Below are 56,379 nucleotides of genomic sequence, written 5' to 3' on the forward strand. Positions count from 1 at the left end.
AGCGATCGGCGCGATCGCTCCCTCGCGGGTCGTCGGCTACGGATTGCTCCTGACGGTCACGGTCGCCGGGATCGTCAGCTACGCCACGTCGCCGTCGCCGAAGATCGGTGACGTTCTCACGATCAGCGATCTTCTTGTCGCCTTGACCGCTGCGGTCGTCACGTACGCGATCGCCAGCGCGATGTACCGAGAGCCACCGCGGACCGGAGCGTCGCGAGCACTCGTCGGACTCGGTGTCATCTTCGGCCCGACGGCGCTGGCCCTGCTCGTCTATCCGCAGTTCGACTACGGATGGACGGCGTACACGCCGCTCGACGAGAACAAGCCCTTCAACGGCATCACGACGGTCGGCCCGTTCGAAATCTCGACCGACATTCTGATACTCGACGCCGTGGCGTTGATCATCGTGGCCGTCTGCGCCTACGTGAGTCTCCGATTGGGGCGGATCAATCGATCCGTTCCTCCGCCGATCAGTCGATCAGATCCATCGACGCCAGGCGATGGAACACTTTGAGCGATCCGGGCGCCACCTCGTCCATCGCTGCGTACTCGGCGAGCGTGAAGTAGCGGAACTCGGCGATCTCGCTGGTCGGGCGCGGGTCTCCGGCCATCTCCGCCAGATAGCAACTCATGTGCAGGCCCGTGTCCGCGGAATGTCCGAAAGCGTGAGCCTCGAAGACGTCGAGGAACGTGACCGTCCCGTCGACCAGATCGACGTCGAGTTCCTCCCGAATTTCGCGGTGCAACGCCTGCTCGGGCGTCTCACCCGGGTCGATCTTTCCGCCGGCCATGTAGAACGCGGTCTTGCCCACGGAGCGGGTCTGGATCAGCTTGCGGTCACGAATGTGTGCAAGGGCGGCGGTACGGATGATCGTGGTGGGTGTCGACGAATTCACGTCGTCCAACCTACGTGTATCAGCGAGTGCCGATGATGTCCGAATCGACTCGCTGCACATCGAAACTGCCACGCCCGGTAATATGTACGCAAAGACAACCTCTCCGACAAGGTGAATTGTCTCGTTGATCCGATAGGTTCGATTTTGTTCGGACACCCCGCCGCCCGCTGACAACACGACGGAGTGCCTTTTGCTCGCTATCTTGCTTGCCCATGCCGTTGCCGCCCTCTTGGCTCCGCTTGTGGTGCGCAGGTTAGGGCGAAACGGCTTCTTCCCCCTCGCGATAGTCCCCCTCGCCGGCCTCGGCTGGGTCATCGACAAATGGGGCACCGTCGAGACGCTGCACATCACCTGGGTTCCAGGGCTGTCGATGGACATCGACTTCAGGTTCGACGCGCTTTCGGCCATCATGGCCGTGCTCGTCCTGGGTGTCGGCACGCTCATCCTGGTCTACTGCGCCCGCTACTTCACCGACGACGAACCTCGACTCGGTATCTTCGCCGCCGAGATGGTCGCCTTCGCGGGTGCCATGTTCGGGCTAGTGACCAGCGACAACATGCTGCTTCTCTACGTGTTCTGGGAACTGACAACGGTCCTGTCGTTCCTGCTCGTGGGTCACTACGCCGAACGCGCCACCAGCCGCCGCGCCGCGACCCAGGCACTGCTGGTCACCACCGCGGGTGGTCTGGCGATGTTGGTCGGCATGATCATCCTCGGCCAGGTCGGCGGCAGCTACAACCTGTCCGAACTGGTCGCGAACCCGCCGACGGGGTGGCTCCCGTCCGTCGCGATCGTCCTGATCCTGATCGGTGCGCTCTCCAAATCGGCAATCGTGCCCCTGCACTTCTGGCTTCCCGGTGCAATGGCCGCGCCAACCCCTGTCAGCGGTTATCTTCACGCTGCTGCAATGGTCAAGGCCGGTATCTACCTCGTCGCGCGCCTGGCTCCCGGGTACGCCGATTCGCCGCCGTGGCGCATCACCATCATCAGTTTGGGTCTGCTGTCGATGATCCTCGCCGGTTGGCGAGCCATGCGCGCGTACGACCTCAAACTCGTCCTCGCCTTCGGAACCGTCAGCCAACTCGGCTTCATGATGGTCCTGGTCGGCATCGGCACGCGTGACGCCGCCCTGGCCGGTATGACGATGGTCGTGGCGCACGCGATGTTCAAGGCCGCACTCTTCATGGTCGTTGGCATCATCGATCACACGACCGGTACCCGTGACCTGCGCAAACTTGCTCACCTGGGTAAAGCGGCACCCGCTCTCGCGATCATCGCGAGCCTCGCTGCCGCCAGCATGGCCGGCCTGCCACCGCTACTCGGATTCGTCGGCAAGGAAGCCGCACTCGAATCGGTGCTCGAAACGAACGCGCTCGGCCACTGGTCGTCCATCGCCGTCGTCACGGTGATCGTGTTGGGCTCGATCCTCACCGTCGGCTACAGCGTCCGCTTCATCTGGGGCGCCTTCGGACGTAAGACCCTGAGCAAGCCCAGCCCAGCCGTGAGCAAGATGCACAAGCCGGGTTGGCTGTTCCTGTTCGCGCCAGGCCTACTCGCGGTTCTCGGTCTGGCCGCCGGCATTCTCTCGCCCCAACTCGAGAAGCTGCTGACGCCGTACTCGACCACACTGGCCCCCGGACCTCACGCCGACTACCACCTCGCGCTGTGGCACGGATTCAACACTCCGCTGCTGCTCACCTGCATCGTCATCGCCGGCGGCATCGCGCTCTACATCGCGCAGCGTCAGATCAGCCGCCTGCATTTCGAGCACCCGCCGCTCGGCAACGCCGACCGTATCTACGACGCGACCCTGCGCGGCATGGACACCATCTCGATGCGCCTGACCGGTGCCACTCAGCGTGGTTCGCTCCCCCGCACACAGTCGACGATTCTCGCGACGCTGGTCGTTGTGCCGCTGTTCCTGCTGATCATCGACACCGATGGCGGCGGAGTCGACCTTCGGATGTGGGATTCACCCATCCAGTTCACGATCGCGCTGATGATGATCTCGGCCGCCATCGCCGCGACGCTGATGCGCAACCGACTCGCCAGCGTCATCCTCGTCGGACTCACCGGCTACGGCTGCGGCGTGTTGTTCGCGCTGCACGGCGCACCCGACCTCGCGCTGACCCAGTTCCTCGTCGAGACACTGACACTGGTGATCTTCGTGCTCGTGCTCCGGAAGTTCCCCGCCGAAGTCGACGAGAGCAAGGCGATCGGCTTCAAGTGGCCGCGTGCCGCACTCGCTGTCGCCGTCGGTATCACCGTCACCACCATCGCGGCCTTCGCGACCAATGCCCGAAACACTCGTCCGATCTACGAGCTGCTTCCCGACGCGGCCTACGACCTGGGCAACGGCAAGAACGTCGTCAACGTCCTGCTCGTCGACATCCGCGCATGGGACACCCTCGGTGAGATCTCGGTGCTGCTGGTAGCTGCGACGGGCGTCGCCAGCCTCGTCTTCCGCAACCGCCGGTTCGGTATCGCACCGCGAGTCGCGGACGCCCCCTCCGTCATCGTCGACAAGGCAGCGGCCAACTCGGACACGACGTGGTTGCGCGGCGGAGACCTGATCGATCCTCGACACCGTTCGTTGGTTCTCGAGGTCACCACGAGGTTGATCTTCCCGACCATCATGGTGTTGTCGATCTACTTCTTCTTCTCCGGTCACAATGCCCCCGGCGGCGGTTTCGCCGGAGGCCTGACGGCAGGCCTGGCGCTGGTACTTCGTTACCTCGCCGGTGGCCGCTACGAACTCGGTGAAGCCGTACCCATCGACGCGGGCAAGATTCTCGGCCTCGGTTTGGCGCTGGCCGCGGGCACTGCCCTGGTGTCGCTGTTCCTCGGCGCCCCGGCGCTCTCGTCCGCCGTCTTCGAGTTCACACTCCCGCTCATCGGCCACGTCAAACTGGTCACCGCACTGTTCTTCGACCTGGGCGTCTACCTCATCGTGGTCGGCCTGGTCCTGGACGTACTCCGAAGTCTCGGCGCCCGCCTCGACGCAGAAATCGAGGTGAAAGCACCATGAGCGCAAACATCGGAATGCTGATCCTGATCGGCGTCCTCACGTCGGCCGGTGTCTACCTGCTGATCGAACGAAGCATCACTCGGATGCTGCTCGGTCTACTTCTATTCGGCAACGCCATCAACCTCTTGATCCTGACCGTCGGTGGATCGGACGGGAATCCGCCCATCGTCGGCCGAGATTCGGTCCACGAGGAAATAGCGGATCCGCTCGCCCAGGGCATGATCCTGACGGCGATCGTGATCACGATGGGTATCGCCGGCTTCGTTCTGGCACTGGCGTACCGGTCTTACAAGATCAACACCGCCGACGCCGTCGAGGACGATCCCGAGGACACCAAGGTTCTCAAGCGTCGCCTGCCTGCCGACGCTCCCGACCACGACCGCTCCGACGACCCGGTCACCGGTGCCCCGAGCATCGGCGGCGACGCATTCGACAAGGACGGCAACCCTATTCCCCTCGAACAACTGGTCAACCTCGAGGACATCGAATGCTACGACGACCTCCACGACGGCGACTTCGAGGACGAACCGGTACCCGACTGGGCCACCGACCTTGCTCGTAAGAAGGAATCCGAGAAGCGGCGCAAAGACGCTCGCCAGACCAAGATCGAGGGAGGTGGAGGCGCATGACCATCTCGGACAACCTGATGGGAGCCCTTGCGCCCCTGCCCGTCTTGATCCCGATGCTGGCCGCTGCTGCGACGCTGGTCGTCGGCCGACGTCCTCGTTTCCAGCGCGTGATCACACTGATCGCGCTCGTCGGCGTCGTCGCGGTGTCGGGCTTGCTGCTCTACCTCGCCGACCGCGACGGTACGACGGCCGTTCAGGTCGGCGGCTGGGACTCCCCCATCGGCATCACACTCGTGGTCGACCGTCTCTCGGCGATGATGCTCGTGGTCTCGTCGGTGGTGTTGCTCGCCGTCATGATCTACGCGATCGGTCAGGGTATTCGCGACGGCAGCGAGGCCCAGCCGGTCTCGATCTTCCTGCCGACCTATCTCGCATTGACCGCCGGTATCTCCAACGCGTTCCTCGCCGGTGACCTCTTCAACCTGTACGTCGGATTCGAGGTTCTGCTCGCTGCGAGTTTCGTGCTCCTGACGCTCGGTGCCAGCGCCGACCGCGTCCGGGCCGGTGTCTCGTACGTGATGGTCTCGATGGTGTCCTCGCTGATCTTCCTGGCGGGCATCGCCTTCGCCTACGCGGCGACCGGCACCCTCAACATGGCCGACATGGCCCTGCGCTTCGACAACATTCCGCCGGGCACACGAACCGCCATCTTCGCTGTCCTTCTCGTGGCGTTCGGCATCAAGGCCGCGGTCTTCCCGCTGTCTGCGTGGCTACCGGACTCGTATCCGACCGCGCCCGCACCGATCACCGCCGTCTTCGCCGGGTTGCTCACCAAGGTCGGTGTGTACGCGATCATCCGCGCGCATTCACTGCTGTTCCCACAAGGGGAACTCGACAACGTACTGATGGTGTGCGGCCTGCTCACGATGGTGGTCGGCATCATGGGTGCCATCGCGCAGAGCGACATCAAACGTCTGCTCTCGTTCACACTGGTCAGCCATATCGGTTACATGATCTTCGGTATCGCACTGTCCACGACGTCCGGGCTGTCCGGCGCGATCTACTACGTCGCCCACCACATCATCGTGCAGACGACGCTCTTCCTCGTCGTGGGTCTGATCGAACGACAAGCCGGGTCGTCGTCGCTGCGCCGTCTCGGCGGTCTGGCGGCGGCCAGCCCGATCCTCGCGATCGTCTTCCTGATCCCGGCGCTGAATCTCGGCGGTATCCCGCCGTTCTCGGGCTTCATCGGCAAGGTCGCGCTCCTTCAGGCCGGTGCGGCCGACGCCAGCGCGTTGGCTTGGATCCTCGTTGCCGGCGGCACGATCACCAGCTTGCTGACGCTCTACGCCGTCGCCCGCGTGTGGACCAAGGCTTTCTGGCGAGCCCGGGCCGACGCGCCCGAAGGTGACCTCGCCGACGTCAGCCCGTCAGCGTTGATCGACGAGTCCGAAGAGGACATCGCGTTCGTCGACCGCGAGGATGTCGGCAAGATTCCGCTCTTCATGCTGATTCCGACGGTCGGACTTGTCATCGTCGGTCTGGCACTGACGGTGTTCGCGGGCCGGATCATCGACATCAGCGACAGAGCGGCGAAGGATCTGCAGGACCGGTCCATCTACATCGACGCGGTTCTCGGCAACCACCGGCCCGTGCCGGTCGACGAAGCTCCCGTCGCTGCAGACGACCCCGCAGCCGTTCCGAATACCGAGGCCCCGAACACCGACGTCCCGAATACCGAGGAGGCTCCGCGATGAAACGCGAACAGGTACTCCGCGTCGGGATCCTGCTGTGGCTGATGGTCGTATGGATCCTGTTGTGGGGCAACATCAGTTTCGGCAACATCTTCGGCGGACTCGCCGTCGGCCTGATCATCATGGTCCTGCTTCCCCTCCCCCGCGTACCGGTCGAGGGTCGGGTACATCTGCTGTCGATTCTGCGTCTGTTGTGGATGATCGTGTACTACGCGATCCAGTCGAGTATCCAGGTCGCGTGGCTGGCGATCCGTCCGTCGCCGCCGCCGGTCACCGGAGTTCTGCGGTACCAACTCGGGATCAAGTCCGACCTGGTTCTCACGCTGTGCATCGACGTTCTCAACCTGATCCCCGGCACGATGGTTCTCGAGATCGACCAGAACCGACGCATCGTCTACGTCCACGTGCTCGACGTCGGCTCGCAGAAAGCCGTCAGCGCGTTCTACCGCTCGGTGGAGGACCTCGAGCGGTTGTTCATCGCGTCGTTCGAACGTGATTCGGACTGGCAACCCAGCCCATGGCACCAGCGCGACTACGAATTCGATGCACCCCGGCAGGAGGACCAACCATGAACGGGTTCATCACCACGATCTTGATCATTTCCGGAGTGATTCTGCTGATCGCCGCCGTACTGACCACGTTCCGATTGCTCGACGGTCCGAGCTCACTCGACCGCCTCGTCGCCCTGGACACGATCATCGCGGTCTCGATGTGTGGACTCGCGGTCTGGGCCGCGTACAGCAAAGACACGACCATCGTTCCCGCGATCGTCGCGCTGGCGCTGGTCGGCTTCATCGGTTCCGTGTCCGTCGCGCGCTTCCGGGTGAGTGACCAGTGATCGGCAACATCCTCGACACGATCGGGGCCATCTCCATCTTCCTCGGCGCGCTGCTCGCGCTGACCGCCGCGGTGGGAATCGTTCGCTTCCCCGACACTCTGCGTCGTATGCACGCGGCCACGAAACCTCAGGTGGTCGGACTGATCTTGGTCCTGATGGGCGCCGTGTTCCTGCTTCGTGGGAGCGTCGACATCTGGATGTTGGTCCTGGTGGGCATCTTCACGCTGCTGACGGCGCCCGTGATCGCGCACAGCGTCGGCCGAGTCGCCTACCGCGAACAGCGCGAAGAGGACGACCTCATGAAGATCAACGAGCTGGAAGACCCGGACTCTCTCCGGTAACGGCATCCCACTCGCCGTCGCGCTCGCCCCACACCGCAAGAGGAGTGCCGGGGCGGGCGAAGAAGGTGGCGAAGTACGCCACCGACATCAGAACCAGGACAGCCATCAGCAGCGGCCCGAAGATCGCCGGGTACTCGGCCATCTGCACCGCAGCGAACCGGTACGAGAGCAACAATCCCGCCAGGAGTGCCGAGCCACCGATCAACAGACGCACTCGGAACCAACCCCAGCCGCGCTCCGGATCCCGTAGCGCCGCATCGAGGGTCAAGCACAGGACGGCACCGGCAATGAGGTCGACGCCGTAGTGGAATCCGAAGCCGAGCGTCGCGGTCAGGGTCGCAACGAGCCAGAACGATCCCAGGCTGCGAATCCACCACGGTCCGCTGCGCGAGTGGATGAACAGCGCGACTGCCCACGCGGTGTGCAGGCTCGGCATGCAGTTTCGCGGTGCGGCGTCGTCGAACGGCAGCGACGACGGTGATGCAAAGTCGAAGTTGGGCACGATGTTCGGCCAGTAGTCACCGATCTGGAATCCGAACCCACGCGGACCGAAGGCGAACACCGGGCCGACCACCGGGAACAGGACGTAGAAGATCGGGCCGATCAGCCCGATGAGCAGGAACGTGCGCAGCAGGTGATGCGACGGCCATCCCTTACGTACTTGATAGAGAGCAACCACGATCACCGCGACCGGCAGTTCGACGTAGATCCAGTCGAGGGCTGCTGCACCGACGGGGCCCATCGCGTCGACGATCTGGCCCATCACCCACGACGGATTCCCGAGAGCCTGGTCGGCGAGGAACACGTACTCGTCCCACACGTCGGTGCCGACGAGAATGGTGATCTCCAGCCACGTCTCGGCAACCTTGGCCGCGATGATGAGCAACGCGCCGAGAGCGACGCCGTGCAGAACGCTGAGTCGACGCTCGCCGGACAACTTCCACACCGCGTACACCGCGATGGCCGTCAGTACCCAGGTGCCGCCGGTGCCCATCGTCAGCGGTCCACCCGAGAACCAGCGGATCGCGCCGACGACCACGTCGATCACGACGGCCGCGGATACCGCGTAGATGCGTTCTTTGTTGTTCAGTCCGACGAGCGCGAGAGCGAGGCCCACCCAAGGCATGGTCGCGGAGCGGGGAACGAGGAAGTAGTCACCGAACAGGCTTTCCACCGGACCGAGATAGCCCTTGTACGACGCGAACGCCTGCACGCCCAGGACCAGCACGGTCAATGCTGCTGTGCCGATCAGAAGGAGTCGGTGAGAACTCGACCACGAACGGTCCGACTGTCCGGGTGCGCCCCCTCGTTGGGACCAACTGTCTATCAACACCGGACAATAGTAAACGGCGTGTGAACTGAATATGGACACCCACTGGACAAACGGTTGGTATGCCCGGATTTCCAGTCCGCGAAACAGTCCTTCGCACTGTGAACCTGCTAGGTGCCCAACTCTGCGACCAAGGCGTCGACGACCGCAACCAGATCGCCGCCCGTCGCTTCCGCGACACGACGTTGCCGCTGGTAGGACGCGCCGCGACGGGGAATGTCCGCCACCGACGCCAACTCGTCCGCGCAGCCGAGCGAGACCGCAATCGGCGCCAAGTCGTCGAGCAGGCGATCCAGATCGTCAGTGACGAGGCACTCGTTTGCGTCGGAGTCGAGGATGATCTCGGCGTCCAGTCCGTATCTCGCTGCGCGCCACTTGTTTTCCTTGACGTGCCACGGCTGCATGTTCGGCAGAGTCTCACCGGCACTCAGTCTGCGGTCCAGATCGACGATGAGGCAGTGGACCAGAGCAACGAGAGCACCCAGTTCAGCGCGTGTCGAGACGCCGTCGAACACCCGGACCTCGATGGTTCCCCACTTCGGCGCGGGACGGATGTCCCAGTGCATGCCACCGATCTTGGTGATCACACCGGTCTTCATCTGGTCGTCGATGAACGACTCGTATTCGGCCCAGTTCTCGAACTGGTACGGAAGGCCCGCGGTGGGGAGCTGCTGGAACATCAACGCGCGATTGGACGCATAGCCGGTGTCCACACCGGCCCACATCGGCGAGGACGCCGACAGCGCCAACAGGTGCGGATAGCGCTGCAGCAGTGCGTTGATGATGGGGAAAACGCGATCCGCGGACGAGACACCCACATGAACGTGCACGCCCCAGATCAGCATCTGCCGACCCCACCACTGCGTGCGTTCGATGAGTTCGTCGTAGTCGGGTGTCCGGGTGACCAGCTGCGTCGACCATTGCGCGAACGGGTGCGTGCCCGCGCTGATGAGGTCGACGCCGAGCGGATTCGCAGCGCGGCGAAGCAGATCCAGTGACCTGTCGAGATCACTCATCGCCTCGCCGACCGTCGAATGAATACCCGTGACGAGTTCGACGGTATTTCGCAGTAGTTCCTTGGTGATGTGCGGGGTTTCGGAGCCGGCAAGCTCTTCGACCGCCGAAAACACCTCGGCTGCTGTGTTGGAGAGATCTCTGGTCTTGCGATCGACCAGCGCGATCTCCCACTCCACGCCCAGCGTCGGGCGCGGCGAACCTGGAAATGGAACTACCACGCAGAGAATCCAATCACAGTGTCGGTAAAAACACCGTGCTGGCTACTGCGTGGTAGTCGCCGGAAGTGATGCAAAACTCAGGTGAGTTTGTCAGCTCTTGGTGATGACACCGCAAGCGACGCGTCCGCCGGCGTCACCGGTGTCGAGGGTCTGCTGATCCGGTGCCGGCGCGTAACGCGTCGGGATGTTGCCGAAGTTGTCCGCTCCGGCGTGGATCATGACGGATGTTCCACCGTTTGCGACCAGTTCGTCGACGGCGAATGCATCGGTCGTGGTGACCAGTGTGGCGGTGCCGTCTTCGAGGACCTGAACCGAAGTGAGGTCGCCGCTCGCCGGGTGGCCCGTGTGACCCTCGGCCTGGAAGTGTCCGCCTGCCGAGAGGAAGTTACCCGGCTCTCCGCCGCTGGGGGCAACGGAATTGGTCTCGCACTTGGCGACCTGGTGGACGTGGAATCCGTGGAAGCCGGGGGTGAGGCCCTTGGCGTCGAGGGTGACCTTGACGTCGCTACCTTCCTGCGCGAACGTGACCGTTCCGACCTTGGCGCCGTCGGTGCCGTTCAGCGTTGCGGTGACCGTTTCGGCAGAAGCGCCGGCGTGAGCCGTCTCGGAACCGTGGCCGCCCGCGCTTTCGTGCGCGCTGGGATCGGCTGCACCGGTCCACACCGGAGGAGTCGTGCCGGGGACGCTGCTGGGCTCTTCGCTGTTACTGCAAGCGGTCAAGCCGAAAGCGGCAATCGCGACTACAGGGGCAACGACGCGCCAGGACATACGCCGGGTGCTGCTGGGGGCCATCGAACCGCTCCTTTGAGGTGGCGAGAAAGTGCTTCTGATCATAACGGCGCGTGTAGTAGCTGGAACCGACGGGTCAGTTCCACCTTCACGACCGGTCAGTTGGAGGTCACGATCACGATCACGCCAGGTGACGCGTTCGCGATGCCGGCGAATCGAGGCTCTGCGGAGACTCCGAGTTCAGCCGCGATCTTCTGCGCCGCTGCCTTCTCCGCCGCGGACGATCCGTAATACACCGTCGTCGTACTGACGGTGCCCTCGCTGTAGTTACCCGTCTCCTCGACGTTCCAACCTGCTGCCGTCAATTCCTCGGCGGTGCCTGCTGCCAGACCGGAGACGGTGCTGTTGTTGAGAACTCGAACGCTGACATTCGACGTGTCGGCGCCGCTCGCGGAGCTGGAAGTCGTGGTCGTCGCAGTTCCCGAGGGACGCGACGTGGTGGTGGTATCGCCCGAAGCGGGTTGCGTCGTCGCTGCAGGCTTGGTGGTGGCAGGCGCGGGGGCGCTCGTCGTGGCAGACGCCGAGGATTCGGTCTGCTGTGCTGCGGTGTTCTCGTCGCCCGATCCACCGTCGCTCGATCCACCCAGTGAGGCTGCTCCGAGACCGATGAACACGATCGCCAACGCGATCAACACCATGGCGATTGCGCGAAGCGGAGGTCCGGACGGCTGCTCTTTCGGGGTACTCACGATGTCGACCTTATCGCCAGTGCGTGGACAGCCCGATCATATGTACGCGTGATTCAGGTGACCTCGAAGCCGAGGCGACGCGCGGCCCTGGCCTTCTGACGGCTGGCACGCAGACGACGCAGGCGCTTGACCAGCATGGGATCAGCCGCCAAGGATTCGGGGCGATCGACCAAGGCGTTGAGAACCTGGTAGTAGCGGGTTGCCGACATGTCGAACAACTCCTTGATGGCTTCTTCCTTCGCACCGGCGTACTTCCACCACTGACGCTCGAAAGAGAGGATGTCGTGCTCCCGGCGGGTGAGGCCGTCTTCGCCGACCTCGTGCATGCCTGCTGTATCTACTACCGAATCGTCGGCGCCAGTGCCTTCGGACTGGTTCCGACTACGCGCGGTTGCGCCGTCCATGTCACTCCTCGACTGCTGTGCTCGGCGTCAGCGAGACTCGTATGCCCGGTGTTCTTTTTCCGACCGAATTCTCGCGGCCGTGAGTTTCCCGGTCCCCTGGCCCGAAGGTAACTCACAATTTCCCCCGCGGCCCACGTTCCGACCGAGCAACGAATTACATCGCTGTTCTTCAGCAACCATTGAACCATGATCGAGTGTGCGGGCCGTGATAACTACGCGGGCGCGCCGCACTATCCTTGTCCGCATGGCTATCCTCCCCATCCGAATCGTCGGCGACCCGGTACTGCACAAGGCGACAGAGCCGGTCACTCAGTCCCCGGCCGAGATCGCCGAACTGATCGCAGACATGTACGAGACGATGGACGCTGCCAACGGCGTCGGTCTGGCGGCCAATCAGGTCGGTGTTCCACTGCGAGTCTTCGTCTACGACTGCCCCGGCGACGACCGCAGCAGCGAGCGTCGACGCGGCGTCGTCGTGAACCCGGTACTCGAGACGTCCGAAATCCCCCAGACGATGCCCGACCCGGACGAAGACTTCGAGGGTTGCCTGTCCGTTCCCGGCGAGCAGTTCCCGACGGGTCGCGCCGATTGGGCGAAGGTCACCGGCACCGACGCCGACGGCAACCCGATCGAGGTCGAGGGCACCGGATTCTTCGCACGGATGCTCCAGCACGAGACCGGGCATCTCGACGGTTTCCTCTACACGGACGTACTCATCGGCCGCAACGCGCGCGCTGCCAAGAAGATCATCAAGCGTTCCGGTTGGGGCAAGCCCGGTCTGACCTGGACGCCGGGGACCGTCGACGATCCGTTCGGTCACGACGACGACGATTACGAAGACTGAGAATTCTGCTCTGAACGGCAACATTTCGATCGGTAGCCGGGTGGTTTTGCGATACAAGCTCCCACCCGGCTATTCGCATCCCATGACCGACGTCATCGGCATCCTCGAGGGCGCCGATCCCATCGCCGTTCGCGCCGGCGACGGTCGGCTGGTCCAGGTCTCCGCCGATCAGGTGATCGCGCTCAAGAGTCTCTCGGCCCGCCCGATTCGCATCGGCGAGATTCGAAACCTCGAAACGGCTGCTGCGGCGGCGTGGCCGGGGGTCGAGCAGGCGTGGATCGACGGTTGGTTGCTGCGCGCCGGTCACGGTGTCACCGGTCGCGCCAATTCCGCTTTGCCGCTCGGCGGTGCGGGGGCGGTTGCCGGCTTCGACGCGAGCACCATCGAGCGGATACGCCAGTGGTTCGGTGACCGCGGACTGCCGACCCTGCTGCTCCTCCCCGATCGACTCGGCACCGCTCCGGACGGGTGGAGCAGCGAGAAGGAAACCATCGTGATGGCCGCCGATCTGGGCAATGTCACGCTGCCGCTCGGTCCTCCGGTCACCTCGTTCGCCGACCACCCCAACCACAACTGGCTGTCGATGTACGACGCCCACGGCGATCCGGCGTACGTCGAGGCGGTCCTCACGGCTGTCGTGGGCACTGCAACTTTCGGCGCGATCGGAAACACCGACACGACGCTTGCCATCGGGCGCGCTGCGCTCACCGAGGCACCCGACCACAAACGCTGGGTAGGACTGACCGGCATTCACGTCGCCCCTGAACACCGTCGTCACGGAATCGGGTCGCTGATCTGCGGAGATCTACTCTCCTGGGGTCGTGAGAACGGTGCGACGCACGCGTACCTCCAGGTTTCGGCGGACAACTTCGCGGCGATCGCGCTCTACGAGCAGCTCGGATTCGTCGAACACCACCGCTACCGATACGCCACCGATCCTGTCGGCGGCTGACGCTAGGCTTGCCCTCGTGCGCATCGCTACCTGGAACGTCAACTCCGTCCGTGCCCGTACCGACAGGATCATCGACTGGCTCGGTCGATCCGACGTCGACGTCCTGGCAATGCAGGAAACCAAGTGCAAGGACGAGCAGTTTCCGTACGAACGCTTCAAGGAAATCGGCTACGAGGTCGCCCACGTCGGGTTGAGCCAGTGGAACGGTGTCGCCATCGCTTCCCGCGTCGGCTTGGACGACGTGCAGATCGGATTCGAGGATCAGCCCGGATTCGACAAGGATCCCGAGGCAGACCCGGTCCGCGAGGCACGTGCGATCGGTGCCACCTGCGGCGGTGTGCGGGTGTGGAGCCTGTACGTCCCCAACGGCCGTGAGCTGGAAGACCCGCATTACGCCTACAAGCTGGATTGGCTGGCCAAGCTGCGCGACGACGCGGAGGGCTGGCTCAAGCAGGATCCCGACGCGCAGATCGCCCTGGTCGGCGACTGGAACGTCGCTCCCACGGACGACGACGTGTGGGATCCCGCTTTCTTCGAGGGCAAGACCCACACGTCGGAGCCGGAACGAGCTGCGTTCACCGCCTTCACCGAGTCCGGGTTCGCGGACGTAGTTCGCCCGTACACACCCGGTCCCGGCGTGTACACGTACTGGGATTACACGCAGCTTCGCTTCCCGAAGAAGCAGGGCATGCGAATCGACTTCATCCTCGGCTCACCGGCATTCGCAGCACGCGTCGAGGCGGCCGAGATCGATCGAAACGAGCGAAAAGGCAAGGGCGCCAGCGATCACGCTCCGGTGATCGTGAATCTCGGGTGATCGTGAATCTCGGAGCCTGATCGTCTGTTTGCACCCTCGGGCTTCTAGTCCTCGACGAGCAGTTCCAGATACTCGGGATGCTCGCCGAGGTACCGCTGAACATAGGTACACACGGGCCGTACCGACCATTCACGTTCACGGGCGCAGTCCATTGCGAACTGCACGAGTACGGCTGCCAGTCCCTGCCCGCCGTACTCCTCTTTGACAACGGTATGCATGTACGCAACCACGTCGCCCGCTTCGGCTCCGCTCCCCGAAATCTCGTCTTCGTCGCGGTATCCGAGGATGCCGACCAACTCGTCGTCGGAGAGCAGTTCGAATCGTTCGTGCGACGGATTGTCCACGAGCGTGACTTCCGGTGAGGTTCCGGTTTTCGAATTTTCGATGTCGTTCATTGCGGCGACCTCCACGGCACGATGTGCACCTGCGCGATCGGCGACAGCTGCGTTCGCACGCTCTCCATAACTGTGATCCATGCCACTCATAGAATCAGCTACCGACGACGCTGTCCCGGGTTCGACCAATTTTTGCACCGGGAACGACCGGATCGCAATCGCAGTTCGCGCCGTCGTTCCCGCGAGAGGTGGGACCGAGCTGCCGTTTCCCCAGGTCCGATCGGTAGGCTCGTCGTCGTGAAGCTGCTGCCCCTGACCCCCGCCGGACAGACCCCGATTCGGGCATTGACCATCGCCGGAACCGACTCCGGTGGCGGAGCCGGCATTCAAGCCGATTCCCGCACGATGGCGATGTGCGGAGTGCACGCCTGCGTGGCCGTCGCCGCGGTGACGGTCCAGAATTCGGTGGGAGTCAGCGGATTCCACGAGATTCCGCCGGAGATCGTCGCCGACCAGGTGCGCGTCGTGGTCTCGGACATCGGCGTCGGTGCGGCGAAGACGGGAATGCTCGCGTCGACGACGATCATCGAAGCGGTGGCCGCGGTTGCCGCCGAGGTTGGGATCGGCCGCGACCGTCCGATTCCGCTCGTGGTCGACCCGGTGTGCGCGTCGATGCACGGCGATCCGCTGCTGCACGAAGAAGCTCTCGACGCGGTCCGCAACACCTTGATTCCGGCTGCCACGGTGGTCACTCCGAACCTCGACGAGGTTCGGTTGATCACCGGTATCGAGGTCGTCGACGACAAGAGCGCCCGCCAAGCGGCAGAAGCGCTGCATGCGCTCGGCGCTCAATGGTCCATCGTCAAGGGTGGCCACCTTCGTACTTCGGAGTTGTCCACCGACCTGTTGTTCGACGGCGACCGTTTCCTCGAATTCAGCAGTGCCCGGATCGACACCGGCAACGATCACGGTGGCGGAGACACGCTGGCTGCTGCGATCACTTGCGCTCTCGCACACGGCTATTCCGTTCCGGACGCGGTGGCGTTCGGCAAAGAGTGGGTGACCAAGTGTCTCGAGGCGTCGTACGACCTCGGCGCGGGACATGGTCCGGTGTCCCCGCTCTGGCGGCTCCAGGTTTAGTGCGCTAGTTCCGGCGCACGCGCCAGATTCCCAGGTCGACGGGAACTCCGTTGGGCGTTGTGGCGAAAAACCCTCGCCGCCATGGCCGGATCGTGAGATCGAGATCCTCCAGGGTGCCGGCTTCGAGTTCCTCGAGAGTTGTCGCCGACATCATGACGTTGCCGTCGCCGCCCAGGCCCATCATGCGGGCGGCGATGGTCACGTCGACGCCGAGCCAGTCGTCACCGATCTGACGCGGGGTACCCGTGTGTAGGCCGACGCGCATGCGTGGGGTGTATCCGTCGAGATCGACTTCCGCGAGCGCGTCCTGCGCGGTGAACACCGCCTTCAAAGCCGCATCCGGGCGAATGAACACTGCCATCAGACCGTCGCCCATCCGTTTGACGACGTGTCCGCCGTTGTCGGTGATCGGAGTTTCCACGGCCTGCGCCACCGCACGCAGAAGGGTCAGCGTCGCGCCGTCACCGGCTGCGAGCGACCAGGTGGAGAAGCCCACCAGATCGGTGAAGACGATGGTCAGTTCTTGATCGCCACGTCCGCGGCCCATCTTTTCCAGCGCTGCCTGCCACACCTGCAGTGCTCCGAGGCTCACTTCGCGAGTGGCTGCCGACTTCTGATCGAGCAATCTGTCAGCGACGCGCGCCACGGCGCGGGCACCGCCGGGGCCGGCGAGCGAGAGCGGATCCCCAAACCCTGGATCACCGGGTAGTGCCCGCCTGAGGCGTCGTAGCGCGTCGATGAGCTGCTGCCGACGGTTAAGTTCTGCCGCAGAGTTCAAGACGACGTCGACGACGCCTCGAACCGACGAGGAAGAAGCACCTGCCGTGTCGGTGTTCTCCGGGGACAGATCAGCCATAACTCAAGCGTAACTCAGAGTTACAGACAGTGTGCTGCCGCCGTTCTCGCACAGTGGCCTCCTGGTCGCTCGCACAGTCGATCATTCGGTCAGTCGATCATTCGGTCAGTCGATCATTCGGTTCTGGCCTGTGTCCGGGCATCGCCGACGGGAACTCCGTTCGGCCCGCTCAAATCCTGGGCATACGTCGCAACTCCGAAGGCTACTGCAGAAGCGTTGGCAGCGAGCGCTTCGCGATCGATGTTCGCGAGGTTGTCCTGGGCACTGTGGTAGTTCGGGTCGAAAGTCTCCTCCGCCTCTCCGCCCCACTTCTCGGCCTGTGCCGGCGTCTTGCGCTCGTCCGCGCCGCTGAACACGCCACCCGCCGGGATCCCGATCTCGATGAACGGGCCGTAGTCGGAGCGCCCGTCGAAGTCCGTTCCGTCCGCCGCAATCCCTCGCCCGGCGAGAAAATCGACGAAGGTGCGCTCGATGCCCGCCGACCCCTCGGGCCCGGGCCCCTCCCCGACGGCATCCGAGTTGTCGCCGTCGTAAGCCAGGTATCCGGCGTTGGGCGAACCGAGCATGTCGAAATTCAGGTACAGGGCGATGTCGGCCCGTTCCTGATCGCTCAGACCCTCGACGTAGCGGGTGGAGCCGACCAATCCCACTTCTTCCGCTCCCCAGAAAGCGAAACGCACGGCATTCTCGATGCTTGGTGCGCTTCCCATCTGCAGCGCGGTTTCCAGCACGGCTGCGGTGCCGCTTCCGTTGTCGTTGATTCCGGGACCTTCCGGCACACTGTCCAGGTGGGCGCCCACGACAACCACGTTGTCGGTCGCGCCGGTCTTGGTCTGTGCAATCACGTTGCGCGACTTCGTCGTTTCCGTCGACGTGTCGAGAATCAGCGTGAGGTCTCCGGGCGCTGCGGCAAGAGCCTCGCCCGACGCCTTGCTCACCCCGCCGGTCGGAATGCGGGCGTCTTCGGGTTCACCCAAGGTAGCCCCGCCCAGCATTGCGTCCTCGTTGTTGGCAACCAGCAACGCCGCCGCGCCGCGATCAGCGGCGATCTTCTGCTTGTCGCCGAACGGGCACACTCCACGGGTGACCAGCACGATGGCACCGTTCACGTCGCGGCCGTCGTAGTCGGTGGCCTCGCAACCGGGGGTCTCGTCGGCGGGAATCGCCACCAGACGCGCCGTGATTCCGGTCGGTCCCGTGGAGGTGGAATATGTCAGCGCCCGCACCGGAACATCGGAGCCGTCAGCGGCTTTCAGGGATTCGGTGCCGGGATCGAAGGAGCTGAAGTCGAATTCCGGGGTGCTGACCTCGAAACCCTTGTCTTCGAGCAGGTTTGCCACGTAGTCGACACTGGCGTCGTAGCCGGGGGTACCGGCCGATCGATTGCCCTCGTTGTTGGCGGCGATCTTCTCGAGTTGCTCCAGATGCCCGGTCACGGCGTCGACCGTGACGGTCTCGGAGAATGCAACCGGGTCTGTCGGGACGGCCGCTTCACTTCCCGACGAGCATCCACTCACCACGAGTGCTCCAGCCATTGCGACCACAACCACACCGAAGAGTCTCATCTTCGGAGGATATCGGCCGAAGCACAGGAAAGGGACCCAGTACGAATGGTTTTTCGTACTGGGTCCCTACTCTGCTGTCACTCCTGGTTCTCGGTAGGTCTCCCGACAACACCTACCGAGGGAGCGACAAGATCAGGCGTCGCGACGATTCACGATGACGATACTTGCTCCGAAAATCACCAGAACGAAGGCCGCGAAGTAGATCAAGCTGCCCCAGGGTCCCCAGTGGAAGTCGACGCCACCGCTGCTCGCACTGAGGAAGTGGTTTGCATTCGCGAACGGCAGGAACGGGGTGATCTTCTCGCCGAAGCTGCCGAACAGTCCGAACAGGCTCTCGATGAGCAGCGGCCAGAGCAGGAGCAACGCAATTGCGCCGGCCGACTGGCGAATGATCGATCCGACGCCGACAGCGAGAATCACGCACAGGAAGGCGTAGATCGGGATGCCGTAGATCGCGCGCCAGTCACTGCCGCTCGACAGGGTCAATCCGGCACTCGCCTCGGTACCGGCGATGGCCTTGGCCATGGCGTACGCGCCGAAGGCGAGAACAAATGTCAGTACAGCACCGAAAGCACCGATGAGGCCGGCTTTGGCGATCAGAACCGAGGCACGGTTCGGAACGGCCTGGAAGGTGGTGCGGATGGTCCCGAAGCGGTACTCACTGGTGACCGCGAGGGCCGCCATGATCATGAGAACCATGATTCCGAAACCCGAGATGCCGGCCGTGGCAACGGCGGTGTCGAGGTCCGGTGCTCCCTGGACGTCGGAGGACGTCAGAGCCGACTTGGCAACCGCGCCCATGATGGCCGCGAAGCCGAGCGCGAGCACGACGATGATGACCGAGCACCACAGCGGCGACTTGGTCGTGGTGATCTTGATACGTTCAGCACTGAGAACAGCCATTACAGTGCACCTCCCATAGCCTGCTGCGTGTTTGCCTGCTGTGTATTTGCGTGGTGTGCACCGACACCCGGATCGATACCGGATGCGTGGTACTGGACATCGTCCCCGGTCAACTTCATGAACGCATCCTCGAGCGACCCCTGCTGAGAAGCCAACTCGTACAACACGATTCCCTGCGAACCAGCTAAACCACCGATCACATCGGTGGTCGAATCCACGACCACCAATGCCGGGGCAACGCCGGAACCGTCTTCACGCACCGTCAGCCCCTGCGAGAGCAACACACTGCGCAACGCATCGAGCTGTGGGCTGCGCACGCGCACCGTCGACTCCGACGAACGATCCACGAACTCCGCGACCGTCGAATCCGAAATCAACCGACCCCGACCGATCACCACCAACTGCTCCGCCGTGAGCGCCATCTCCGACAGGAGGTGACTCGACACCAGCACCGTGCGGCCCTCGGCCGCCAACCGCTGCATGAACTTACGAATCCAGACGATGCCCTCCGGATCGAGACCGTTGACCGGCTCGTCGAACAACAACACCTTCGGATCCCCCAACAACGCACCCGCCAACCCCAGACGCTGCGACATACCGAGCGAGAACCCGCCGGCCTTCTTGCCCGCCACCTCGGACAACCCGACCAACCCGAGCACCTCGTCGACGCGGGACTTCGGGATCCCGTTCGAAGCAGCCATCCACTGCAGATGCGCCCGCGCACTGCGATTGGGGTGCACCCACTTCGCATCCAGCAACGCACCCACCGTCCGCAACGGCGTCTTGAGCTCCCGGTACGGCTTGCCCTCGATCAACGCCGCACCCGACGTCGGCTGATCCAGACCCAGGATCATCCGCATCGTCGTCGACTTGCCTGCACCGTTCGGGCCCAGGAAGCCCGTCACGATGCCCGGCTTGACCGTGAACGACAAATCGTCCACCGCTTTCGTCGGTCCGTAAACCTTGGTCAATCCCCTCAGTTCAATCATGAGGAGAACTTTGCCCTACCAGCAATGACCAGCACATCGGCCACAGGTCTAGTTCCGAGTGGTACTCAGGTAGGACACGAAGCCGGACAATCCGGGCATAAACCCTGAGAAAACACCCGGAAATGGTCCGTCAGGACGATGCTTGGGCCCAGAACCGCTTGGGAATCCGGCCGGCGTGACGCGCTTCGAAACCTGCTACCACTGCGTGCCGCATCGCCGACGCCATCAACGCGGGATTCTTGGCCCGCGTCACCGCTGTCGCAAGCAGGACGGCGTCGCAGCCCAACTCCATGGCAAGGGTGGCGTCGCTGGCCGTTCCGATTCCGGCGTCGAGGATGACGGGCACGCCGGCGCGCTCGACGATCATCTCGATATTGTGCGGATTCGCGATACCCAGCCCTGTCCCGATGGGTGAACCGAGCGGCATGACTGCCGCGCAGCCGACCTCTTCGAGGCGAAGCGCCAGCACCGGATCGTCCGTCGTGTACGGCAGGACGGTGAATCCGTCGTCCACCAATTGTTCTGCGGCGGAGACGAGTTCGATTGCGTCGGGCAGCAGAGTCCGCTCGTCGGCGATGACTTCGAGTTTGACCCAGTTCGTCTCGAGCGCTTCGCGTGCCAACTGCGCCGTCAGGACCGCTTCGGCGGCGCCCCGACACCCGGCGGTGTTCGGCAACGGTTCGATTCCGAGGCGACGAAGCAGGTCCAGAACACCCGTGCCGCCTGCCGCGTCGACTCGCCGCATCGCGACGGTGGTCAGTTCGGTACCGGAGGCGACAAGCGCTTCCTCGAGGACCGCAAGGTTGGCGGCGCCGCCTGTCCCCGTGATGAGCCGGGAACCGAAACTGCGGCCCGCGATAGTGAGAAGGTCCTGCTCAGCCACCCTGCACCGCCGTGAGGATCTCGATTTCCCAACCACGTCCGACGGATTCGTCCCAACGCCCGCGAGGAAAGAGCGCACCGTCGACGGCGACGGCGATGCCTTTGCTCGGCAACTCGAGGTGCGTCAGAAGTTCGGTCACCGTGACTGCTCGATCGAACTCGAGATCTTCGCCGTTGACGGTGATCCCGATCGGGACCTGCTCACTCATGAATTTTCCTTAGCTACTGCGAACCGCTCGGGTTCGGTTCCTTTTACCTCGACCAAAGATGTGCCGTTCAGCAACGCGACCGTCGCATCGGCGGTGACGGGCGTCAGCAGGACTCCGTTGCGGCCGTGCCCGGTGGAGACGACAACACGATCGGACACGCGCCCGATCAACGGCAGGTTGTCCGGCGTCATGGGACGCAGACCTGCCGCGCACTCGTACAGTTCGTATTCGCCGATCGCCGGCATCAGTGCCTCGGCGTCGTTGATCAGGTCCCGTACTCCGGCCATCGTGACCTGTGTGTCCTCACCAGACTCGTATTGTGTTGCGCCGACGACGATTCCGTCACCGCGCGGGACGAGGTAGGCGGGCCGCCCGTGGACGCTTCCGCGGATGGTGCGGCTGGGCGCCGGGGTGACTCCAGGCCTACTGCGCAAGCGAAGGATTTCGCCCTTGACCGGGCGTACCGGTAGCCCGGGCCACAGCTTGGGTGACGCGATACCGGCGGTGAGCACTATCTGATCGGTATCGAGTTCGGCGAGGTCGTCGACGGCCCGCGCGATCAATTCGACGCCGGATTCCGCACAGGCCTTCTGCAACGCCGCCAGCAGAAGTCTGTTGTCGACGGCGGACTCACCGACAGCCATCAACCCCGACCGGATGCCCCGGCCCAGCATCGGTTCGAGTTCACGGATGCGCGCGCGACCGAGAACTTCGAGTTCGTGCCCCTGCGAGCTCACCCACTCGGCGATGGTCTGCAGGTCCTGCGCGTCGGCAGCGTCGAGTGCAACCGTCAGCGAGCTGTCCGCGGTGAAGACCGATTGCCCGAATTTTCCGAGCTCCTCGCCGAACGTCGGCCACCGTTCCAGGGACGCTGCACCGATTGTCAACGCGGTTTCTTCACCCGGCCAGCCTTCGGAAAGCGGGGCAAGCATTCCGCCCGCCACCCACGAAGCACCTGATCCAATGGACGGGTCGTACAACCGAACGGCCCACCCGTCGCGGGCTGCTCGCCACGCGATAGCGAGACCGATGACACCGCCGCCGACAACCGACACCGTACGAGCGTGTGTACTCACGAAACTCCACCTCCACTTCCTGCGCCGGCATGATCCGGGTCAGGTCTGACGGTCGGGATCTGGTCGCGATCCCCTCTCAGCCCTACGAACCTCGCAGTCACGACAAAAAGTGACGACGACGTTTCAGGACTCCCGTGTCGAACCTTGCTCCCTAGAGGCTACCGTTTGCTCCGTGCACCCCACACATCCCAGTAACGACATCGACCGGCGCGAGCGCCTGGCAGCAGCACGGCTGTACCTGTGCACCGACGCGCGCCGCGAGAAAGGCGACCTCGCGCAGTTCGCCGAGGCAGCATTGTCCGGCGGAGTCGACATCATCCAATTGCGTGACAAAGGCTCTGCCGGTGAGCGCGAGTTCGGCCCGCTCGAGGCCAAGGACGAACTGGTGGCGCTGGGCATTCTCGCGACCGCAGCGCGACGCCACGGCGCATTGTTGGCCGTCAACGATCGCGCGGATCTCGCGATGGCTTCCGGCGCCGACATCCTCCACCTCGGCCAGAACGACATTCCCGTCCCCTACGCGCGAACCGTTGTCGGTGAAGACGTAGTCATCGGCCGTTCGACGAGCAGTCGCGCGCAGGCGAGTTTGGCCGCCATCGAAGAGGGCGTCGACTACTTCTGTACCGGGCCGGTCTGGGCGACACCGACCAAACCGAATCGAAGTGCGTCCGGTTTGGAACTGGTTCGATCGACCGCCGACGCCGCACCGCCGCGGCCCTGGTTCGCGATCGGCGGCATCGACGAAGAACGTCTGCCAGAGCTGCTCGATGCCGGCGCCAGGCGCATCGTCGTCGTGCGTGCAATCACGCAAGCATCGGATCCCCAGGCGGCCGCGCAACGCCTCGCCGCAGCCGTCGCTGGGCGCTGAAAGCCGGTAACTGGCGTTCGTCAAGTGTTTGCCGGGCGATTTCCGCACAGTTACGGGTCAGCACGCCTGACTCGAATTGTGAACGGAAGTTGTCCGATCAGACAACAAACTCCCAGTTCCTAGGTGCGATTGGATGTCCGAAAAGTCGGATTAAGTGATCTTGCTCACAGTTGCTTCGATTGCGTGTCACATCCCATTCGGTTTGTTGTAGTTTACCTCCAGTTACTAACTGAACCTAGGAGCACTAAATGGGATCCCTCGACACCGGCTCGCTCAGCACCGAATCGCTCGAAGACCTGAACCTCGGCAAGATCAGCGAGCTGCTCAAGCTCGGTATCACCGCGGTCAGCTTCATCACGGCGCTGAACTCGCTCAGCTGAGCCTCGTTTCGGTCGACGACCGAAACACCGAAGGGCCGGACTCCCGCGGAGTCCGGCCCTTCTGCTGTGTATGAACTGTGAAGACTCGAGTGCTACGACTGCGTACTCGACGCCTCGGACAGGTTCTGGTCACTGCCTGACTGCTCACTGCCTTGGTGGGAACTACCCGACAACCATCCGAATCCGCCGTCCTCGAGCACGACGGTGTGCGGATCGCCGTCCACGGCCACAACAGGCTCGGTCCGGAGGTCGGGCCATGAGGAACCGAAGCCCGGATGCAGCGGCAGTGAGTCGACGTCGGCTTCGCGTACCCACCGCAACTCGGTGCTCTCACCATTGGCAACCGTCGACAGTGGATGCGCCGCGTCAGCCACGACGGTGGTGTAAGTCCACCCGCTCTCGGCGCGCATCGTCACTACTTCCCCGCGGACACGGACGCTGTCCTCGGCGATACCTGCTTCTTCGTGTGCCTCCCGGACGGCAGCGTGCGTCGTGCTCTCGTGTGAGTCCCGCGCTCCGCCGGGCAGTGCCCACGTTCCGCCCTGATGGCTCCACGCCGCACGATGCTGCAGCAAGACCATGGGTGATCCGTCCGAATCGGGGGCACGCAGTAGCAGTCCTGCGGCTCCGTGTTTACCCCAATGCCGAGTACCGTCCGATCCGATGGACCAACCGTCACCGTCACCACGCATCGACTACCTCGCTCCGCCTGCTCTCGCCGTTGTCCCACACTAACCGTTTCAATCTGCTCCAGGTGTAGGTGATGCTTATATGCTCGCGAAGATGCCCTGAATCATTTCTCGGCGGCATCATTTCTCGGTAGCCCGCCTACAGCGAAGTGAGGTGCTCGATGGTCGACCGTGTCGTCCCGTCCATCGAACCCCGGTCGCTGCCGCCCTCCGAGGCCACATCAGTGTCGGCGGAGGACGAGCAGGCACTTCTGCGGCGCGAACTGCAGGCCTTCATGTCCTCGACGCCTGGCCGGTTGACCGTCGTCGGACTGATCCTGATCGCGATCACTTTGATCGCCGGACTCCTCGCCACCGCAGCGATCGAGAATCGCCAGGCGAACCTCGACCTCCTCCTCGTCGAAACCGAGCCTCTCGCCAACTCGGCCCAGAATCTCTACAGTGCGTTGTCCTTGGCAGACGCCGCCGCGGCCACCGCCTTCATCTCCGGCGGCCTCGAACCCGCCGAAGTCCGCGACCGATACACGCAGTCGATCGGTGAGGCCTCTGCGGAGATCGTCCAGGCGTCGGCCGGTCTCGACTCGACCGATCTTGCCGGTCACAGCGCGTTGACCACTATCTCGACCGACCTCTCCGTCTACACCGGGCTGGTCGAAACTGCACGGGCGAACAATCGCGTCGGAAACCCGGTCGGGGCAGCATATTTGAGCGAGGCCTCGCAGTTGATGCAGACCTCGCTGCTGCCGATGGCCCAGCAACTGCACGCCTCGCAGGAGACGCTGGTCTCACAAGTACAGCGCGATTTCGAGACTCCACCGTGGTGGCCGATCGTGGCGTTCGTCTTCGTGCTGTGCGCGCTGGTGGCGACACAGATGTACTTCTCCCGCAAGAGTCGCCGCCGCTTCAATCTCGGGTTGATCCTTGCCTCGCTCGCGGTCGCTGCAGCTCTGCTGTGGCTGCTCACGGTCGGACTGGTCTCCGCACTGGCCACCGGGCGCGCGCTCGACGCCGGGGCCGAGCCACTGCACGAACTGACCGAGGCACGAATCATGGCGCAGCAAGCACGCACCGTGGAAACCCTCACGCTGGCGAGGCGGGATTCGACCGCCGAGGACAACGTGACGTTCACCCGCAAGGTCGATGCTCTGCGGGACATCCTCGAGGGCCTGCAAAGCGACGAACGCGCCCGAGTGAACAGCGAAGTGCTGACCGCCGCACTCGACTCGCGCCAGCAGTGGGTGGCTGCGCACACGCGCATGTACGACCGTCTCGGAAACGGCGACTTCACGTCCGCCGCAGCCATCACCATCGGCGCCGGAGAACAGGATTCGGCCGCGGAGTACGGAAAGCTCGATCACGAACTCTGGCAGGGAATCGTGGATTCGCGCACGAATCTTCGGTCCGACGTCTCGTACGCCTCCCGGGTGTTGGCTGCCTCTGCACCGGGCATGTCTGTATTGGCAGTTCTCGGAGTTGCCGGAATCTTCATCGGATTCTGGCCTCGACTGCGGGAGTATCAGTGACGGGAGTACCGGTGATGCGGAGGAAGAGCCCGGCCGTATGTGTCGCGGTTCTGGCAGCGGCCATGCTGGTGCTCGCCGGTTGCGGTGCGGATCGAGCCGAAGACTTGGACAACGCAGGCGCCACGTCGTACACGGAACCGCCGCTGCCGGCCGAGGCCACCATCGCTCCCAGCCCGACACCGACGACTACCGCGTCGTGCACCAACCTCACCGCGAGCCTGCGGCCCACCCCCGCAGACGCATCTCCGCAGCTACCCACGCCGAGCCTCGACGCCATCCGCGCCCGCGGGCGGCTGATCGTGGGCCTGGACACCGGTTCCAACCTCATGAGCTTTCGCGATCCGGCCACCGGGCGCCTCGAGGGTTTCGACGTGGACATCGCCCGCGAAATCGCCCGAGATCTGCTCGGTGACCCGGAGAAGATCGAGTACCGAATCCTGACGTCGGACGATCGGATCGCCGCACTCCAGGAATCGATGGTCGACGTGGTCGTCAAGACCATGACCATCACGTGCGAGCGGCGCGAGAAGGTCGACTTCTCGACGCAGTACTTCTCCGCTGAACAACGAATTCAGGTCTTGCAGGGGTCATCCGTCCGCGGCATCGACGACCTCGCAGGCAAGCGGGTCTGCGCTGCCCGGGGAACGACCTCGGCGACTCGAATCCAGCAACTCCAACCCGAAGCCACCGTCGTCACCGTCCCGATGTGGTCCGACTGCCTCGTCGTCCTCCAGCAGGGGCAGGTGGACGCGATCAGCACCGACGACACGATCCTCGCGGGCCTCGCCTCGCAAGACCCGTATCTGATGATGGTCGGTGGCTCACTGGGCGTCGAACCGTACGGAATCGGAGTGAACAAGGACAACCCCGACTTGGTCCGATTCGTCAACGGAACACTGGATCGGATCCGCGGCGACGGGACCTGGAACCGTATCTACGACCGCTGGCTCAGTGTGCTCGGTCCGTCACCGGGTCCCCCGCCGGCCGTCTACCGGGATTGAGGCTGACATGACCGAAGAAACCGGCCCCGAGCCCGACGCCACGCAGGCTTCCATGCGTCCCGAACCCGAAGCCACCGGCACCTACGAGCGGCCCGAGCCCGAAGCCACGGGCGCCTACGAGCGTCTCGAACCGACCTCGGCCCAGATACGAGCAACCACGCCGTCCGCGTCCTCCTCCCCTACCGGCCGCTCCACTCGATCCCGCCGCAGCCGGTCGGGGCGAAAGCTGCGCCTCGGCGGCGGCCTGGTCGAGGTTCCCCCCGTCCCGCAGATCGACCCCGCATCTGCGGTGATGAGTGACCCGACCGTCCCCGAGCGGAAACGCTTCTGTTGGAAATGCAACGAACCAGTCGGTCGTAAGAGCGCAAGCACCAAGGCAACTCAGCACGGCACCTGCCCCAAGTGCGGTTCCACTTTCGACTTCCGTCCACTTCTCGAAGAGGGCGAATTGGTGTCCGGTCAGTACGAGGTTCAAGGGCCCATCGCGCACGGCGGCCTGGGATGGATCTACCTCGCGATCGATCGCAATGTCAGCGACAGGTGGGTAGTTCTCAAGGGGCTCTTGCATTTCGGTGATTCCGAAGCGCAAGCCGTTGCGGTGGCCGAGCGTCAGTTCCTCGCCGAGGTCGCCAACCCCAGCATCGTCAAGATCTTCAACTTCGTCGAGCATCCGCGCCCGGATGGCACACCCATGGGGTACATCGTCATGGAGTACGTGGGTGGGCGATCATTGCGCGAGGTGCTGGCCGAATTCCCGGACGGCAAGCACATGCCGATCGAGCAGGCAATCGGCTACGTACTGGAAATCCTTCCGGCGCTGAGCTATCTGCATTCCACCGGCCTGGCCTACAACGACCTCAAACCCGAGAACGTGATGGTCACCGAGGATCAGTTGAAGCTGATCGATCTCGGCGCCGTGTCCGGAATCGAAGACTACGGGTACCTGTACGGTACCGCCGGCTATCAAGCACCCGAGATCATCGAGACCGGTCCGACCATCGCCTCCGACATCTTCACCGTCGGAAGAACACTCGCGGTTCTCACCCTCGACATGCCTTCGAAGCACGGACGGTACCTCGACGGCCTTCCCGAACCCGAGGACGAGCCACTACTGCGCGACCACGAGTTCTTTCACCGTCTCCTGCTACGCGCTACCGACCCGGATCCGAAGAAGCGATTTCAGTCCGCCGAGGAAATCGCGGGACAACTCACCGGCGTTCTGCGAGAAATCCTCGCCGAGCAGACCGGGCAGGAGAATCCCGGACTCTCGCTCGTGTTCAGCAGGCAGCGAACGTCTTTCGGCACCGATGAATTGGTCGGGCAAACGGATGTGTACGTGGACGGTGTCAGCCACGACGCCGCTCTCGATCCGCGCGAAGTTGCGCACGCACTTCCCATTCCGTTGGTCGACCCCACCGATCCCAGCGCGCCGTTGCTGGCGGCAGCGGTGCACAGCGAACCGTCGCAGACCCTCGATGCGTTGAAACACGCCCGCGAGAACGGAATCGACCGAACATCGGGCACACCGGCGGCCGCCGTCTCGGGCGAAGTTCGACTGGCCGAGGCCAAAGCTCATCTCGATCTCGGTGATCCGGAAACCGCACTGACAGTTCTGGGCGAACTCCAGCAGAACATCGGGGACCACTGGAAGATCGAGTGGTATCGAGGACTTGCGGCGTTACAACTGGACCGATTCGAGCCCGCTTTCAGTCACTTCGAGACAGTTCTCACCGCACTGCCCGGCGAGGCTGCCCCCAAGCTGGCGTTGGCAGCGACGGCAGAACTGATTCTCCAGCACTGGGAGAGCGACGACCCGGACCAATGGTGCCGCTTCTCCGAGAAGTACTACCGCACCGTCTGGCGGACCGAACGAAACTACGTGAGCGCAGCATTCGGGCTCGCCCGACAACTCGCCGATCACGGCAACAAGAAGGCAGCCATCGCCGCCCTCGACGAAGTACCCACGTCTTCCCGGCACTACAACGTCGCACGGATGTCCAGCGCTCTGACGATGCTGTCCGGCGTTCCGATCGCCGAACTCGACGAATCGACTCTGCGGGAAGCCGCCCGTCGTGTTCGGGCGCTACCTGCTGAAGAGAGCCGAAGCCTGCAGATGCGAACCCTGGTGTTGGGCACGGCACTCGATTGGATTCGCTACGGCAATCGCTCGCACACCGAACTCGAACCCATCCTCGACCTGCCCTTCACCGAGCAAGGTCTGCGCACCGGAGCCGAAGCCTGCCTTCGCGCCCTCGCTCGCGCCACGACCTCCCGCACGCACCGCTACGCCCTCGTGGACCGGGCGAATGCGGTGCGTCCGCGCAGCAATTTCTGACGGACTCCCCGAGGCTTACAGTGCTGCAGAAACCTACAGTGCGGCCACCAAAGCCTTCGCCGCGCGGGCGATCGCCAACTCCTCGTTGGTGGGGACCACCAGCACCTCGACGGCCGACGAGGATGCGGAGATACGACGCTCGTCGCGACTCTTCGCCTCGTTGAGAGCCGGGTCGACCTCGATACCGAGACGGGAAAGCCCGGCCAGGCTGTCGCGTCGCACGTCGATGTTGTTCTCCCCGACGCCACCGGTGAAGGTGATGACGTCGACGCCACCGAGTTGAACGATGAAGGCGCCGATGTACTTACGGAGCATGTGCACGTAAACGTCGTACGCAAGTTGTGCGTCTTGGTCGCCGCCCTCGATCAGTGCGAGCAGGGCACGGAAATCGTTGACTCCCGACAGTCCCTTCAAACCGGAGCGCCGGTTGAGGAGGTCGTCGATCTCGTCGACCTTCATTCCCGAGTTGCGGTTGAGGTGCAAGATGATGCCTGGATCGATGTCGCCGCTGCGGGTGCCCATGACAAGACCCTCGAGCGGGGTGAGGCCCATCGTGGTGTCGATGGCCTTGCCGCCCTTGATTGCCGAGGCCGAAGCGCCGTTTCCGAGGTGCAGGACTATCTGATTCAGCTCGGCCGGATCCTTGCCGAGGAACTCCGCGACCCGTCCAGACACGTATTCGTGTGAGGTCCCGTGGAAGCCGTACCGGCGAATCTGGTTGGCCTTGGCCACATCCCGATCGATCGCATAGGTGGACGCCGCCGCGGGCAGTGTGTGAAAGAAGGCGGTGTCGAACACTGCGACGTGCGGAACGTCTGGCAGTTCTTCGCGCGCCACCTCGATACCGATCACGTTGGCCGGATTGTGCAGCGGCGCAAGGTTCGACAAATCCGCGATGGCTTTCACGACGCCGTCGTCGATGAGAGTCGGCGAATAGAAGATGTCACCACCGTGCACGACTCGGTGACCGACTGCGATGATTCCGGCCTCACTCAGCGGCCGCCCGACCTCGGCGACGATGTCGAGCACCATCTTCAGACCTGCGCGGTGATCGGCGATCGGAAGGCTCCGGTCTTCGACTCCGGTGCGGTGGTTGTAGACGATGTGGCCGTCGGGCTCACCGATGCGCTCGATGAGACCGTGCGCCACCGATTCCGCCGTATCCGGATGCACGAGTTGAAATTTGATGGATGACGAGCCGGAATTGATGACCAGTACGGTGCCGTCGCTCACGCTTGCGCTCCCTGTGCCTGTATTGCCGTGATAGCCACGGTGTTGACGATGTCCTGGACCAACGCTCCACGCGAGAGGTCGTTGACCGGCTTGTTCAGTCCCTGCAGAACCGGCCCGACGGCGATAGCACCGGCGCTACGCTGCACTGCCTTGTACGTGTTGTTGCCGGTGTTCAGGTCCGGGAACACGAACACCGTTGCTTTGCCCGCCACCAGCGAATCCGGCATCTTCTTGTCGGCGACACTCTGCTCGACGGCGGCGTCGTACTGAATGGGCCCTTCCACCAACAGATCCGGTCGACGCTCGCGCACCAAAGCGGTCGCGGTGCGAACCTTGTCGACGTCGGCTCCGCTGCCCGAATCCCCGGTGGAGTACGAGAGCATCGCGATGCGCGGATCGATCCCGAACTGCGACGCCGTCTGTGCGGACGAGATCGCGATGTCCGCCAACTGCTCCGACGTCGGGTCCGGAACCACGGCGCAGTCACCGTAGGAGAGAACGCGGTCGGCCAGGCACATCAGGAAGATGCTCGAGACCGTCGAGACACCGGGGGCGGTCTTGATGATCTCGAACGAGGGTCGAATCGTGTGAGCGGTGGTGTGTGCAGCGCCGGACACCATGCCGTCGGCAATTCCCAAGTGCACCATCATCGTTCCGAAGTACGAGATGTCGGCGATCACCTCGCGGGCCCGCTCGATGGTCATGCCCTTGTGAGCACGCAGCGCGGTGTATTCCTGTGCGAAGCGCTCGGTGTACTCGGACTGCGCGGGTGCGAGTACCTGCGCGCCACTGATGTCGACGCCGAGTTCCGCTGCGCGTCGACGCACACTGGGTTCGTCACCGAGGATCGTCAGGTCGGCAACCTGGCGCTGCAGCAGCCGGCCGGCCGCGCGCAGGATCCGGTCGTCGTCACCCTCCGGGAGGACGATGTGCTTGCGATCGCGTCGAGCGCGGTCGATGAGCTTGTACTCGAACATCTGTGGGGTCACGACCGACGGAATCGGCAGTGCCAGTCGGTCCATCAGGACGTCGGCGTCGACGCGCTGTTCCATCAAGCTCAACGCGGTGTCGACCTTGCGCTGCGAACCGACTGCCACGCGTCCGCGGGTTTGGGCTGCAGCGCTTGCGGTGTCGAAGGTACCGAGGGTTGTCGTCAGGATCGGAAGACGCTGTTTGAGGCCGGCCATCAACGCTGCGATGGCCGGGTGCGGTGTGATTCCGCCGTTCATGATGATGCCCGCGAGCGACGGAAATCCTTCCGCCTCATGTGCATTGAGCAATGCGAGCAGAACGTCCGAGCGATCGCCCGGTGCGATGACGACCATGCCCTCGACCAGACGCTCGAGGATGTGCTCCGCGGTCATGCCGCCCACCATCACCTTGAGCGCTTCGCGGTGCAGCAGTTCCGGGTCACCCGAATACAACTCGCCGCCGGTGGCCTCCATCAACTCGGCCATCGTGGGCGAGACGAGCAACGGAATCTCCGGCAGGCTCCACGTCGGAACACCGATGTCGGACAGCGCTGCGGTGACCTCGTCGAGCTTGTCGGGATCGCAACGATTGGCGACGACCGCGAGCAGATGAGCGTGGTTGGCGGCCAACTCGGCGGCGCATAGATGCGCGAGCTGGGCGACCTCCTCGACACTGCGCCGAGCGCCTCGAACCGCCAGCAGAACCGGCGCGCCGAGGTTCACGGCGATGCGGGCGTTGAAGCTCAGCTCGCTCGGGCTTGCTACGTCGGTGTAGTCACTTCCGATGATGACGACGGCGTCGCACTGCTCGGCCACGGTGTGGTACTTCGCGACGATGTCGGCCAGCGCGGCTTCAGGATCGGCGTGAACCTGCTCGTAGGTGACGCCGAGTGCGTCGGCGTAGGAGAGATCGGCGGTGGTGTGCTCGAGCAGCAGTTCGAGGATGTAGTCGGTTTCCTCGGTAGAGCGGGCGATCGGGCGGAAGACTCCGACCCGGGCGACGGTCGCGCACAGCATCTGCAGCACGCCAAGCGCGATGGTGGATTTTCCGGTGTCACCTTCAGGAGAGGCAACGTAGACACTCGACACGGCAGCGGGCGCTTCTGGCATGCCCAACAGCCTAGTGTGGGCCGCCGCCCACCTTGCCACTGATCGTGGTCACGCTCACGCTCGTGCCGACAACCGGCGGCTACGAGAAAGACGAACGGTGCCTGCCACACGTCGAGTGGCAGACACCGTTCAGTTGATCTCGAGGATCAGCCCAGAGCACGCAAGCGAGGCGCGAGGTCACGCTCGAACAGTTCGAGGAACCGGCGCTGATCATGGCCCGGTGCGTGGAACACCAGGTGATTGAGACCGGCATCGACGTAGGCCTTGACCTGCTCGACGGCGTCGTCCGGATCGGAAGCGACGATCCAACGCTTGGCCACCTGCTCGATGGGCAGAGCGTCGGCAGCGGCTTCCATTTCGATCGGATCCTCGATGCTGTGCTTCTGCTCCGGCGTCAGGGACAGCGGAGCCCAGAAGCGGGTGTTCTCGAGTGCAGCCTCCGGATCGGTGTCGTAGCTGATCTTGATCTCGATCATCTTGTCGATGTCGGCGACGTCGCGCTCGGCCTTGGCTGCGCCCTCGGCAACGGCTGGAAGCAGCTTCTCGGTATAGAGCTCCATGCCCTTTCCGGAGGTGCAGATGAAGCCGTCACCGGCACGTCCCGCGTACCGGGCGACAACGGGTCCGCCGGCCGCGATGTACACGGGAATGCCTCCCTCGGGAACGTCGTAGATCGACGCGCCACGAGTGGTGAAGTACTCGCCTTCGAAGTCGACACGATCGCCCAGCCACAGCTCACGCATCAACCGCACGGACTCACGCAGCCGCGCGAAGCGTTCCTTGAACTCGGGCCACTCGCCCTGGAAGCCGGTGGCGATCTCGTTGAGAGCCTCACCGCTGCCGACGCCGAGCATGATGCGTCCCGGGTAGAGACATCCCATCGTCGCGAACGCCTGAGCGATGACTGCCGGGTTGTAGCGGAACGTCGGCGTCATCACGGACGTGCCGATCTGCACGCGCTCGGTGCGCTCACCGACGGCGGTCATCCAGGCGAGCGAGAACGGTGCGTGGCCACCGTTGTGGCGCCACGGCTGGAAATGATCGCTCACCGCAACGGAATCCATGCCGTGCTGCTCTGCCAGAACTGCCAGCTCTACCAGTTCGCGAGGGCCGAATTGCTCAGCCGATGCCTTGTATCCGAGCTTGAGTTCCTGCGCCACCGTGCACTCCCTTGTCGTCTGTTTCGTTTACTTCTCTGACATGCTTCACGTTCTTTGCAGACTATCCAGACACCGCTCGGACTTCTCTGCGTATCTCAGCGAGCGAGGCTGGTGACCACCGTTGCCACGCCGGCTGCGACGGCAACCCCGGCCAGCGCCAGTGCAAACAGCCACAATGCGTGCGGTTCCGGCATCGCCGCTCCGTCCTCGAGCGCCTTCTTCACCTGTAGCCAGCGTCGCATACCTACCAGTGCGGCCGCCGCCGCGAGTGCGATCAGGGTCAGACCGAGAGTCGTGCGAACCCACCCGGTACTCCATTCCGGTACCAATTGGACGACGGCGATGCCTCCGGCCAGCAGGGCGAGTGAGCTACGCATCCAGGCGAGGAAGGTGCGCTCGCTGGCAAGGGTGAAGCGCTCGTCCGGGCGGTTCGGTTCACTCATGCGTGCTCACCTCCGTGCGGTGCCACCAGATCCGGGTCCTGACGCCAGTCGTAGACGACCTCGGTGCGCAGAACGATGTCCTGCAACGAACGTCGTCGTCGATCGACCGCCGACCACAGCAATCCGAAGGCGAAGAGCACGCAGAGCACCGCACGGATGAAGGCCAACGGCCAGCGCACGAGGCGATGCCCGGACGTGATCACCCGCAGCCCCATCACGAGGGACCCGACGGTCCGACCGGTGGTCGCCCAGCAGGCGGTCAGATACGCCACCGAGACACCGAGAAATGCCGTCGTGGACAGGAAGATTCCCGGTTCCGAGAAAGTGAAACTCTGTGGCGAGAAGAGCAGTCGGACGAAGGCGAAGCCCACGTACACGGAACCCATCAGGAGCAGGACGACGCCCAGGTCGATCAGTCCGGCGAGTCCACGGGTGACGATGCCGGCTGGGCCGGAACTCTCCTGGGCCACTAGCGTTCGCCTGCGTTCGTCTTCGGATCGGTCTCTGTCGACGGTTTTTCTGGTGAAGGTTTATCTGATGACGGTGCGCTGGCGCGGCCGAAGAGTCGCCCGACGAAGCCGGCGACAGCGTCGTCCGCCTGCATGCCCTGCACTCGAGCTCCGTGCACGGCTTCCGTGGAGAGTGAACCGGTCGATTCACGGATCATCTGGGGCAGGTCGACGCCCTCGATGACCTGGTCGGCGATCTTGACGAGGTCGATGCGGTTGACCTGGCGTTCGAGGTCGACCGTGTCGACTATCCCGTCGAGATCGAGGCGATCGATCACCGCTTTGACGTCGAGGCGGCTTGCGATCTCGTCCACGTCGACCCGGTCGATGATCGGTTCGAGCGAGACCCGTTCGGCAATCTTGTCCACGTCGATGTTCTCGGCGATCTTGTCGATGTCCACGTGGTCGACGACGATCTTGGTGATGTCGACTTCGGACAGAGCAGCGTCGACGACAGCTTTGATCACCGTCCGCAAGGTCGAGTCGGCGAACTCCACGGTCGAGTGCATCGCTTCCGTGCCGCGAGTGGTGACCTGGGTGATCGCGCCGTCGAGTGCGTCACCGACGACAGGGATCCGCTGCACGGAATCAAGTGCGAGACCAGCGGTTCTGCGCGCCGCACCAGCCGTGATCGCGGCCAGCCCGAAGGCCAGCCGAATCACGTCGGATTCGGGGTGGTGCGACTGCGATCCCACGCAATTGTCTCCATCTTCTTATACGACTGTTACCCGGACATTCGTCACTCCTCTTCGCATTGTGCCACTGTTGGAAGGCACAAATACGCTGTCCGGCTTGCGCCTGGGGGGAAATATGAAGACACGTCGTTTCACGGTTCGGCTGACGATGGCGGTGGCCATGGCCGCCGGCTTTCTCGGCCTCAGCGCGCCGACCGCGAGCGCGGATTCCGTGGTCAGTCGCATCGACGTCTACTCCCCCTCGATGGACCGCTGGATCGCCAACGACGTGATTTCGCCGGCCGGAGGAGGCCCGGCCCCGACCTTCTATCTGTTGACCGGTGTCGGCGGCGGCGAGGACGGGATCTCGTGGTTCAACAACACCGGAGTTCGTGACTTCTTCGACGACAAACACGTCAACGTGGTCATGCCGGTCGGCGGCAAGTTCAGCATGTACACCGACTGGAACGCCGACGATCCGGTGCTGGGCCGTAACAAGTGGCAGACGTACCTCACCAAGGAACTACCGGCGGCGGTCAACGCTCGGTACAACACGACCGGTGTCAACGCACTCGGCGGTGTGTCGATGGCCGGCGGACCGGTTCTGGACCTCGCGATCCAGTCGCCGGGCACCTACCGCGCAGTCGGCTCGTACAGCGGCTGTCCGCGCGCCGGCGACCCGCTCGGCCAGGCAGCGGTGCGCTCGATGGTCGAGATACTCGGCGGCGGCAACGCGGCCAACATGTGGGGGCCGTGGGGTAGCCCGCAGTGGGCGGCGCACGACCCGTTGATCAACGCCGAGAAACTGCGTGGCACAGCGCTGTTCATCTCGACCGGCAACGGCCTCCCCGGCCCGGTGGACGGAATCAACTCGCTGGCGATGGCCGCCGGCGTCGTTCCCGGCGCGGTCCTCGAAGGCATCACCAACATGTGCACCGCTGCCCTGCAGGGGCGATTCGGTCAGCTCGGCATTCCCGCAACGTTCAGCTTCCGACCCGAAGGCACCCACACCTGGGGGCTCTTCGAAGCCGACATGCGCGCGTCGTGGCCGATGATCGCGGGCGCTATCGGGGCGTGAGCCTCACGGCCCTCCTTACAAGCCATGGCGTCAGGTGAGACTGCGCGCCCAGTCCCGCATCCCGGCGGGGCCAGTGCCGGTGGCGTATTCAGCGAACAGATTTCGCGCTTCGTCACGGCGGATGCCACCGAGGACTTCACGCGGCTTACAGAAAAACGGAAGTTCCACAGGCGGCGCCCACAGCTGCACGAGTTCCGCCGCACCGTCGTTCGGGGATTCGAGAGCGAACCACACCCGGGTCACGCCGAGCGTGATCGCGGCACCCATACACATGAGACATGGTTCGAGATTGACCGCCAATGTCAATTCACCGGACGCTCGAGTGAATCCGAGAGCCTCGTCGGCCTGCAAGAGCGCTTGAAGGTCCGCATGGACTACCCGTCGGCCGAGTGCCCGTTCTTGCGTATACGCCCGCCCGAGCACACGGTCGTCGTCGAACACGACTGCGCCGATCGGCATCTCCCCGAGCTCCATGCCCTCACGCGCTACGTCAAGAGCAACCGCAAGGGCATCTCGAGGTGAAAACATCACTCGACACTAATGGACCAAGGCAAACTCACGCTGCCAGTAGTGCGGGTAGTCCCCATTCCTTGGCAAGCAGCTCGTACGAGCGCAGACGATCCTCGTGCCGATGGGTCACCCCGGTGATTACCAATTCGTCCGCTCCGGTGAGCTTCTGCAAACTGTCGAGCCTGTCGGCGACGATAGACGGTGAACCGACGAACTGCGTGATCAGCCGATCCTCCACCACTGCTTTGTCGGCGTCGGAAAGTGGGAGCGCTGTCGCGGGATCGGGGTACGGGATGGCGCCGTGTCCGCTGCGAATGCTGTGCGTCCAGTGCCCGAACGTAGACGCCAACCCTCTCGCCGTCGCATCGTCTTCCGCAGCAACAACATCCGCGGAGACGACGACATACGGCTCCGACAGAACTGCCGACGGTCGGAATGCTGCACGGTATGCCTCGACGGCATCGAGCGTACTCGAGGGCGCCACATGGTAATTCGCACCGAACGGCAATCCGAGTCGTCCGGCGAGCTCGGCACTGGGGCCCGCACTGCTTCCGAACACCCACAGTTCGACGTCGGCATTCTCGCCGGGACTGGCGTGCAATTCGATGCCGTCGCGGGTTCTGTAGGTACCGTTCAGGAGCGAGCGTATGTCGTCGACCTGCTGCTTGAAATCGGGCGCCTGCGCGCCCGGAAACGCCAATGCCTCGAACGACGCCTGCAACCGCGGTGACGTGAGAAGACCGGTTGGATCGAAGGGTGCCGGGATCACGACGCCGTCGCGTACGACGTTCTCTCGCTTCGATTCTGCCGGCGCAGGCGTTCCGGCAGCGACGGCGCGAAGTGCCTCCACCCGACGCTGTCCGCTGCGCCCGATACCGAGATCGATACGACCCGGATACAACGCTTCGACGGTACCGAAGGCCTCGACCACCTGAGCCGCCGTGTTGTTGCCCAGCAGCACGGCGGCCGAGCCGACGCGAATGGTGTTGGTGGCGGCCGCGATCAGCCCGACAAGCACTGCTGGCGACGAAGAGGCAACGCCGACGAAGTGGTGTTCGGCGACCCAGTAACGCTTGTATCCCCACGCTTCGGCAGAACGAGCGAGGTCCAGCGAGTTCCGCAAAGCCTGGCGGGCCGTTCCGCCCTCACTGATCGGCGAGAGGTCGAGTACGGACAGCGGCGCGCTCACCTCGGTCCGCTTTCGGAGCGGGTGTCCGGTGTCTTCTCGCCGGCTTCCACCGCGAACGCCAGGCGGTTCTCGGCGGGGGCCACCGGGCACGTCGCGTAATCGGTGAACGCGCAGGGCAGGTTCGACGCCCGATTGAAATCGAGGACTACCGCGCCACCGGGTTCAGGTGCGCTCACGTGCAGCGAGCGTGCGGCCGGGTAGGTGGACACACCACTGGTCGCGTCGGTGAACAGGATGTGAAAGCCGTTGTCCTTGCCCGCGAACGCAATCAGCGTATACGTTGCACCGTCGTGTTCGAAGCTGATGGTTCCTAGGGCGTCGTGATGATGCTCGAGGCGCTCGACGACCGCGCCCGTCGTCACCGTGCGAGCCTCCTCGAAAGCTGTGAAGACACCCTCGATGCGCCACTGCGGGTTCGGCTCGAAGGTCGGGATACCACTGAACTGCGCCAATGCCGGGGCCGACGAATCGTGGATCCGCAGAGCCACCTCGCCGGTGCGGCGGATGACCTCGACCAACCGTGCGCCCTGCTTGACGATCAGTCCCGGCGCCCCCTCGATCGGATTCAGAGTGGCCGAACCGTCCACGGCGACGCCGTCGATCGACAAGTCGTCTGCGGGCGTCGCGGTGACGACAACGGCATTCGCGTCGGCGCGCCATGCACCGGGCAGGTCCGCGAAGGTGGAATCGGTGTCCACCAGCCAATGCAACGCAGTCAGGCTCAGCCAGCCGAGGGGTTCGCCGAAGGTGGCGTCGCGCGAGGCGTGCCAGGCATTCCAATCGCCGGTGAAGGTACTGGTGGAAGTGTCGGTAACGGTCATGATGCGCGGACTCCTTCAGCCTGCTCGTGCGGGTGGCGCAGCCCGAGATGGCTGCGCAGGGTGGTTCCTGAGTACTCGGTCCGGAAACTGCCGCGGTCCTGAAGTTCCGGTACGACGGTGTCGATGAACTCGTCGAGGCCCGCGGGGGTGATGTGGGGAACGAGGATGAATCCGTCGCTTGCGTCGCCCTGGACGTAGCTGTCGATCTCGGCAGCGACCTCGGCGGCGCTACCCACGAACTGTTGGCGGGCAGTCACTTCGATGATGAGTTCACGGATGCTGAGGTTTTCGGCCTCGGCCTTGGCACGCCACTGATCTGCGACCGCTCGTGGATCCTTGACGTGGCGGACGCGTCCACGGGTGATGTTGACGTCGTCCGACGGATCTTCCTTCGGCAACGGGCCGTCGGCGTCGTACTGGGAAAGGTCTCTGCCCCAGACCTGTTCGAGAAAAGCGATGGCAGTCTGGGGTCCGACCTGCTGCCGCCGGATGTGATATGCCTTCTCCTGTGCGTCCGCGGCGTTGTCACCGAGGACGAAGGTGGCGGCGGGGAGAATCTTGAGGTCTGCGTGCGTGCGTCCGTACTTGGCCAGGCGTCCCTTCACGTCGGCGTAGAACGCCTTGCCTGCTTCGAGCGTTCCGTGCCCGGTGAAGATCGCGTCCGCCTTGGCGGCGCCGAACTCGCGTCCTTCGTCGGAATCACCTGCCTGCAACAGAACTGGGTGCCCTTGGGGACTCCGAGGAACTTCGAAGCGTCCGGTGATATCGAACTGCTTACCGGCGTGGTGGAACTGACCGACCTGCTGGTCGGTGGCAAAAACGCCGCGCTCACGGTCGACGATCGGACGATCGATGCTCCAACTGTCCCACAGCGTCCGTACTGCGTCGACCAACTCGTTTGCGCGTGCGTACCGCTCGGAATGCTCCAGATAGCCACCGCGGCGGAAGTTCTCGCCGGTGAAGGCGTCCGAGGAGGTGACCAGGTTCCAGGCGGCGCGGCCGTCGGAGAGATGATCGAGCGTCGAGAACTGCTTGGCCAACTCGTACGGCTCGTTGAACGTGGTGTTGATCGTCCCGGCCAGGCCGAGATGCGTTGTCACACCGGCAACCGCGTTGAGAATACTGAACGTATCCGGGCGGCCGACCACGTCGAGGTCGTGAATCTTGCCCTGATGCTCGCGCAGGCGCAACCCTTCTGCGAGGAAGAAGAAGTCGAACAATCCGCGTTCGGCACTGCGGGCGAGATGCTCGAACGAGCTGAACTCGATCTGGCTCTTGGACGCCGGATCGGTCCACACCGTGGTGTTGTTCACGCCGGGGAAGTGAGCACCCAGGTGAACTTGCTTGCGAATCCTGTTCTGTGTCATCAGTGTTCCTGTTCTTTGCTCGCGCTACGCGAACTGATTGACGGGCAACTCGAAACCCAACCGCTCGCGCAGCGTCGGGCCGGTAGTCGGTCGCGGATTGAGAGTCGGCACCACGTCCGCCGCGATCTTCTCCACTGCGGCAGCCAAAGCCAAGGGACGCAGGACAACACCGTCGACCCCGGCCAGCCCACCGATCTCGCGAAGGAGGACAGTCAGGCCGGCACTGTCACCGCGATAGAACAGCGAGTGCGGGGCGTACGGCGCTCCCGCCCATTCCTCGAGTTCCGCCAGAGCGTCGTCGGCGGCTCCGCGATCAGCGCCGAGAAGCACGTCGACGTCGAGGAGAACCCTGACGCTGCGCCCGAGGGCGGCGGCACTCGCGTGGACCAGCTTGGCCGTAGTTTTGGCCTCGGCGAGATCGGTTGCCGAGATCCGAATCAGATCTCCGCGCGCAACCGCGAGTTCGCGTGCCTCCGGCCTGCTCGCGTCGACGGCGATCAGCGGCTGCCCCTGCGGGGAGCGCGGCGTGATGGACGGGCCCTTGACGGAAAAGTTCTTTCCCTCGAAGTCGATGTAGTGCAGCTTGTCCCGATCGATGAATCGTCCGCTCGCAGCGTCCCGTATCTCGGCGTCGTCCTCCCAGCTGTCCCACAGCCGACTGACCACCTCGACAGCCTCGGACGCTTCCTCCCACGCAGACTCAGGACCCTGCACTGTCTTTCGGCCGAACAACGCCGCCTGCTCGGCGGTGTCGGACACCGCGACCTGCCAACCGGCCCGCCCAGCAGACGAGTAGTCGATACTCGCGACGGCCTTGGAAATGTGGAACGGCTCGGTGTGCGTGACTGTCGCAGTGGGGATCAGACCGATGCGCGAGGTCACGGCACTCAGCCGCGCCGCAGTTGCCACCGCCTCCAATCTCCCGCGCACTGCGTGCCGGCCTTCGGATTGCAGTCCGAACGAGTCAGGGAGGAACGCCAGATCCACCCCACCCCGATCCGCGGCGGTCACCAGGTCCACCCAGTACGAGGGCGTGAACAGATCTTCGGCGCGCGAATCCTCGCGTCGCCAGGAGTACGGATGAGCTCCGGTTCCCTCGAATTCGAGGCCGACCAGGAATGCTCCGGAACTACGCTCGGACATGTTCGGCCTTTCGTGTCGAATGATCCCGCCCGGGGATCGCGTCGAGAAGTGTGCGTGTGTACTCGTTTCGGGGATTGTCGAAAATCTCGGTGGTAGTGCCGATTTCGAGCAATCGCCCGGCCTGCATGACGCCGACGACGTCGCTGATCTGGCGAACAACCGCAAGATCGTGGGAGATGAAGAGATAGGTCAGGCCCAGTTCGCGCTGCAACTCGTCGAGTAGCGCCAGAATCTGCGCTTGCACCGAGACGTCGAGAGCGGACACAGGTTCGTCGAGAACGAGCAGGTCCGGCTTCAACGCGAGCGCACGAGCGATCGCCACCCGTTGACGCTGGCCGCCCGAGAGTTCGGCCGGTTTGCGGCTCAGAAACTGCTCGGGAAGTGCAACCTGATCGAGCAACTCTGCCGCACGAGTCTGCTGCTGGCTGCGTCCACCAACCTTGAAGGCCCGCAGCGGCTCCGCAACGATGTCCTGGACGGACAATTTCGGGTCTAGTGATGCATAGGGGTTCTGGTACACGAGCTGGATCTTTCGGCGCAGCTCGCGCAGATCGCTGCCCTTGACCTTCGTGATGTCGTGTCCGTCGAAGGAGATGGTGCCGGCATCCGCCTGCTCCAACCGCACGGCGATGCGCGCCGTGGTCGACTTGCCGGAGCCCGACTCCCCCACCAGCGACACCGTCTGACCCCTCGGAACAGTCAGCGACACTTCGTTCACCGCGGTGATCGAACTCCCGCGTCCGACGTTGAAGTGCTTGGTGATTCCCGTCAGGGTCAGCAGCGGGCTGGTGTCCTGGCGGACCGGGCGAACGACTGGTCCCGAGGACAGGCTCGGCGCAGAGCTCAGAAGTTTCTTCGTGTACTCGTCTCGCGGGTTGTCCAGAATATCTGCGGTGCGGCCGGATTCGACGATCCTGCCGCCCTGCATCACCAGGATCCGGTCCGCGCGGTCTGCGGCCACACCCAGGTCGTGCGTGATCAGGAGCACGGCGGCACCGGATTCGGCAATCCGCTCGTCGAGATGGTCGAGAATGCGCCGTTGAACCGTGACGTCCAGAGCACTGGTCGGCTCGTCGGCGATTACGAGGGCCGGGTTCGCGACAAGCGCGATACCGATCAGAACGCGTTGCCGCATACCGCCGGAGAGCTCGTGCGGGTACTGGCGTGCTCGGATTTCCGGCCGGTCGATACCCGCGCGCTCGAGCACCTCGACGGCGTCCAACCGGGCTTTGCGACGGTCTGCGAGGCCGTGGATCCGGAGGACTTCTGCAACCTGGTCGCCGATCCTCGTCACCGGGTTGAGCGAGGTCGTCGGATCCTGCGGCACCAAACCGATACGCGCGCCGCGGATTCGCTGCCACGCACGGTCGGAATACGAGTCGATCTGTTCACCCTCGAACTCGACGGTCCCGCCGGTGACGTGGCCACTGCCGGCGAGCAGACCCAATATCGCGTGGGCCGTGGTCGACTTACCGGAACCCGATTCCCCGACCACCGCAACTACTTCGCCCCGACCGACGGTGAAGCTCACGCCGGATACCGCGGGCTCGGCGCCGTAGGCGATCTGTAAGTCGGTGACGGAAAGCAACTGTTCCTCGGTCGTGCTCATCGCCGGTTGTTCCTTTCGATCTCGTGGCCGATACGGTGTGCCGAGATGACCACGGCGACAATCGCGAGACCGGGAAGTGTGGTCATCCACCAGGCATTGGCGAGGAAATTACGTCCCTCGGATACCAGCGATCCCCATTCCGGGGTAGGCGGAACGGCGCCGAATCCCAAGAAGCTCAGAGCCGACACCGCCAGTACTGCCTGCCCGAACTCGACAGCGGACAGCGCGACCACCGGCGCGTAGGAGTTGGGAAGCACGTGCCGACGCAGGACACCGAGCCACTGCACACCCGAACTGAACGCGGCCTCGACGTACTGAGCTCCGCGCACCCGCATCACTTCGGCACGCATCACTCGCGCGAAATTGGCGACCATACTGACGCCGACAGCAATGGCGACGTTGATGGTGCCGAAGCCGAGTGCGGTCACCAGTGCCAACGAGAGCAGCAGCGCCGGAATGGACAGCAGCACGTCGACGATGCGCATCAGCACGGCGTCGACGACGCCACCGACAAAGCCCGCGAGCAAACCGATTATCGATCCCGCCACCAATGCGATTCCGACCGCCACCAAGGTTGCGGTCAGGGACAGCGCGGCGCCGTGCACGAACCGTGTGTACAGGTCACGACCGAGATTGTCGGTTCCGAACCAGTGAGCCAGGCTCGGGCCCTGCAGTTTGTCCGCCGGGACACCGGACAACGGATCGCCGCTGGCAAAGAATCCGGGTGCGACGGCAAAGCCGATGGCAAGCAACACGATCAACACCGGAATCACCAAGCCTGGCTTTCGGATCCAGCCGATGGCCGTGGACTTTCGGCGCGAAACAACAGGTGCCTTCGCCTCGACGCTCGGATCGAGGAGTAGGGGTTCGATCAATGTGTCAGACATGAGCCGGCTCCAGATCGGTCGAGCTTTCGGTATTCGACTTTTCGGTGTGACTCTTCTTCGTCTGGATGATCCGTGGATCTATCAAGGGGTAGAAGAGGTCGACCGCGAGGTTGACGAGCACGAACACGAGAGAGGCGAACACAACGACTCCCTGCACCACCGGGATGTCCTGCGCCATCACCGACGTCTGTGTCAGACGGCCGACGCCCGCGCGGGAGAACACCGTTTCCACAACCACCGAGCCCGCCAGCAGCGTGCCGACCAGCACACCGGCAATGGTGAATGCCGGAATGCTCGCCAGTCGCAACGCGTGACGGGTCTGCACGCGCCAACGGCTTGCGCCCTTGGCGTACGCAGTCTCCACGTGCGGCGAACGTAGCGTCGACTGCAGGCTGGTCGTGAGCACCTGCGCGATCACCGCGCCGGTCGGGATCGCCAAGGTGATCGCCGGAAGAATCACCGTTGCGAATCCCTTGTCTCCGAATGCCGGGAAGATGTGCAGACGGAACGAGAAGAGTTGCAGAAGAATCAGGCCCACCCAGAAAGTGGGCACTGCCACACCCAGCGGCGGCAGCGAGAACAACAGATTCGCGAGCCACCGCTTGCGGGTGTAGGTAGCGAAGAACGCGATCGCCACTCCGAACAACACGGCCAGAACCAAAGCGGTGGTTGCCAAGACCAGAGTGCTCGGCAGCGCCGAGAAGATGGCATCCGTCACCGACTGACCGGTGGAGATGGACGTACCGAAATCGCCGCGAAGAGCATTCGTCAGCGACGTCCAGTACTGCACCCACACCGACTGGTCCAAGCCGTACCGTGCCCGAAGCTGATCGAGCGCAGCCTGATCCACTGCAACACCCTGACCGGACGAGTCGGCAGCCATGCTGACGGGATCACTCGGCAGGAGGAACAGAATCACGAACGAGATGGTGAAGGCGGCCCACAGAACCACTGCGGCCTGGCCCAGTCGGGTGAGTACGTATCGAGTCATGATTACTTACCCGACAACCATGCGTCGTAGAACTGCAGGCGCGAGGAGGCTTCGAAGTTCAGGTCCTGCACACTCGATCCGGCGCCGATGGCCTGCGAGAGCTCGATGGTGGGGATGGAGAGTCCACGGTCGAGGATCAATTCCTGTGCGGTGGATACCAGTTCGCCGCGTTGGCCGTTGTCCGTGGCTGCAAGCTGGTCTGTGAGTACCTTGTCGAGCTCCGGATCTGCGCCGCGACGGTTCAGGTTGCGGCCTTCGGTGCTGAACGATGCCCGCAAGATGTCGGCGTCCGCGCGAGTGCTGTTGTAATACAGCGAATCGTAATCACCCGATACTCCCTTCTCGGTCCATTCACCGTTCGAGACCAAGTTGAGCTGCAGGTCGACGCCGACCTTCTTGAGCTGCTGCTGCACGAGCTCGAGGATGGCCTGGTTACCCGAGAACACCGGACTGAAGGTGACGCTGAAAGTGAGCTTCTGCCCGTCCTTCTCGCGGATACCGTCGCTGCCGGTCTTCCAACCAGCCGCGTCGAGGAGTTTCGCCGACTTGTCGGCGTCGTACGTCACGACACTGGATTCGTCGCTGTAGAGCGGAGTGGTGTGAGCCAGCGGGCTCGTGGCCGGGAAGAACGACGGATCCAGAACGGTGTCGACGAGTTCTTGGCGGTTGATCGCGGGAATGATGGCCTGACGAACAGCCTGATCAGCGAGAACGCCGCGACTGACGTTGGGCTGGAAGAAGAAGCTCACACCCGGGTTCGGCCTTGTGAGGATTCGTCCACCCGCGCCCTCGATTTGCGGCGCATCCTGCGGAAGCGCATCGCTGACCGCATCGAGCTGGCCGGAGGCCACGCTGCCCGCCCGCACACCGGATTCGGGAACCACCGTGAAGTCGACGCCATCGAGGTACGCCTCGCCCTGATGCGCGACCGCATCCGAGGCCCAGTTGTATCCCGCACGCTTGGCGATCTTGACGCTCTTGTCCTGCTGCCAGTCGGTGTACACGAACGGTCCGGAGGCGATCACCGCTGCACCGGGGCAGCGCTGCTCGGATGCCAGCGCGGTGGTGGAATCGGCGAGGATTCCGAGCTGTGGCGTCGAAGTTGCTTGCAGGAACTGAACATTGGGTCCGGAGAAATTGATCTTCGCCGTGTGAGCATCTACGACGTCGGTACCGGTGTACGAGGACAGGTAACTCTTCGCCAACGACGCGTTCGGTCCCAGGTTCTTGACCGAGTCGAAGGTCTTCTTCACCGAATCCGCCGTCACCGGTGTGCCGTCACTGAAGGTGGCGTCGTCGCGAAGGACGAACGTGAAGCTAGCGGCGTCGGGGCTGATCTCCCAGCTCTTGGCGAGCCACGGCGTGATCTCTCCGGTGTCGGGATTTTGATCGGTAAGCGAATCCACCACTGTCCGAGTGACATACACGGTCTGGTTACTGCCGGCCTGGGCCGGATCGGCGCACGTCGGCGCCTGCGACAGACCGTAGCGAAGGGTTCCGCCGGACTGGGCGGGGCCTGCGTCGGCAGCACTGTCACTCCCGCTGCTGCAGCCGGCGAGGACGGTGCCGAGAACCGAGACAGCACCGATACCGGCGATTACGGTCGCGCGTTTGCGGGCACCGAATGAGGGCGAAGACACCAAGAACTCCTAAAGAGGCATGCCGAAGAGCGCACCCGTCGCCTGAGACGAAAAAGGCGATCGAGCACGAATCACTTGTGTGAGAAGAGAAAACAGACTTGTCGACGACTCGCCTGAGTGCGAATGACTAACCGAGAGGTCAGTTGGTACAGAAAGATCCCGCGGTGCGGCACAGGTCTACGTGACGACGCGACCAGGCGGTATCGAAACCGCCTTCGACTGCCTTCATTTCGTGTTCCTCCATCGGTCCTGGCGGTAGCACCCGCACCCGATCACTCGGGGGGTTGCTGCGACTTCAATGAGCCAGGTCTCTCGGTCGCTCTGGATGGTCGTTCGCAAGTGTACGAGGTCAAACCCGGGTGTTGTCAACCCGGTCGGTAGGAATTGCTGCTCGAGTCACATTTTCGAGCACCCGAAGCTGCTTCTCGAACGGGTGGACGCCCACTTCTTCGGGCGAGAGCGAAGCGTCGTAAAGCGGTGTGTATCCACTGGACAGATACAGCGCGACGGCCTCCGGTTGCCGAGGCCCTGTCGTGAGGAACACCCGACTGTATCCGCGAAGCTCGATCTCTCGTTCCAACTCACGAACGACGGCCTTGCCGAGGCCACGCTTCCGATAGTCGACCGACGTCCAGATTCTCTTCAGTTCCGCAGTGGTGGAATCGAATTGACGAAAAGCACCACCGGCGATCGGCAGACCGTCGTGGGTGAGCACCAGAAGCGCACCCTGCGGATAGGCAAATTCTTCTGCCGGATACGTCGTGAGATCCTCGAGCATCGCTTCGCGAGTCCCGCCGTAACGCGAACTGTATTCGAGTGCCAACTCCGCGATCAGTGGAGCTGCCAAGGGATCGTCCTGCGATACCGAATAGACCTCTACCGCTCCGACACCCTCGAGCTGTCGAGTTCCGAGCTCCAGTGCCACAACACTTTCCTCCATGAATCTGGTCAACGCTCCCCCAGCCTGAAAACTTCCGGAGCGAGGGTGGTTCCGTCGACGAGGTCCGCCACAAGTTCACCCAAGGCCGGACCGAACTTGAACCCATGCCCCGAGAATCCCGCCGCCACCGTGACGGCGCCGACTCGGTCGATGACGAAGTTACTGTCCGGCGTGCTCGTGTACAGGCACGTGATCGACTCGACACGGGTGGAATCGACGCCGGGCAACCACGACTCGGCGTACTCCACCAATCGCTGCTCTCCGTCGACATCAGGGGTGTAGTCACGGGTCTGCGGAGTCACCACCGGCCCGGTCGCGTGTTCGCCGATCTTGATCCCGTCCTCGGAACCGAGCCCGTAGATCCCCGCGGTCTCCAATTCTGCGCCGGTGTGGTGGACGAAACTCGGCCACTCGACTCCGGGATCGAGCGGTGCGAAGTGTGCCGGTTGTTCCTGTGTCGTGCGCAGCGTCGGCAGTACGATCTCGGAGCCGAGACCGCTGTCTGCGATCAGATCTGCAGTCCACGCACCGGCCGCGATCACGACCTGACGAGCTGCGAGCGTTCCACTGTCCGTCACCACGTCCACGCCGTAGGACGCCCGCGCGAGTGCCAACACCCGAACATCGTGACGGACCTCGGCGCCCGCAAACACCGCTCCTGCCTTCAGAGCGGTCACGGCGCGGTCCGCGTGCAACCGGCCTGCGTCGGGATGATGGAGCACCGTGGTGTCGAATCGCAGCCCCGGCCAACGGGCGGACGCCTCGGCAGGAGTGAGGATCTCACCCTTGATGCCCGCCTCGCGAAGTATCTTCGCCTTGGACTGCACTGCCTGCGGCAGGCCGTGATCGACGGCACCGGTGAGTTCCAGGAACCCGATGTCCGTCGTGGTCTCCAACTCCCGCCACAGCGGCAGCGCGCCGGCCGCCAAACCTGTGTACAGGTGATTGTCGTACGCCTGCCGGTAGATACGCGAAGTACCGTGCGACGCACCGTGCTTGTGCCCCGGCCCGAACTGTTCCAGCTGAACTACGCTACGTCCGCGTGCCGCGAGCCGCCATGCGGCGGAGGACCCGACGAGTCCTCCGCCGATGACGATCACATCGAGAATCTCACTCATGGACGAGAGCTCACTTGGTCTTCGGAAGGCCGGGCGGGTTGATCAGGGACGTGTCGACGGCTTCGCTGGTGATGTTCCAGCGCTCGAGGATCTGCTGGTACGTGCCGTTCTCGATCGTGTGGTTGATCGCGTCGTTGATCGCCTTGATCAGGCCGTTGTCCTTCTTCACCAGCACCGCGATCTGCCCCTGCAGGGTGTCGCCGGCCCCGGAGAACTCACCGACAACCTCGGTCTCCCCCGACTGCTTGGCGTGGAACTGCGATGACGGGTTCGGGCCGAAGTAGGCGTCGATCCGGCCGGACTGCAGCGGGAGGTAGTAGTCGGTGGTGTTCTGGTAGTAGGAGATGTCGGTAGGCGCCAGGCCGGCCGCGACGTTCTGCTCACTCCACTTGACCAGCAGCGCTTCCTGATTGGTGCCCGAGGAGACGGCGATCTTCTTGCCCGCGACGTCCTTGGGTTCCTTGATGGAGATTCCGGCACCCTTCTTGGCTTCGAAGGCGAGGGTGTCGAGACGGTAGGTCGCGAAGTCGTACTTCTCCTTACGCTCCTCTGTGACAGTCACATTGGAGAGGAAGGCGTCGGCCTCACCGGAGTCGATCCGGACGAAGTTCTGTGCCCAATCTGCTGTCTGCAGGTCGACCTTCAAGCCGAGAACGTCACCGATCAGATAGGCGAAGTCGGTCTCGGAACCGATGAGGGTGGTGTCGTCGTCGGCGTAGAAACGGAGCGGCGGAGCGGAACCGGCACTACCGGTGACGCGCAGCGTGCCACGATCGCGGATGTCCTGAGGTAGCTCGGCGGCGATGGAATCCACCTTGTCGGTGGTGATGCGGTTCTGATCGGCCGTGAGGTTGTAACCCGCAGCAGCGGTGACCTGGGCGCCGTCGGACTCGGCGTCCGCGCTGCTGCATGCAGCGCTGAGCAATCCGACGGTGGCAAGCGCCGAGATCAGAAAAGTCGCGCGACGGGATGTGGAGAACATCAATTTTTCCTTCCGGGAAAGAGTCTGGGTCGCGTCAGAGGACGCGGGAGAGAAAGGCTTTGGTCCGTTCGTGGACCGGATTGTCGATCACCTGCGAAGGCGGGCCCTGTTCGACGATGACGCCGCCGTCCATGAAGACCGCAGTGTCCGCCACTTCCCGAGCAAATCCGACCTCGTGTGTGACGATCACCAAGGTGGCGCCGTCACGGGCCAGCTGAGCCAGGACTTCGAGAACCTCGCCCACCAGTTCCGGGTCGAGCGCCGACGTCGGCTCGTCGAAGAGAATGACCGCCGGCCGCAGTGCCAGCGCTCGCGCTATCGCGACGCGCTGTTGCTGGCCACCGGAGAGTTGGCGGGGATACTCGTCCGCCTTGTCCCCCACTCCCACTCGCTCGAGCAGCGCGCGGGCCTCGCGGTACACCTCGTCACGATCACGCTTCTGGGCCGAGAGCGGCGCTTCCACCACGTTTTCCAATGCGGTCAGGTGCGGAAACAGGTTGAAGTTCTGGAACACGAATCCGATGTGCGAACGCTGTTTCAGGATCTCGCGGTCACGCAGTTCGTGGAGTCGATTTCCCTTGCGCCGGTATCCGATCAGCTCTCCGTCGATCCGTACGGTTCCGCGGTCGACTTTTTCGAGGTGATTGAGGGTTCGCAGCAAGGTGGACTTACCGGAACCCGACGGACCGAGAATGACGGTCACTTCGCCCTTGCGAACCAGGAGATCAACGCCGGCAAGTACTTCCAAGGCACCGAAAGACTTGTGAATTCCGCGTGCTTCGACGGCGTACACCGAATCTTCGGCCAGTTCTGCGGTCATCGGGTAGCACCTCTCGGAATATCGAGACGCGCATCGCGAATCTCTTCGAACTTCTTGCGCGCCTTCTGTACCGGAGTCAACGGAAGAGCACGAGCGGATCCTCGTGCATAGTGGCGCTCCACGTAGTACTGACCGATCGAGAGCAATGTCGTGAGGATGATGTACCAGATCGTGGCGACCATCAGCAGGGGCACGACTCGTCCGCTGCGGCCGAAGATGACCTGCACCTGGTAGAACAGTTCGGCGATTGCCATGGTGGAGACGATCGACGTTCCCTTGAAGAGTCCGATGACCTCGTTGGCAGCGTTGGGGAGGATCGCCCGCATTGCCTGCGGGAGAACGATCTTGAAGAACTGGCGACTGCGCGGAATGCCGAGCGAGTGAGCAGCTTCGATCTGACCGTGATCCACCGAGATGATTCCGGAGCGAATGATCTCGGCCGAGTATGCAGCCTGGTGCAGCGCCAAACCGATGACTGCTGCGGTGAATCCGCCGATCACACCGCTGACCTGGAAGGTGAAGAACTCGGGCCCGAAAGGTATTCCGAGAGAAAGTGTCTGGTACAGGTAAGTGATGTTGAACCAGAAGAGCAGCTGCACGATGAGTGGAATCGAGCGGAAGGCCCAGATGTAGGTCCAGGCGATCACCTGCAGGACCGGATTCTTCGACAACCGACCGAGCGCCAGGAAGACACCGAGACCGAAACCGAGGATCGTCCCCCACAAGGTCAGTTTGATCGTCATCCACAACGCGGCGAGCACTGATTTCGCGGTGAAGTACTGCGCGAACGTCGGCCAGTCCCAGCCGGGGTTGACGACGAGCCCGTGGATGAACTGAGCAAGCAGGACCAGCACGACCGCACTGATCACCCAGCGCAGCGGGTGCCAGGTGCGAGCGACGACAAGCTCCGAGTCGGGAAGTTGCGACTCGGACACCGACTTTTCGGGGCGGACATCGGTGGGCGCGCTCACGGCGCGCTACCTGACGGAGTGGACATGACGAATAGACCTTTCGGGGAATGGGAACGCAGCTGTGTCCTCGAGTTGGTGTGCTCGAGTTGCGAAGACGACGAGAGTTCGGTCAGCGACAGTGACACGAAGCGGTGCGGCACAGATCGATGTGACGTCGCTTGTGCGCAGCGTGCGAAGTGGTACCCATGTGATGCCTTCCATCGGTCCTGGCGGTAGCACCCGCTCCCGATCACTCGGGGGGTTGCTGCGACGTCGACGAGCCAGGTCTCTCGGTCGCTCTGGATGGTGAGCAAAGACTAGACGCGAAATGTCGAGTCGTCAAATGTTGTATTTCCCTGCACTGCAAGGGAAATGAAGGGTCCACGATGTTGAAATCGCATTGATTCCAACGGTGTCCGCAGCCGCGTTCGGCGTGTTGAATGGAGCGTTCGAATGGAGACCGGGACCGCCGTCCGGACTGACTTTTCCTCTGCCGTACCGTCTGCGGAGTGAGTGGACTCGACGCTTTCTTCATCTTGTTGGCCGGTATCGGCGCGGGCGCGATCAACGCCGTGGTCGGCAGTGGAACGCTGATCACGTTCCCGACGCTGGTCGCCTTCGGCATGCCGCCCGTGACCGCAACCATGTCCAACGCGGTCGGGCTCGTCGCCGGCGGAGTTTCGGGTACCTGGGGCTACCGACGTGAGCTGTCCGGACAGTGGGATCGACTGAAGTGGCAGATTCCGGCGTCACTCGCCGGGGCACTACTCGGTTCGTGGTTGCTCATGCATCTACCCGAGAAACTGTTCGAGACCATCGTTCCGGTGCTGCTGGTCCTCGCTCTCGCGCTCGTCCTCCTCCAACCACGCATCCAGGCGTGGGCCAAGAAGCGTTCCACCGAAGAAACGACGCTGTCCACCAAGAGGCTGATGCTCCTGACCGCCGGCACTTTTGCAGTCGGCATCTACGGCGGGTACTTCACTGCCGCGCAGGGCATCCTTCTCATCGGTGTGATGGGTGCCATCCTCCCGGAAACCCTCCAGCGCATGAACGGCGCGAAGAACCTGCTGTCGCTGCTCGTCAACATCGTTGCAGCAGGGATGTACATCACTCTGGCATTCGATCAGATCAATTGGGCAGCAGCCGGTTTGATCGCTGTCGGGTCACTCGGTGGTGGCGTTCTCGGTGCCCGCTACGGACGGCGCCTGTCCCCCACTGCATTGCGCTACACGATTGTCGTCGTTGGCCTGATCGGACTGTGGCGCCTTCTCGCTTGACCGCCCACATCGGGCGCCACCCGCACATACTGGAGTAATGACCAGTACAGAAGATCAGACCGGTTGGACCTACCTCATGGACATGGACGGGGTTCTCGTCCACGAGGAGCACTTGATACCTGGAGCGGACACGTTCCTGGCAGAGCTGGCGTCGAACGACATCCCGTACATGGTGCTCACCAACAACTCCATCCGCACCCCGCGTGACCTGCGAGCACGCCTGCTCAATTCGGGACTCGACATCCCGGAGAAGTCGATCTGGACGTCAGCGCTCGCAACCGCGACGTTCCTGGCCAACCAGCGGCCGGGCGGCAGCGCCTACGTGGTCGGCGAATCGGGCCTGACCACTGCCCTGCACGACATCGGTTACGTCCTGACGGACAGCGACCCCGACTACGTCGTCCTCGGCGAGACGCGAACGTACTCCTTCGAGGCAATCACCACCGCCATTCGCCTGGTCGAGCGTGGATCGCGGTTCATCGCCACCAACCCGGACGCCACTGGACCGTCGCGAGACGGCTCGCTGCCGGCCACCGGCTCGGTCGCCGCTCTCATCACCAAGGCGACCGGACGCGATCCCTACTACGTCGGCAAGCCCAACGCCTTGATGATGCGCTCAGCCCTGCGGTCCATCGGCGCTCATTCCGCCAATACGTTGATGATCGGCGACCGCATGGACACCGACATCGTCTGTGGCCTCGAAGCCGGACTGCAGACGATTCTGGTGATGACCGGGATCTCGACCCGCGCGTCGGTAGAGCTCTATCCCTACCGCCCGACCATCGTCCTCGAGTCGGTCGCCGATCTTGTGGGAACAACAACCGATCCATTTCGTAGCAACACAAACAATTGATTCAAATTGCAAAACAAAACCGAAACTCGGTAATTAACTGGTAAAAAACAGCAGATTTGCCAGGTTCCGACTCATCCGCTTTGTCCAACTGAACAAACCAACGGTTTTATTCGCACCAAACTTACAAACGAGTAGTTAGACGCAGGTCAAAGATCATTTCGACACCGAGTGACAGTTGGACTCCAGTCGTAAAATTGATTTTTCGAAAAGTGGTAACGAATCGTTTGCCGTGTCTGATACTCATGTCTGAATGGCCCCATTTCGGGTCCCAGACATGAAATGAGATTTTCATGAAGAAGCAGACCAAGGGTGCGATCGCTGCTGCGGCGGCCGGTGCTCTCCTCCTCGGCGGTGCCGGCTCGCTCGCAGTCTGGAGCGATTCGGCCGACGTCAGTGGCGGCGGGCCCGTCACGTCCGGCGCCCTCGACCTGAGCTCTTGCGCACCGGTCGGTGGCGGGTGGAACTCCCTCAACCCGACGAAGACCGCGATCACCAACATCTCGGCTTACCGAATAGTCACCACCGAGAGCATCGAATACACCTGCGACGTCACTGTGACCGCAGTGGGCGATCGTCTCGCGGCTGTTCTGACCGCTGATACGGCCGGAATCGTTCCGGGTGCGAACAGCGCCGAGCTTGCCGCTGCTGTCGTGCCCGTGACGACAATCAAGGACACTGGCGGCAACCCGATTTCGCAGATCACCAAAGCCCAGAACGGAACGATCGTCCACGTCGGAGTCCGGCTGAACTTCAACGAGGTGGCCAACCAGGTCGCGCAGAACCAGTCGCTGAACTTGTCGGCGATGAAGTTGGTCGTCACTCAGACAGCACTGACACCGGCCCCGTAATTTCATGAGGAAAAAGGTCTGGGGAGCGATCGCAGTCGCGGTGGCTGCTGTAGCGGTGTTTGCATCGTCACAGCAGTCGCTCGCGCTGTGGTCCGATTCGGCGAGCGCGAATGGCGGTACGGCGACAGCCGCCAGCGTCAACCTCACGGTTGGTACAACTGCCGGAACCAGTGCGGCGTACACCCTGGCGAACTTGACGACGGCCGCGACGCCCGTTGTCCCGGGAAACACGGTGCAAGCACCGCTCACCGTCAAGAATTCGGGGACTGATCCTCTGCAATGGCGAATGCAGTCGACGACCGCACTTACGGGATTCACGTTGACCACGTACGGAGTCGCCAACGAAGGCGCCTGCCCTGCCGGCGTCAACACCGCGGCTCCGGCAGTGACCCCACTGACGTCCGGATCGATGAATGCATCGCTGCAGTACCCGGTTTCGCCGGCGTACATGCCGAGTCCGCTGGTCTCAGGCGGTACGTACATTCTGTGCTTGCGACTCACGGTAGGCGTCGGGGCGGTCTCAGGTGCAACAAGCACCACGACCTTGACCTTCCAGGCAGGTCCGGTATGACAAAACACTCCACGAAGCGCACCGATCGCACCGATCGCACCGATCGCACCGATCGCACCGGCCCACTCTGGTGGATCACCTCTATCGTCAGTTGGACACTGCTGCTGGCAATTTCGGCAGTCATCGTCGCAACCATTGTCGTTCCCTTCTTTGCCGGAGCGCAGCGCTTCACGATTCTGACCGGTTCGATGCGCCCGACGTACAACCCTGGATCACTGGTAGTGGTCAAACCTGTCGATCCGTCCGAACTGGGGATCGGTACACCCATTACGTACCAGCTGGAATCGGGTCAGCCGACCGTCGTCACGCACCGGATCATCGCCACAAGTGAAAACCAGAAGGGTGAAAGAACTTTCATCACCCAGGGCGACGCGAACGGTGAGCCTGACGAGAAGGAAGTACGGCCGGTGCAGATCCGGGGAAAGGTCTGGTACAGCCTGCCTTATCTCGGTTACGTGAACACCTGGCTGACGGGAGAGCAGCGCACCGTGATCGTGGTGATCGTAGTGACCGCTCTACTGCTGTACGCGTCGTACATGATGATCAGCGGCATCCGTGACGGCCGGAAGGAGCGAGCTCGAGCCCGATTGGCTCCTGACCCTGCAACTTTCGCGCCCAGAGACTCCGCCCAGATCGAGAAAGGCCAGCACGATGCCCTCGCGCCCTGACCGTCCGGCCCATCGGATTCGTCACCTGTTGACCAGCACGCGTTTTCGCGCGCTGCTCGCGCTGGGGATGGTGCTTGGTGTCGGCGGAGTGACCACGCTCGCGGCCTGGACGTCTTCCGCCACGGCAACCTCGGGCAACATCACGACGGGTTCTATCAATCTGCAGTTGAACAGCACCGCCCAGCCCACCCTGACCAAGTCCCTGAATTTCAGTGAGCTTGGCAAGTCCGGAATGATTCCCGGTGATTCGAACACCGCTCTGATCAAGGTCAACAACCTGGGCACAGCGGCAACTGTCCCACTGAAGTACACGATCACGTCTACGAGTGATGGTGCGTTGACGACTTCTCTACGAATGACGGTTTCCTCTAACGGAACTGTTGCCAACAAGTGCACTGACGGCACCAACGTGGTGTCCTCGCTCGCGCTGACACTCACCGCGAATCAAGCCATCGGTAGCCCCGACCGCCCACTGGCGGTAGGGGCTACCGAGAATTTATGTGTCTCGGTGCAGCTTCCGACAACACCGACACCGCCGACGGACAGCACGTCGAACATCGTCCTGACCTTCACGGCAAAGGTGTGATGGCAATGGCTCGACACACGAAAAAACATGCAAAGGCCTCGATGCAGAACCGGGTACGGGAAGTCCTGCTCAGTCTGGGAGCCCTCGCAGGCTTGGTATCCATCATCATTTTCATCGCCGGTCTGGCTTTCGGTATCACTCCGCTGATCTTTCGGAGCGGATCGATGTCACCCACCATCGATACCGGCGCTCTC

The 56,379-nt window shown here is 63.4% G+C and carries 61 protein-coding genes and 3 riboswitches (2 of these 64 only partly in view); of the genes, 24 read left to right on the plus strand and 37 right to left on the minus strand.

The window, feature by feature from the left end; all coding sequences use genetic code 11:
- Positions 1 to 514, plus strand: the final stretch of a protein-coding gene (locus tag ASU23_RS18965) for a hypothetical protein (RefSeq protein ID WP_253741402.1). Its footprint begins 866 nt before the window's first position; 514 of the gene's 1,380 nt are visible here — the last part of the coding sequence; its start codon lies beyond the left edge, outside the window; it ends in the stop codon at positions 512 to 514.
- Here the strand turns inward: ASU23_RS18965 and ASU23_RS18970 are convergent.
- Positions 471 to 896, minus strand: coding sequence for an NUDIX domain-containing protein (locus ASU23_RS18970; protein WP_031331804.1), 426 nt, complete (start codon positions 894 to 896; stop codon positions 471 to 473). The genes ASU23_RS18965 and ASU23_RS18970 overlap by 44 nt on opposite strands.
- A gap of 190 nt (positions 897 to 1,086) precedes the next feature.
- Here ASU23_RS18970 and ASU23_RS18975 point away from each other — a divergent pair, with 190 nt between their 5' ends.
- Genes ASU23_RS18975 through mnhG form a run of 6 tightly spaced genes read left to right on the plus strand, consistent with a single transcriptional unit; the run spans position 1,087 to position 7,426 of the window.
- Positions 1,087 to 3,924, plus strand: a complete 2,838-nt coding sequence (locus tag ASU23_RS18975; RefSeq protein ID WP_007730104.1) for a Na+/H+ antiporter subunit A — start codon at positions 1,087 to 1,089, stop codon at positions 3,922 to 3,924.
- Complete coding sequence (locus tag ASU23_RS18980) at positions 3,921 to 4,553, plus strand: Na(+)/H(+) antiporter subunit C (protein WP_003945054.1); 633 nt, start codon at positions 3,921 to 3,923, stop codon at positions 4,551 to 4,553. The genes ASU23_RS18975 and ASU23_RS18980 overlap by 4 nt, the downstream gene beginning before the upstream one ends.
- Positions 4,550 to 6,250 carry a Na+/H+ antiporter subunit D gene (locus ASU23_RS18985; RefSeq protein WP_003945059.1) on the plus strand — a complete coding sequence of 567 codons (1,701 nt, stop codon included), beginning with the start codon at positions 4,550 to 4,552 and terminating at the stop codon, positions 6,248 to 6,250. The genes ASU23_RS18980 and ASU23_RS18985 overlap by 4 nt, the downstream gene beginning before the upstream one ends.
- On the plus strand, positions 6,247 to 6,819 hold the full coding sequence (locus ASU23_RS18990; RefSeq protein WP_003945063.1) for a Na+/H+ antiporter subunit E: 573 nt from the start codon (positions 6,247 to 6,249) through the stop codon (positions 6,817 to 6,819). Before ASU23_RS18985 ends, ASU23_RS18990 begins: the two co-directional genes overlap by 4 nt.
- Positions 6,816 to 7,085, plus strand: a complete 270-nt coding sequence (locus tag ASU23_RS18995; RefSeq protein WP_003945061.1) for a monovalent cation/H+ antiporter complex subunit F — start codon at positions 6,816 to 6,818, stop codon at positions 7,083 to 7,085. Before ASU23_RS18990 ends, ASU23_RS18995 begins: the two co-directional genes overlap by 4 nt.
- On the plus strand, positions 7,085 to 7,426 hold the full coding sequence (mnhG, locus tag ASU23_RS19000; protein ID WP_156423179.1) for a monovalent cation/H(+) antiporter subunit G: 342 nt from the start codon (positions 7,085 to 7,087) through the stop codon (positions 7,424 to 7,426). The genes ASU23_RS18995 and mnhG overlap by 1 nt, the downstream gene beginning before the upstream one ends.
- Here mnhG and ASU23_RS19005 read toward each other — a convergent pair.
- From ASU23_RS19005 to ASU23_RS19025, 5 genes are all read right to left on the minus strand, one after another.
- Positions 7,392 to 8,759: a phosphatase PAP2 family protein gene (locus ASU23_RS19005; RefSeq protein ID WP_058038512.1), complete on the minus strand. Its 1,368-nt coding sequence runs from the start codon at positions 8,757 to 8,759 to the stop codon at positions 7,392 to 7,394. The genes mnhG and ASU23_RS19005 overlap by 35 nt on opposite strands.
- Before the next feature lie 107 nt (positions 8,760 to 8,866).
- On the minus strand, positions 8,867 to 9,991 hold the full coding sequence (locus ASU23_RS19010; protein ID WP_003945034.1) for a glutamate--cysteine ligase: 1,125 nt from the start codon (positions 9,989 to 9,991) through the stop codon (positions 8,867 to 8,869).
- Between the two features lie 90 nt (positions 9,992 to 10,081).
- Positions 10,082 to 10,783 carry a superoxide dismutase family protein gene (locus tag ASU23_RS19015; RefSeq protein WP_058038513.1) on the minus strand — a complete coding sequence of 234 codons (702 nt, stop codon included), beginning with the start codon at positions 10,781 to 10,783 and terminating at the stop codon, positions 10,082 to 10,084.
- Positions 10,784 to 10,878: 95 nt separating this feature from the next.
- Complete coding sequence (locus tag ASU23_RS19020) at positions 10,879 to 11,469, minus strand: LytR C-terminal domain-containing protein (RefSeq protein WP_054827817.1); 591 nt, start codon at positions 11,467 to 11,469, stop codon at positions 10,879 to 10,881.
- Between the two features lie 53 nt (positions 11,470 to 11,522).
- Positions 11,523 to 11,873: a DUF3263 domain-containing protein gene (locus ASU23_RS19025; RefSeq protein WP_007730120.1), complete on the minus strand. Its 351-nt coding sequence runs from the start codon at positions 11,871 to 11,873 to the stop codon at positions 11,523 to 11,525.
- 244 nt (positions 11,874 to 12,117) lie between these two features.
- On the opposite strand from ASU23_RS19025, the gene ASU23_RS19030 reads away from it, so the two are divergent.
- Genes ASU23_RS19030 through ASU23_RS19040 form a run of 3 tightly spaced genes read left to right on the plus strand, consistent with a single transcriptional unit; the run spans position 12,118 to position 14,486 of the window.
- Positions 12,118 to 12,717, plus strand: a complete 600-nt coding sequence (locus tag ASU23_RS19030; RefSeq protein ID WP_003945053.1) for a peptide deformylase — start codon at positions 12,118 to 12,120, stop codon at positions 12,715 to 12,717.
- Between the two features lie 40 nt (positions 12,718 to 12,757).
- Positions 12,758 to 13,669 carry an N-acetyltransferase gene (locus ASU23_RS19035; protein ID WP_082661430.1) on the plus strand — a complete coding sequence of 304 codons (912 nt, stop codon included), beginning with the start codon at positions 12,758 to 12,760 and terminating at the stop codon, positions 13,667 to 13,669.
- Positions 13,670 to 13,685: 16 nt separating this feature from the next.
- Entirely contained in the window at positions 13,686 to 14,486 is an 801-nt protein-coding gene (locus ASU23_RS19040) for an exodeoxyribonuclease III (protein ID WP_003945060.1), read from the plus strand.
- A gap of 44 nt (positions 14,487 to 14,530) precedes the next feature.
- Here ASU23_RS19040 and ASU23_RS19045 read toward each other — a convergent pair whose 3' ends face one another.
- Entirely contained in the window at positions 14,531 to 14,971 is a 441-nt protein-coding gene (locus tag ASU23_RS19045) for a GNAT family N-acetyltransferase (protein WP_306300985.1), read from the minus strand.
- A 147-nt stretch (positions 14,972 to 15,118) separates the two neighbouring features.
- Between ASU23_RS19045 and thiD the strand changes: the two genes are divergently transcribed.
- Entirely contained in the window at positions 15,119 to 15,961 is an 843-nt protein-coding gene (gene thiD, locus ASU23_RS19050; RefSeq protein WP_003945044.1) for a bifunctional hydroxymethylpyrimidine kinase/phosphomethylpyrimidine kinase, read from the plus strand.
- A 4-nt stretch (positions 15,962 to 15,965) separates the two neighbouring features.
- Here the strand turns inward: thiD and ASU23_RS19055 are convergent, their stop codons facing one another.
- From ASU23_RS19055 to thiO, 7 genes are all read right to left on the minus strand, one after another.
- Positions 15,966 to 16,817, minus strand: coding sequence for an adenylate/guanylate cyclase domain-containing protein (locus ASU23_RS19055; RefSeq protein WP_058038515.1), 852 nt, complete (start codon positions 16,815 to 16,817; stop codon positions 15,966 to 15,968).
- 113 nt (positions 16,818 to 16,930) lie between these two features.
- Entirely contained in the window at positions 16,931 to 18,382 is a 1,452-nt protein-coding gene (locus tag ASU23_RS19060) for a M20/M25/M40 family metallo-hydrolase (protein WP_172827075.1), read from the minus strand.
- Between the two features lie 132 nt (positions 18,383 to 18,514).
- Positions 18,515 to 19,285, minus strand: coding sequence for an ABC transporter permease (locus ASU23_RS19065; RefSeq protein WP_047268852.1), 771 nt, complete (start codon positions 19,283 to 19,285; stop codon positions 18,515 to 18,517).
- The gene (locus ASU23_RS19070; RefSeq protein ID WP_058038516.1) at positions 19,285 to 20,274 is read right to left on the minus strand and encodes an ABC transporter ATP-binding protein; all 990 of its coding nucleotides are present in this window, start codon (positions 20,272 to 20,274) and stop codon (positions 19,285 to 19,287) included. The genes ASU23_RS19065 and ASU23_RS19070 overlap by 1 nt, the downstream gene beginning before the upstream one ends.
- Before the next feature lie 130 nt (positions 20,275 to 20,404).
- Positions 20,405 to 21,157, minus strand: coding sequence for a thiazole synthase (locus tag ASU23_RS19075; protein WP_007726857.1), 753 nt, complete (start codon positions 21,155 to 21,157; stop codon positions 20,405 to 20,407).
- Positions 21,150 to 21,365: a sulfur carrier protein ThiS gene (thiS, locus tag ASU23_RS19080; protein WP_003944402.1), complete on the minus strand. Its 216-nt coding sequence runs from the start codon at positions 21,363 to 21,365 to the stop codon at positions 21,150 to 21,152. Before thiS ends, ASU23_RS19075 begins: the two co-directional genes overlap by 8 nt.
- Positions 21,362 to 22,441, minus strand: coding sequence for a glycine oxidase ThiO (gene thiO / locus ASU23_RS19085; protein WP_003944311.1), 1,080 nt, complete (start codon positions 22,439 to 22,441; stop codon positions 21,362 to 21,364). Before thiO ends, thiS begins: the two co-directional genes overlap by 4 nt.
- Positions 22,441 to 22,587: riboswitch (TPP riboswitch) on the minus strand. Its footprint overlaps the gene before it by 1 nt.
- A 26-nt stretch (positions 22,588 to 22,613) precedes the next feature.
- On the opposite strand from thiO, the gene thiE reads away from it, so the two are divergent.
- A complete protein-coding gene (gene thiE / locus ASU23_RS19090; protein WP_058038517.1) occupies positions 22,614 to 23,309 on the plus strand; it encodes a thiamine phosphate synthase in 696 nt (231 codons plus the stop codon).
- Positions 23,310 to 23,557: 248 nt separating this feature from the next.
- Positions 23,558 to 23,689 (plus strand): hypothetical protein, encoded by a 132-nt coding sequence (locus ASU23_RS35125; RefSeq protein ID WP_003944354.1) that lies wholly within the window; start codon positions 23,558 to 23,560, stop codon positions 23,687 to 23,689.
- Positions 23,690 to 23,781: 92 nt separating this feature from the next.
- Here the strand turns inward: ASU23_RS35125 and ASU23_RS19095 are convergent, their stop codons facing one another.
- A complete protein-coding gene (locus ASU23_RS19095) occupies positions 23,782 to 24,381 on the minus strand; it encodes an NUDIX hydrolase (RefSeq protein ID WP_058038518.1) in 600 nt (199 codons plus the stop codon).
- A 158-nt stretch (positions 24,382 to 24,539) separates the two neighbouring features.
- Between ASU23_RS19095 and ASU23_RS19100 the strand changes: the two genes are divergently transcribed.
- Genes ASU23_RS19100 through ASU23_RS19110 form a run of 3 tightly spaced genes read left to right on the plus strand, consistent with a single transcriptional unit; the run spans position 24,540 to position 29,237 of the window.
- The gene (locus ASU23_RS19100; RefSeq protein ID WP_042452116.1) at positions 24,540 to 25,901 is read left to right on the plus strand and encodes a hypothetical protein; all 1,362 of its coding nucleotides are present in this window, start codon (positions 24,540 to 24,542) and stop codon (positions 25,899 to 25,901) included.
- A 14-nt stretch (positions 25,902 to 25,915) separates the two neighbouring features.
- Positions 25,916 to 26,902 carry a glutamate ABC transporter substrate-binding protein gene (locus ASU23_RS19105; RefSeq protein ID WP_058038572.1) on the plus strand — a complete coding sequence of 329 codons (987 nt, stop codon included), beginning with the start codon at positions 25,916 to 25,918 and terminating at the stop codon, positions 26,900 to 26,902.
- Between the two features lie 7 nt (positions 26,903 to 26,909).
- Entirely contained in the window at positions 26,910 to 29,237 is a 2,328-nt protein-coding gene (locus tag ASU23_RS19110; protein ID WP_058038519.1) for a serine/threonine-protein kinase, read from the plus strand.
- A 33-nt stretch (positions 29,238 to 29,270) separates the two neighbouring features.
- On the opposite strand, the gene ASU23_RS19115 is transcribed toward ASU23_RS19110, so the two are convergent.
- From ASU23_RS19115 to ASU23_RS19140, 6 genes are all read right to left on the minus strand, one after another.
- Positions 29,271 to 30,470, minus strand: a complete 1,200-nt coding sequence (locus ASU23_RS19115; protein ID WP_007726849.1) for an acetate kinase — start codon at positions 30,468 to 30,470, stop codon at positions 29,271 to 29,273.
- Positions 30,467 to 32,551: a phosphate acetyltransferase gene (gene pta, locus ASU23_RS19120; RefSeq protein ID WP_042452123.1), complete on the minus strand. Its 2,085-nt coding sequence runs from the start codon at positions 32,549 to 32,551 to the stop codon at positions 30,467 to 30,469. Before pta ends, ASU23_RS19115 begins: the two co-directional genes overlap by 4 nt.
- 146 nt (positions 32,552 to 32,697) lie before the next feature.
- The gene (fgd, locus tag ASU23_RS19125; protein ID WP_003944371.1) at positions 32,698 to 33,711 is read right to left on the minus strand and encodes a glucose-6-phosphate dehydrogenase (coenzyme-F420); all 1,014 of its coding nucleotides are present in this window, start codon (positions 33,709 to 33,711) and stop codon (positions 32,698 to 32,700) included.
- 95 nt (positions 33,712 to 33,806) lie between these two features.
- The gene (locus ASU23_RS19130; protein WP_003944317.1) at positions 33,807 to 34,154 is read right to left on the minus strand and encodes a YidH family protein; all 348 of its coding nucleotides are present in this window, start codon (positions 34,152 to 34,154) and stop codon (positions 33,807 to 33,809) included.
- Positions 34,151 to 34,624 (minus strand): RDD family protein, encoded by a 474-nt coding sequence (locus tag ASU23_RS19135; protein WP_003944375.1) that lies wholly within the window; start codon positions 34,622 to 34,624, stop codon positions 34,151 to 34,153. The genes ASU23_RS19130 and ASU23_RS19135 overlap by 4 nt, the downstream gene beginning before the upstream one ends.
- The gene (locus ASU23_RS19140; RefSeq protein ID WP_058038520.1) at positions 34,624 to 35,358 is read right to left on the minus strand and encodes a hypothetical protein; all 735 of its coding nucleotides are present in this window, start codon (positions 35,356 to 35,358) and stop codon (positions 34,624 to 34,626) included. The genes ASU23_RS19135 and ASU23_RS19140 overlap by 1 nt, the downstream gene beginning before the upstream one ends.
- A gap of 115 nt (positions 35,359 to 35,473) precedes the next feature.
- Between ASU23_RS19140 and ASU23_RS19145 the strand changes: the two genes are divergently transcribed.
- Positions 35,474 to 36,415, plus strand: coding sequence for an alpha/beta hydrolase family protein (locus ASU23_RS19145; RefSeq protein WP_003944347.1), 942 nt, complete (start codon positions 35,474 to 35,476; stop codon positions 36,413 to 36,415).
- A gap of 30 nt (positions 36,416 to 36,445) precedes the next feature.
- Here the strand turns inward: ASU23_RS19145 and ASU23_RS19150 are convergent, their stop codons facing one another.
- The 16 genes from ASU23_RS19150 to ASU23_RS35345 form a co-directional block, all read right to left on the minus strand.
- Positions 36,446 to 36,943 (minus strand): nucleoside deaminase, encoded by a 498-nt coding sequence (locus ASU23_RS19150; protein WP_076948810.1) that lies wholly within the window; start codon positions 36,941 to 36,943, stop codon positions 36,446 to 36,448.
- A gap of 28 nt (positions 36,944 to 36,971) precedes the next feature.
- Complete coding sequence (locus ASU23_RS19155) at positions 36,972 to 38,114, minus strand: LLM class flavin-dependent oxidoreductase (RefSeq protein ID WP_058038521.1); 1,143 nt, start codon at positions 38,112 to 38,114, stop codon at positions 36,972 to 36,974.
- Positions 38,111 to 38,935 (minus strand): DUF1684 domain-containing protein, encoded by an 825-nt coding sequence (locus ASU23_RS19160; RefSeq protein WP_042925888.1) that lies wholly within the window; start codon positions 38,933 to 38,935, stop codon positions 38,111 to 38,113. The genes ASU23_RS19155 and ASU23_RS19160 overlap by 4 nt, the downstream gene beginning before the upstream one ends.
- Positions 38,932 to 40,302, minus strand: a complete 1,371-nt coding sequence (locus tag ASU23_RS19165; protein WP_058038522.1) for an NtaA/DmoA family FMN-dependent monooxygenase — start codon at positions 40,300 to 40,302, stop codon at positions 38,932 to 38,934. Before ASU23_RS19165 ends, ASU23_RS19160 begins: the two co-directional genes overlap by 4 nt.
- A 24-nt stretch (positions 40,303 to 40,326) precedes the next feature.
- On the minus strand, positions 40,327 to 41,445 hold the full coding sequence (locus ASU23_RS19170; RefSeq protein ID WP_058038523.1) for an LLM class flavin-dependent oxidoreductase: 1,119 nt from the start codon (positions 41,443 to 41,445) through the stop codon (positions 40,327 to 40,329).
- The gene (locus ASU23_RS19175) at positions 41,432 to 43,054 is read right to left on the minus strand and encodes an ABC transporter ATP-binding protein (RefSeq protein ID WP_007726839.1); all 1,623 of its coding nucleotides are present in this window, start codon (positions 43,052 to 43,054) and stop codon (positions 41,432 to 41,434) included. Before ASU23_RS19175 ends, ASU23_RS19170 begins: the two co-directional genes overlap by 14 nt.
- The gene (locus ASU23_RS19180; protein WP_007726838.1) at positions 43,051 to 43,941 is read right to left on the minus strand and encodes an ABC transporter permease; all 891 of its coding nucleotides are present in this window, start codon (positions 43,939 to 43,941) and stop codon (positions 43,051 to 43,053) included. The genes ASU23_RS19175 and ASU23_RS19180 overlap by 4 nt, the downstream gene beginning before the upstream one ends.
- Entirely contained in the window at positions 43,934 to 44,932 is a 999-nt protein-coding gene (locus ASU23_RS19185) for an ABC transporter permease (RefSeq protein WP_003944382.1), read from the minus strand. The genes ASU23_RS19180 and ASU23_RS19185 overlap by 8 nt, the downstream gene beginning before the upstream one ends.
- A gap of 2 nt (positions 44,933 to 44,934) precedes the next feature.
- The gene (locus tag ASU23_RS19190) at positions 44,935 to 46,572 is read right to left on the minus strand and encodes an ABC transporter substrate-binding protein (protein ID WP_003944291.1); all 1,638 of its coding nucleotides are present in this window, start codon (positions 46,570 to 46,572) and stop codon (positions 44,935 to 44,937) included.
- A gap of 139 nt (positions 46,573 to 46,711) precedes the next feature.
- The gene (locus ASU23_RS35340) at positions 46,712 to 46,816 is read right to left on the minus strand and encodes a putative leader peptide (RefSeq protein WP_019749498.1); all 105 of its coding nucleotides are present in this window, start codon (positions 46,814 to 46,816) and stop codon (positions 46,712 to 46,714) included.
- A riboswitch (SAM riboswitch) is annotated at positions 46,810 to 46,904 on the minus strand. Its footprint overlaps the gene before it by 7 nt.
- A gap of 17 nt (positions 46,905 to 46,921) precedes the next feature.
- Positions 46,922 to 47,512 carry a GNAT family N-acetyltransferase gene (locus ASU23_RS19195; RefSeq protein WP_047269464.1) on the minus strand — a complete coding sequence of 197 codons (591 nt, stop codon included), beginning with the start codon at positions 47,510 to 47,512 and terminating at the stop codon, positions 46,922 to 46,924.
- 8 nt (positions 47,513 to 47,520) lie between these two features.
- A complete protein-coding gene (locus tag ASU23_RS19200; RefSeq protein ID WP_058038524.1) occupies positions 47,521 to 48,630 on the minus strand; it encodes an FAD-dependent oxidoreductase in 1,110 nt (369 codons plus the stop codon).
- 10 nt (positions 48,631 to 48,640) lie between these two features.
- Positions 48,641 to 49,612: an ABC transporter substrate-binding protein gene (locus ASU23_RS19205; protein WP_007726832.1), complete on the minus strand. Its 972-nt coding sequence runs from the start codon at positions 49,610 to 49,612 to the stop codon at positions 48,641 to 48,643.
- Between the two features lie 34 nt (positions 49,613 to 49,646).
- Entirely contained in the window at positions 49,647 to 50,432 is a 786-nt protein-coding gene (locus ASU23_RS19210; RefSeq protein WP_054781841.1) for an amino acid ABC transporter ATP-binding protein, read from the minus strand.
- Entirely contained in the window at positions 50,429 to 51,403 is a 975-nt protein-coding gene (locus tag ASU23_RS19215; RefSeq protein WP_058038525.1) for an amino acid ABC transporter permease, read from the minus strand. The genes ASU23_RS19210 and ASU23_RS19215 overlap by 4 nt, the downstream gene beginning before the upstream one ends.
- Positions 51,404 to 51,512: 109 nt before the next feature.
- Positions 51,513 to 51,590, minus strand: coding sequence for a putative leader peptide (locus ASU23_RS35345; protein WP_350318888.1), 78 nt, complete (start codon positions 51,588 to 51,590; stop codon positions 51,513 to 51,515).
- 7 nt (positions 51,591 to 51,597) lie between these two features.
- Positions 51,598 to 51,692, minus strand: a riboswitch (SAM riboswitch).
- A 199-nt stretch (positions 51,693 to 51,891) separates the two neighbouring features.
- Here ASU23_RS35345 and ASU23_RS19220 point away from each other — a divergent pair.
- From ASU23_RS19220 to ASU23_RS19250, 7 genes are all read left to right on the plus strand, one after another.
- On the plus strand, positions 51,892 to 52,659 hold the full coding sequence (locus ASU23_RS19220; protein WP_003944404.1) for a sulfite exporter TauE/SafE family protein: 768 nt from the start codon (positions 51,892 to 51,894) through the stop codon (positions 52,657 to 52,659).
- A 37-nt stretch (positions 52,660 to 52,696) separates the two neighbouring features.
- Complete coding sequence (locus ASU23_RS19225; protein WP_003944345.1) at positions 52,697 to 53,512, plus strand: HAD-IIA family hydrolase; 816 nt, start codon at positions 52,697 to 52,699, stop codon at positions 53,510 to 53,512.
- Between the two features lie 290 nt (positions 53,513 to 53,802).
- Positions 53,803 to 54,360 (plus strand): alternate-type signal peptide domain-containing protein, encoded by a 558-nt coding sequence (locus ASU23_RS19230; protein WP_047269467.1) that lies wholly within the window; start codon positions 53,803 to 53,805, stop codon positions 54,358 to 54,360.
- A 4-nt stretch (positions 54,361 to 54,364) separates the two neighbouring features.
- The gene (locus ASU23_RS19235) at positions 54,365 to 54,931 is read left to right on the plus strand and encodes a hypothetical protein (protein WP_058038526.1); all 567 of its coding nucleotides are present in this window, start codon (positions 54,365 to 54,367) and stop codon (positions 54,929 to 54,931) included.
- The gene (locus tag ASU23_RS19240; protein ID WP_058038527.1) at positions 54,928 to 55,599 is read left to right on the plus strand and encodes a signal peptidase I; all 672 of its coding nucleotides are present in this window, start codon (positions 54,928 to 54,930) and stop codon (positions 55,597 to 55,599) included. Before ASU23_RS19235 ends, ASU23_RS19240 begins: the two co-directional genes overlap by 4 nt.
- Complete coding sequence (locus tag ASU23_RS19245; RefSeq protein WP_058038528.1) at positions 55,583 to 56,185, plus strand: SipW-dependent-type signal peptide-containing protein; 603 nt, start codon at positions 55,583 to 55,585, stop codon at positions 56,183 to 56,185. The genes ASU23_RS19240 and ASU23_RS19245 overlap by 17 nt, the downstream gene beginning before the upstream one ends.
- 5 nt (positions 56,186 to 56,190) lie before the next feature.
- Positions 56,191 to 56,379, plus strand: the 5' end (the start) of a protein-coding gene (locus ASU23_RS19250; RefSeq protein WP_172827076.1) for a signal peptidase I. It continues 1,422 nt past the right edge of the window; only the first 189 of its 1,611 coding nucleotides appear in the window; it begins with the start codon at positions 56,191 to 56,193; its stop codon lies off the right edge, out of view.

It is taken from the genome of Rhodococcus sp. KB6 (assembly GCF_001445685.1).
In the GTDB taxonomy this organism is placed as follows: domain Bacteria; phylum Actinomycetota; class Actinomycetes; order Mycobacteriales; family Mycobacteriaceae; genus Rhodococcus_F; species Rhodococcus_F qingshengii.

Coding starts and splice junctions, on each gene's coding strand:
- ASU23_RS18980 (WP_003945054.1), top strand. CDS start 3,921: ATGAGCGCAAACATCGGAATGCTGATCCTGATCGGCGTCCTCACGTCG.
- ASU23_RS18985 (WP_003945059.1), top strand. CDS start 4,550: ATGACCATCTCGGACAACCTGATGGGAGCCCTTGCGCCCCTGCCCGTC.
- ASU23_RS18990 (WP_003945063.1), top strand. CDS start 6,247: ATGAAACGCGAACAGGTACTCCGCGTCGGGATCCTGCTGTGGCTGATG.
- ASU23_RS18995 (WP_003945061.1), top strand. CDS start 6,816: ATGAACGGGTTCATCACCACGATCTTGATCATTTCCGGAGTGATTCTG.
- ASU23_RS19015 (WP_058038513.1), bottom strand. CDS start 10,783: ATGGCCCCCAGCAGCACCCGGCGTATGTCCTGGCGCGTCGTTGCCCCT.
- ASU23_RS19025 (WP_007730120.1), bottom strand. CDS start 11,873: ATGGACGGCGCAACCGCGCGTAGTCGGAACCAGTCCGAAGGCACTGGC.
- ASU23_RS19030 (WP_003945053.1), top strand. CDS start 12,118: ATGGCTATCCTCCCCATCCGAATCGTCGGCGACCCGGTACTGCACAAG.
- ASU23_RS19045 (WP_306300985.1), bottom strand. CDS start 14,971: ATGAGTGGCATGGATCACAGTTATGGAGAGCGTGCGAACGCAGCTGTC.
- ASU23_RS19055 (WP_058038515.1), bottom strand. CDS start 16,817: ATGGCTGATCTGTCCCCGGAGAACACCGACACGGCAGGTGCTTCTTCC.
- ASU23_RS19060 (WP_172827075.1), bottom strand. CDS start 18,382: ATGAGACTCTTCGGTGTGGTTGTGGTCGCAATGGCTGGAGCACTCGTG.
- ASU23_RS19065 (WP_047268852.1), bottom strand. CDS start 19,285: ATGGCTGTTCTCAGTGCTGAACGTATCAAGATCACCACGACCAAGTCG.
- ASU23_RS19070 (WP_058038516.1), bottom strand. CDS start 20,274: ATGATTGAACTGAGGGGATTGACCAAGGTTTACGGACCGACGAAAGCG.
- thiS (WP_003944402.1), bottom strand. CDS start 21,365: ATGAGTGAGCAGGTCCCGATCGGGATCACCGTCAACGGCGAAGATCTC.
- ASU23_RS35125 (WP_003944354.1), top strand. CDS start 23,558: ATGGGATCCCTCGACACCGGCTCGCTCAGCACCGAATCGCTCGAAGAC.
- ASU23_RS19095 (WP_058038518.1), bottom strand. CDS start 24,381: ATGCGTGGTGACGGTGACGGTTGGTCCATCGGATCGGACGGTACTCGG.
- ASU23_RS19100 (WP_042452116.1), top strand. CDS start 24,540: ATGGTCGACCGTGTCGTCCCGTCCATCGAACCCCGGTCGCTGCCGCCC.
- ASU23_RS19105 (WP_058038572.1), top strand. CDS start 25,916: ATGCGGAGGAAGAGCCCGGCCGTATGTGTCGCGGTTCTGGCAGCGGCC.
- ASU23_RS19110 (WP_058038519.1), top strand. CDS start 26,910: ATGACCGAAGAAACCGGCCCCGAGCCCGACGCCACGCAGGCTTCCATG.
- pta (WP_042452123.1), bottom strand. CDS start 32,551: ATGCCAGAAGCGCCCGCTGCCGTGTCGAGTGTCTACGTTGCCTCTCCT.
- ASU23_RS19130 (WP_003944317.1), bottom strand. CDS start 34,154: ATGAGTGAACCGAACCGCCCGGACGAGCGCTTCACCCTTGCCAGCGAG.
- ASU23_RS19145 (WP_003944347.1), top strand. CDS start 35,474: ATGAAGACACGTCGTTTCACGGTTCGGCTGACGATGGCGGTGGCCATG.
- ASU23_RS19150 (WP_076948810.1), bottom strand. CDS start 36,943: ATGTTTTCACCTCGAGATGCCCTTGCGGTTGCTCTTGACGTAGCGCGT.
- ASU23_RS19160 (WP_042925888.1), bottom strand. CDS start 38,935: ATGACCGTTACCGACACTTCCACCAGTACCTTCACCGGCGATTGGAAT.
- ASU23_RS19165 (WP_058038522.1), bottom strand. CDS start 40,302: ATGACACAGAACAGGATTCGCAAGCAAGTTCACCTGGGTGCTCACTTC.
- ASU23_RS19170 (WP_058038523.1), bottom strand. CDS start 41,445: ATGTCCGAGCGTAGTTCCGGAGCATTCCTGGTCGGCCTCGAATTCGAG.
- ASU23_RS19175 (WP_007726839.1), bottom strand. CDS start 43,054: ATGAGCACGACCGAGGAACAGTTGCTTTCCGTCACCGACTTACAGATC.
- ASU23_RS19180 (WP_007726838.1), bottom strand. CDS start 43,941: ATGTCTGACACATTGATCGAACCCCTACTCCTCGATCCGAGCGTCGAG.
- ASU23_RS19185 (WP_003944382.1), bottom strand. CDS start 44,932: ATGACTCGATACGTACTCACCCGACTGGGCCAGGCCGCAGTGGTTCTG.
- ASU23_RS35340 (WP_019749498.1), bottom strand. CDS start 46,816: ATGGAGGAACACGAAATGAAGGCAGTCGAAGGCGGTTTCGATACCGCC.
- ASU23_RS19195 (WP_047269464.1), bottom strand. CDS start 47,512: ATGGAGGAAAGTGTTGTGGCACTGGAGCTCGGAACTCGACAGCTCGAG.
- ASU23_RS19200 (WP_058038524.1), bottom strand. CDS start 48,630: ATGAGTGAGATTCTCGATGTGATCGTCATCGGCGGAGGACTCGTCGGG.
- ASU23_RS19205 (WP_007726832.1), bottom strand. CDS start 49,612: ATGTTCTCCACATCCCGTCGCGCGACTTTTCTGATCTCGGCGCTTGCC.
- ASU23_RS19210 (WP_054781841.1), bottom strand. CDS start 50,432: ATGACCGCAGAACTGGCCGAAGATTCGGTGTACGCCGTCGAAGCACGC.
- ASU23_RS35345 (WP_350318888.1), bottom strand. CDS start 51,590: ATGGGTACCACTTCGCACGCTGCGCACAAGCGACGTCACATCGATCTG.
- ASU23_RS19225 (WP_003944345.1), top strand. CDS start 52,697: ATGACCAGTACAGAAGATCAGACCGGTTGGACCTACCTCATGGACATG.
- ASU23_RS19230 (WP_047269467.1), top strand. CDS start 53,803: ATGAAGAAGCAGACCAAGGGTGCGATCGCTGCTGCGGCGGCCGGTGCT.
- ASU23_RS19235 (WP_058038526.1), top strand. CDS start 54,365: ATGAGGAAAAAGGTCTGGGGAGCGATCGCAGTCGCGGTGGCTGCTGTA.
- ASU23_RS19240 (WP_058038527.1), top strand. CDS start 54,928: ATGACAAAACACTCCACGAAGCGCACCGATCGCACCGATCGCACCGAT.
- ASU23_RS19245 (WP_058038528.1), top strand. CDS start 55,583: ATGCCCTCGCGCCCTGACCGTCCGGCCCATCGGATTCGTCACCTGTTG.